Raw genomic sequence first — 57671 nt, 5'->3', positions numbered from 1 at the left:
CCGGCCCCGAACGCGGCGAGCATCTCGAACACCGAGGCGTCGAAACTGGCCGACGAGAACCGCAGGACACGGGAGTCCGTCGTCAGGGCGAGTTCCGGGCGCTGAGCGGCGGTGAACACGGACAGACCGCGGTGGCCGACGAGCACGCCTTTCGGTGTCCCCGTCGATCCCGACGTGTAGATCATGTAGGCCGTGTGGTCGAGACCGAGTCGAGACCGCCTGTCCGCGTCGGAGATCGGTGCGTCGGAGCGTGTCCCGAGCTCGCTGGTGAAGCCCGGGTCGTCCATCCCGAGCCAGTGCACGGCGTCGGGAAGAGAGTCCGCCAACGCTGTGGTGCTGAGGCCCACCAGGACACCGGAATCGGTGACCATGTGGCCGATCCGCTCGGGCGGATACGTCGGATCGATCGGCACGAAGGCCGCACCCGACTTCGCGGCGGCCCAGAACGCGACCACCGAGTCGATGGAACGCGGAAGCGCGACGGCCACCACCGAGTCCGGACCCGCGCCGCGGGCGATCAGCGCCCGGGCGATGGTGTTGCTGCGCCGATCGAGTTCGGTGTAGGAGAGTTCGGTGGTGCCGTCGACGAGAGCGATTCCGTCCGGGTTCCGTGCCACACCGGCCGCGAGGATGTCCGGAAGCAGCATCGGTGGTGCATCCGGTCCGCCGCGCGCGGGGACCACGGCGTCGATCTCCGCGTCATCGAGGAGGTCGAGATCGGTGACTGCGAAGTCCGGATCGCTGTGGAGGAACTGCGCGAGAAGCCGGACGAAGCGGCGGTACAGGTCCTCGGTCGCCTCGGCGCTGTAGACGTTGGGGTTGGCCTCGAAGTCGATACGGGAGCCACCGCCGTCGACAGGTGGGTAGATGTTGACCGACAGATCCTCGACCGGGCCCGTGGACAGGACGTTGAAGTATCCCGTTTCGCGCCCGAATTGCACCTGACGTTCGTACGCCATGATGTTGATGGCGGTACCGAAGAACCCGCGATGCTCCTGGCTGGCACCGGCGTCGCGTCGAATGTCCTCGGCGCGGTAACGCTGATGCCGCAGAGCACCGGTCAGTTCCAGCTGCACAGCGTCGACGAGGCTCGCGACGGTCGTCCCCGGCACGATGCGCACACGGATCGGGAGGACGTTGGACACCATGCCGCCGGAGCGTCGCAGCACCGCCGTCGTGCGTCCGGCAACGGGCAGCGACAGAACGATGTCGTCGTTGCCGGTCAGACGGGACAGGAACGCAGCGACCGCGGACACGGCCAACGGAGCGAACGCCGATCCGAGCCTGTCCGCGGCGCGGGTGAGTGCCTTCTCGAGAGTCTCCGGTAGCGGCTCCCCGCAGATCCGCGACCGCGGTGCCGGTGGGGCGACGATGCCCGACGGCGACACCGGAGCCGGCAGCGCACTCGTCTTCTCCCGCCAGTACTCGCGGTCCTTGTCGAAGCGCGACGAAGAGCGGTAGTCGTCCTCGGCTGCGTAGACGTCCTCGAGTGCGCCCGCCTTCGAGACCGACGGCGACTCACCGGCCTGAACCGCCGTGTAGATCTCCGCGGCACGGTTCATCAGCCGGACCGCGCCGTACCCGTCGAGAGCGATGTGATGGACGTGCGAGTACCAGAACGTTCGATCGGCGCCGACGCGCAGCGTCGCAGCTCGGATCAGCGGGCCCTCGATGATGTCGATGGGTCGGGAGTAGGCGGCCTGCATCCAGTCGATCGCCGCGGCCTCGGGGTCGGGTTCCTGAGTGAAATCGAGATCCGTCGACTCGTGTCGGGTCGACTTGTCGATGTACTGGTGTGGTTCACCGTCGATTTCCACCAGGCGTAGCGAGCCCGCACCGAGCTCGGCCGCAGCCTGCTCCACCGCCCCACGCATCAAGTCACCGTCGAGTTCGCCGTGGACGTCGATGTAGTTCGCGATGGTGATCGGAACGTCCGGCATCAGGTGCTGGGCGAACCACAGCCCGCGTTGTGCAGCAGTGAGCGGGAACGGCGCGGACGTCACAGTGTGCCCGGTGTCGGTCCTGCTCAGCGCAACTGAATCAGCCGAATCCACAGTAGTGCTCTCTCGGTCGAAGGAGCGTGGTTGGCGGAGGCTCGGAACCGGACGTGGCGTGCGCTGCCCCGAAACGCCGCTCGCTCTGTGACGAAGGTCCCACCCGCTAGGTCTGAGAATTCGAGGTTTACACAACCGTTACCCAAGGTCAACCGAACCTCGCCCCTGGCCGGGACTGTGAAGAGAATTCACAGATACAGCCAATTATTTGAATGAGACCTAACAAAGCGGAAGGCGCGCACAGCCCTGTGGGCTGTGCGCGCCTTCCGCGAATCGTGCTGTACGAGTTCCGGGTAGCTAGACCTTCCAGACCGCCACCATCGAGGGACGGGGCTGGGAATCGCCACCGTCGGGCCAGTGCGACATGGGGTTGTCAGCAGACGCCTCGTCGAACTCACCGGGGTGCTGCACGGCGACGACGACGCGCTCGTCCTGGATGATCGGACCACAGGTCTCACCGCCCGCAGGGACCGTCAGGAACTGCCGGGTCTCGCCGCGGCGATCGCCGTCGAGGACCACCGCGAACAGGCCGTCGTTGGATTCGAGAGCGTTGCCGTCCGTCGAGACCCACAGGTTGCCCTTGGAGTCGAACGCGAGGTTGTCCGGGCAGGAGATCGGGCTGACCTGGCTCTTGTCGAAACCGCCGAAGTAGGTGTCCGCCTCGTTCGGGTCTCCCGCGACGATGAGCAGATTCCACACGAAGGTGGTGCCTGCGTGGTCGTCTTCCAGTTCGAGGACCTGACCGTTCTTGTTCTTGTTGCGCGGGTTCGCTTCGTCGGCAGCGGCTTTGCCCTCGGTGCCGCGGTTGGTGTTGTTGGTCAGCGCCACGTACACCTTGCCGGTGACCGGGTTGGGCTCGAAGTCCTCCGGGCGGTCCATCTTCGTGGCCCCGACCTTGTCGCCTGCCTGGCGGGTGAAGATCGCGACCTCCTCGGCGGACATGCCGTCGACGAGGGACTCTCCTCGTCCGTCCTCACCGGTGCGAAGCAGCGGAATCCACTCACCCTTGCCGGCGAACTTGCCCGACGGCGGAAGGGTTCCGCTGCCGTCGATGGCGTCGGGTGCATCGCCCGTGAGCACGGCGACGTACAGCGTGCCCGCGTCGAGGATGGTTCGATTGTGCCTCATGGCGGCCTGCCCGTTGCCGGACATCATCTTTCGACTGGACACGAACTTGTACATGTAGTCGAATCGCTCGTCGTCACCGCTGTAGGCGACGACCGTGCCGTCGTCGGTGACGTAGATCGTCGCGGCCTCGTGCTTGAAACGGCCCAGAGCGGTGTGCTTGATCGGAGTGGAGTTCGGATCCCACGGATCGACCTCGACGACGTAGCCGAATCGGTTGACCTCGTTGGGTTCCTGCGCGATGTCGAATCGCTTGTCGAAGCGCTCCCACTTGCGATCGCTCGCGGCTCCTTCGATGCCGTAGCGCGCGAGACGCTCGGCGACGACGGGATCGGTGACCGACTCCGCGTTGCCGAAGTACTGGTTGATGTTCTCTTCACCCGAGAGCACCGTCCCCCACGGCGTCAGGCCACCGGAACAGTTGTTGAACGTGCCGAACGCCTTGGTGCCGGTCGGATCGACGGAGGTCTTGAGGAAATCGCTGCCCGCGGCCGGGCCGGTGATCACGAATTCGGTGGTACCGGTGATACGACGGTTGTACTGGCTGAACACCGGAGTCAGCTTGCCCGAACCGGACTCACCGTTCACCTGCAGGACCGAGAGGCCATGTGCGGCAAGCGCGATGTCGAACTGCTCGCGCGTCGGGTTCTCCTCGTCGTATCCCTTGAACAGAAACGGCTCGGTGGTGTACTCGTGGTTGACCACCAGCAAGTACGCGTTCGGGGTTCCCTCGATGGGCAGCAGGCCCGCGAAGTCGTTGTTGAAACCGAACTGCATGGCCTGCGCGGCTGCGGTCTGGTTGTCGAAGTCGAACTCCGGTGCACCCTCGAGCACAGGATCGCCCCACCGAATGATGATGCCCTGCTCGTACCCCTCGGGGACGACGACGGCGTCCTCGGTGTTGGGCGCGACAGCGGTGAAGTCGACGCCGTCGACGGGCGGGGTGTCCGTCGACCCGGCAGAACCGGTAGCTGCAGGCTCGTCCGTGCTGCAGGCGGCGAGAACACCACCGGCACCGACCGCGACGACGGCCATCGCGCCGCCGCGCAGCACTCCACGCCTCGACATCGCCGTCTTGACGATGTCGCCGAAGTACTGGCCCTTCGACGTGTTCGGGACCTCGTGGAAGCACGCGTCTCCGCACTTGTACTTGCACGTCAGGTTCGATCGCGAGGAACTGCCGTCATGAACCGAGAGAATAGGGAGAAGCTTCATGAACGGGGAGAGTGTCAGTCAAAAGCGAAGGTAAAGGAACGTGATGGTGAAGTCACGACCAACGAGCCTTACCTAACTTCCATTCGCACAGGGCTACAGAACCTGAGACAGGAACTGCTTGAGACGATCGGTGTGCGGATCGTCGAACAGCTGATCAGGAGTTCCGGTTTCGACGGCACTGCCGTGGTCCATGAACAGAACCTTGTTGGACACCGAACGGGCGAAGCCCATCTCGTGCGTCACGACGACCATGGTCATGCCGCCGGAAGCGAGGTCGGCCATCAGGGCGAGGACGCCCTTGACCAGCTCCGGGTCCAATGCGGAGGTAGCCTCGTCGAAGAACATGACCTCCGGCTTCATGGCCAGAGCTCGGGCGATCGCCACACGCTGCTGCTGGCCTCCGGAAAGGTTGCCGGGGCGCGAATCGGCCTTCGCGGACAGTCCGACGAGCTCGAGCTGTTCGAGCGCCGCGGCCCGTGCCGCGTCCTTCGACAGGCCTTTCAGCTTGCGGGGCGCGAGTGCGATGTTCTCGGCAACGGTCTTGTGCGGGAACAGGTTGAAGTGCTGGAAGACCATGCCGATCCGCTGACGGAGATCGTCCGGATTGTCCTTCAGTACCGACTTGCCGGCGAGCAGGATGTCGCCCTGGTCCGGCTCGTGCAGACGGTTGAGTGCACGCAACAGCGTGGACTTTCCGGAACCGGACGGGCCGATGACCGTCGTGGTCTTGCCTGCGTCGACATGGATGTTGACTCCGCGCAGCACCTTGTTGGTACCGAACGCGAGGTGAATATCGGTGCCGGTCAATGAAACCGAAGACATGACTACCTCTCCACCGCGATGATCTTTTCCACCGGATCCAACGTTCCCGACGTGTCGGCCTTGCCCGATCGCAGCCGCTTGTCGATGAAGTTGACCAGGTGGGTCAGCGGAATCGTCAGGAACAGATAGAACACGCCTGCCGCGAGCAACGGTGACAGGTTGCCGGTCTGCGCGGCGGTGTCCTGACCGACTCGGAACAACTCACGTTGCGACGCGAGCAAGCCGAGGAAGTAGATCAGCGAACTGTCCTTGATCAGCGAGATGAACTGATTGACGATCGCGGGCAGGACGCGGCGGATGCCTTGGGGAACCACGACGAGCGTCATCGATTTCCGGTAGCTGAAGCCCAGAGCCCGTGACGCCTCGAGCTGACCGGAATCGACGCTCTGAATGCCGGAGCGGAAGATCTCGCCGAAGTACGCCGCCGCCATGAGCGACAGCGCCAGGATGCCGAGCGGAAACGGGCTGCGGCTGCCGGTGTACTCGGTCAGCGTCGGCCCGAATCCGAGGCCGATGAGAAGAATGACGACCGCCGCGGGCAAGCCACGGAAGATGTCCGTGTACACCCGCGCCGGCCACCGGAGCCAGCGGGTGCGGGAGATACCCGCCACCGCCAGCCCGAGCCCGATCACCGTACCGATGACCCCCGACGACGCCGCCAAGATGAGGGTGTTCGGCAATCCGACGGTGATCAGTTTGGGAACGGTGTCCCAGATGAGTTCCCAGTCGAAGAACGTGTCGTACAGATTCGACAGTGTGCTCATGTTCTAGTTCGCCGGAGGGGTGGATGCCTTGCTGCCCGGCTTCCAGTCCGCCGGAACCTCGCGGTCCGGGTACCACTCCTTCTCGAGGGTGCTCCAGGTACCGTCCGCCACCACAGCGTCGAGGCCTGAGTTCAGCGCGTCGATGAGAGGCTGGTTGTCCTTCGCGACAGCGAACGCCGTGAAGTTGGTGGTGTTGATCGTCTTCTCCAGGATGGCGACGCCGTCCTCGGCCTTCACCTGGCCCGAAGCCTGCTGCGACGGAGCGACCCACGCGTCGATCTGGCCGGACTTCACGTTCGCGTACGCAGTGTTGTAGTCCGGGAAGCGAACCGGCTCGATGCCGAGGGTGTTGGTGACGTAGTCGTCCTGAACCGTGCCCTGCACGACACCGATGCGCTGCTGGTCGTCCAGCTCGGCGATGGTCTTGACCGCGTAGTCGTTCTTCGCGACGAGCGCCATTTCACCGAAGTCGTAACCGTTGGTGAACCCGACGGTGTTGCGGCGGGCGTCCGTCGTCGAGATCGACGAGGATCCGGCGTCGTACACCTTGTTGTTGACCGCTGCGAGCAGCGAGGAGAACTCGGTGGCGGAGAACTCGACGGTCAGGTCGAGCTTCGCAGCAACGGCCTTCAGCAGCTCGTTGTCGAAGCCGGTGAAGTTGCCTGCCTCGTCGATGAAGATGTTCGGCGGGGCGTCGGACAGCGTGCCGACGTACAGCGTTCCCGGCTTGATGAGGCCGAGGTTCGCGGTGTCGATCTGATCGAGCGGTGTCACGTCCTCGGTGGTGTACTTGTCGAGGGACTGCTGGTCGGAACCGGCGAGTGCGTTCTCCCCTGTCCCGCCCGAGCTGTTGTCGCCCCCGCAGGCTGCCGCCCCGAGCGTGAGTGCGAGCGCCGCAGCGACAGCCGCGATGGCGCGGCCTCGTAAACGTCGACTGGTCAAGAGAGAACTCCTCGGTGCATGGTTTCGATGACCACTGAGGCTAACGTGCCTGAGCTGGTGATCGGTACCCGGATTGCGAACGTGTTAACCAACTCGCATCGTCGGCGTTGTATTCCGCCCGTCGCCATGACATTCGTCATCGTCGATCCGTGACGTTGTAACAAGAACCGGTGACCGCGCGCACTGCCCCGACGCGAGCAGGTCCGGAAGGCTTCGGAGTCATGAGGAAGTTGACGCCGTTGCGGCCGTGGCAGGTACTGAACAGGTACCTGTACGAGCTCGACCTCGCCGGGACTCGGTTCACGGTCGAGGTCGACATCGCCGACGGCGATACGGCTCAGCTCTACGCGGACGGGCGGCTCGTATCGACGCAGGACTTGCCCGCGTCGTTCGCTGTCGCCGACGGCCGAATCGACGTCGCCGCGTCGCTCTACGGCGTCACCCGGGTCCATTTCTCGAGACGCGACGGCGTCGGGCGCAGGCTCACGCCGGTGCGAGGGACGCTCGAAGACCGTCGCCGACGCCTGGGCGAGCGTCACCCGGTTGTCAGCAGGGTCATCGGGTGGGTGGCGATCGTTCTTCTGATCGTCAACTTGGTTCTGGCGGTTCCGTTCGCGCTGGAGATCGCGACCGGAATCCCGGCGGTGGCCGAACGCTTCGGAACGTTCGTCTCGCCGATTCAATTGCCGGTGTGGGCGAACACGGTCTTGTTGTTCGCCGGGATCGTCGCCGCGATGGAACGCGCATTGACGCTGCGGCACAACAAGATTCTCGACATGGAAACGATATGGACATCGATGTGAACGAAGGAAACGGAGAAGACATGACTGCACCCGACCTGATCTCGATCGAGGATTTCTTCGGCGCGCCCGAGCGCACCGGGGCGTCGATCTCCCCCGACGGCAGCAGGATCGCCTACCTCGCGCCGTGGCGCAACCGTTTGAACGTGTGGATCCAAGACCTCGAGGAAGGCTCCGAAGCGCGCTGTGTCACCGCCGACGATGTCCGAAGTGTGCTCGACTATCGGTGGACGGATGATCCTCGCTGGCTTCTGTACCTTCAGGATTCCGGTGGAGACGAGAACCACCACGTCTTTCGCGTCGACCTGCACGACCCGGAGGCCGACGCCGTCGACCTGACCCCGTTCCCCGGATCGCGGGTGTACTCGTTGGAACAGTCCCGCGACAAGGACGGCGTGTTCACCCTCGCCATGAACGCGCGGAGCCTCGCCGAGTTCGATCTGTACGAATTGGTGATCGCCACAGGAGAATTGACGGTCATCGGCGAGAGCCCGGGACCGGGGACGGGCTGGAGTGCAGGCGTCGGAGGCGACCTCCTGCTGTCCGAGTTCACCGATCAGGGCCACATGAAGATTTCCCGTCGCCGCGCGGGATCCGACGATGTCACCCACGTGACGACCTTCGACGGGTCCGATTATCCGTACGGCGTGACGCTGACGCACCCGACAGCCGACGGCACGGGAGTGTTGATCGACTCCGTGACGAACAGTGATCTGACGGTGCTCGCGCGCATCGACCTGGAGACGGGCGAGGAGACCGTCGTCGACAGTCATCCGAGCATGGAGCTGGATGCGTCTCGGCGTGCTGTCGAACAGAGTGGCTCGCCGCTGATCTTCAGCAGGTCGACGGGTGAGCTCATCGGCGTGCGGTACCTCGGCGAGCGCCAGGTGATTCACGCTGTGGATGCGGACTTCGCCGAGGTCCTGAAGAACGTGGAGGCATTGTCCGACGGTGACGTGGGAGCCCTGTCCTCCGATGATTCCGGCAAGAAATGGGTGGTCGGTTTCACCCACGACCGTGACCCCAACGTCACGTATTTCTACGACCACGAGACGGGTGAGAGCCGGATGCTGTTCCGGCCGTATCCGCACCTCGACCCGCGTGACATGGCGGTCATGACACCGGTGACGATCGAGGCCCGCGACGGACTGCCTCTGCCGTCGTACCTCACGCTTCCCGTGGGTGTCGAACCGGCCAACTTGCCGATGGTCGTTCTCGTGCACGGTGGACCGTGGTACCGAGACGCGTGGAGGTACACGCCGGGTGTGCAGTTTCTCGCCAATCGCGGATATGCCGTGCTGCAGGTCAACTTTCGCGGATCGACGGGATACGGCAAGGCCCACACTCAGGCCGCGATCGGTGAATTCGCGGGCAAGATGCACACCGATCTCGTCGACGGCGTGGAATGGGCTGTGGCCCAGGGTTACGCCGATCGTGACCGCGTCGCCATCATGGGCGGGTCCTACGGCGGGTACGCGGCCCTCGTGGGCGCCACGTTCACGCCGGAGGTGTTCGCGGCATCGATCGACTACGTCGGGGTCTCCGACCTCGCCAACTTCATGCGTACACAACCGGCGTTCGCACGGCCGGGCCTGGTCAACAACTGGTACCGGTACGTCGGCGACCCCGCGATCCCGGAGCAGGAAGCGGACATGCTTGCTCGGTCACCGATTTCTCGGCTCGACGACGTCACCCGCCCGCTCATGATCGCCCAGGGCGCCAACGACGCCCGCGTGGTCAAGGCCGAATCGGACAACGTCGTCGAGCGGCTTCGAGCGAGGGGCGTCGAGGTCGACTACCTGGTCTTCGACGACGAAGGGCACGGCTTCGTCAATCCGGAGAACAACATCACGTTCTACCGTGCGGTCGAGAAGTTCCTCGCCGAACACCTAGGCGGGCGGGCGAAGTAGCCGACGGGCCCGGAGAACGGTGTCGTGGGTGTGATGCGCCCCCGCGGGCGGCGCAGTCGATCGAGGTCGCGTCTCGTCGACCTCGATCGTCCACGACTCGTCCAGGAGCTCAGCGATGCCGTGTGGTTCGAAGAAGTCCGACGGCTTGATCCCGTTCCACTCCTGGTCGGCACCCACGTCGTGATTCACGACGAGGAGAGTCCCGCCCGGCGCGACGGCGTCGGCGATCGCGCGAGCCGCGGCGGGATTCGCCTTGGGGATCGCGAAGTAATGCAGTGTCACCAGGTCGAACGCCGCGGCCGCCGGTGCCTCGGCCACGTAGTCCGCGTGGACGAAGGTGATGTCCCTGGTGCCCTCCGCGCGCTCGGCGGCGCGAGCGAGAGCAACGGAGGAGATGTCCGACGCCGTGACGGTCCATCCTTTCGACGCCAGCCATCTCGCATCGTCGCCCTGCCCGCAGCCGATGTCCAGCGCACGCCCGGGCTTCAGATCCGCGACCTGCTGCACGAGAACCGGATTGGGATTGCCGCTCCAACCTGAGCCGCTGCCCGAGTGCATGTCGTCCCAGAACTTCTCGTCCATGATCATCGGCCGATCACCTCGAATCCGTGACGAGCACTGCCGAGCACGATCTCGCAGACCTCCGCCTCGGAACTTGCCGAGAACACATCCATTTCCGTCATGAGACCAACATGCCCCACCTGCGGGCGTTCGGCAATTAGCTTTGCCGAAATGGCAAAATTGTCGATGAAGGGCTCTAGCCGTCGTTCGCGGCATTCCGCCAGGCGATGGCCTCTTTCAGCTCGGTCAGGTCGTAGTCGGGACCACTGGTTCCGACGGTGAACAACGTGGCCCCGGCGTCGACGAAGCCCTGAGCCTTGTCCGCGCCCGGCCAGGCGACGGACCTGGCGATCGAGCTGACGTCGCGCCCGACGGTGTCGCCGTGATCGGCGAGGATCCCGGACTTGCGCTTCAACTCGTCGAGATCGGCGAAGCTGTGCCAGATGTGGGCGTACTGGGCGACGAGCTTGAGGGTCTTCTTCTCGCCGCCGCCGCCGATGAGGATGGGGATGTCGCGCTTCGGCGCCGGGTTGCCGACCTTCAAACGATCGACGATGCGCGGCAGGTACTCGGCGAGGAGCTTCAGGCGTGAGCCCGGTGTGCCGAACTCGTAACCGAAGTTGTCGTAATCCTTCTGATTCCATCCGGCGCCGATGCCGAGGATCAGCCGACCTCCACTGATGTGGTCGACGGTGCGAGCCATGTCGGCGAGCAGGTCCGGGTTGCGGTAGCCGCCGCCGGTGACGAGGGCGCCGATCTCCACGTTCGATGTCTGCTCGGCCCACGCGCCGAGCATGGTCCAGCACTCGAAATGTTCGCCGTCGAGGTCGCCGTACAGCGGATAGAAGTGGTCCCAGTTGAAGACGATGTCGACGCCTGCGTCCTCGGAACGGAGAACCGCGTCGCGGATGAGCTGGTAGTCGGGAGCGTGCTGGGGCTGAAGCTGAACGCCGATTTTCACAGTCATGACCTCCAGTATGCGCGCTATCCGATGGTGACGCCGCAGTCCAGCATCGTCGCGCGCAGCACGAACCCGGCTTCCTGGCCGATGATCTCGCCGACCAAAGTGATGAACAGATCCACGAATTCTGCACCGTGCGAGGAGTTCTCGGCGCGATCGAAGTGATGCGCCAGCTCGTGCAGGACCACCAGTTCACGCAGCGCCCACGCCTCGTTCCGGCGGTGAAGCGGAACGGCGATGGTCTGAGTGTCTGGTTCGTAGTGCGACGCCCCGGTGCCGGACCGCTCACGAACATGTACGACGCCGTCCGCATGCGGCCACCGGGCCTGCACCCAGTTCATCGCCAGAACCGCATCGACATACCTCTGCACGGACTCGATCGACGCGAACTTCCGCTCCACCGGCAGCGTGATGGTGGAGCCGTGGATCTCCACGGACCGCACAGTGTGTTCCTCGGCGCGATCGAACATGCGCCGGACCATCGTCTCCGCCTCGTACACCTTGGAACGCTGCGAGTCCCTCGTCTTCACCGGCGCGATCATAATGCCGCCCACCGACCGTTCACGCCCGGTTCCGGAGGATTCACCTCTGCGGGCGGGTGCGCTCGTTGTACTCCAGGGCAACGCCGATCCAGTAGTCCAGACTGTCACCGGCCACACCGTCGGAGTCGACGGTGATCCAGCCGTTGCCCATGTCGCGATCTCCCATGACCGCGGCTCGTGCGCCCCGTCGAGAAATCAGTTCTTCCGTCTGCGCGGGATCGGTTTTGACGAGCAGTTCGCCGTCGAAGTGGGCACCGACGGCGATCTTGCCGCGGACCATGAACTGCAGTCCGCCGAACATTTTCTTCTCCACGACGGACGGCTCGTCGACGAGTGCTTCGCGGATCCGATCCGCCAATTCCGCGTCGTACGCCATGGACGGATACTAGGACGCGGGAGGCGCCCCGTCGATGTATAGTCCGCTATACGTATAGCTTCCTATACATCGGAGGATGGACATGACCCGTCGTTGGTTCTACGCCGGATCGACCGGGCTTGCTGCAGCCCTGCTCGTCGCCGCAGCGGCCTGGCTCCTGTCCCCGGTCGCGCCGGGGCTGTCCGCGATAGTCTTCGGACTGTGTGCGCTCCCGGCGTGTGGCGCACTCGGATGGTTGTTCTGGGTGGCGCCTGTGACGATTCCGAAACGGGGACCGTCCGCGGGTGACGTCGAATCCACTTGGCTCAGTGCAGCATTGAGTGGAACAGCTACCGATCTGATCATCGTGATCGGCCTCGGCCTCGCGGCAGTGTCCATCGGTCGAATCGATGTCCCGGCAGCGACACTGTTGATCGGGCTGCTGCTCGTCGCCCTCGCATCGTGCACGACACGCTACGCGATCGAGCGCCGACGAACCCTCGCGTGAGATGAAGAACGACGTTCGACGACGACGACTCCAACTCGGCTGGTCCCAAGCAGATCTCGCCGACCGCATCGGCGTCACACGGCTCACCGTCATCTCGATCGAGAAGGAACGCTACGACCCGAGCCTGCCCGTCGCATTCCAGCTTGCCGCGGTCTTCCGATGCCGAATCGAGGACATCTTCGACCCGCAATGACGCCGGACCTACGGCCGAATGCGAAGAACTCGAATCTTCTCGGCGTCGTCCAGCTCGAGATGGAACCGCAAAGTGACGGGACTGCCCGGGAAATCACCTGCGATCTCCGCCTTCACGTCATGACCGTCACCGGACACCGACGGCGTCCCGGGACGATAGGTGACGTCGGGAACCTCGGTCCGCCACGCGCGAATCTCGTCGATGCCGTGGTGCTCCCGGCCCTCGTCCTCGACAACGGCGTCGGGACGGAACTGAGCAAAGTACGCCTCCAGATCGGAATCGGCGGCGAGTTCGAAATACCTGTCGATGAATGTCATGACGGACACGCTCCACCCTCCCCCACCGGGAGAGTCAACCCCAGGCAGGATGTGGGCATGAACGGCCTGCTCACCATCGGTGAGTTCTCCCGCATCACCCATCTGTCGGTGAAGACGCTTCGTCGCTATCACGAATCCGGCATGCTCGAACCCGCTGAGGTCGACGCCCACTCCGGTTATCGCTATTACACGACGGCGCAGGTGCCCACGGCTCAGATCATCCGCCGGTTTCGCAGTTTCGACATGCCGGAGCGCGAGGTGCGGGCGATCGTCACCACCCCGGACCCGACGCAGCGGGCCGGGCTGATTCTGGGGCATCTGGAACGGCTCGAACGTCAGGTGAAGGAAGCGGAGTCGTCGATCAGCGCGATGAAGAGACTCCTCCAACCGACCGGGGCTTCCGTGGAGGTCACGCGTCTCGTCACCGAAAAGGTCACGGTCGCGGCGATATCCGGCGAGGTGGACTCGTCGACCATGCTCGAGTGGTATTCCGACGCCATGGCCGAGCTCGACGCGGTGGTCTCCCCCGTCGGCAGTCCTGGCGGGTTGTACAACAACGACCTGTTCACCGACGGCCGCGGAACGATGACGGTGTACCTGCCCACGACCGATGCACCCCGGCTGGGACGGGTGCAACCGCTGACGATCGGCGGAACGGAGCTGGCGACGACGGTGCACCACGGCAGCCACGACGACATCGATGTCACCTACGGTGCGCTCGGGGTGTACGTCGAATCGAACGGCCTCGCGATCGCCGGGCCGGTGCACGAGATCTATCACGTCGGACCACGCGACACTGCCGACCCGAGTCGATGGCGAACCGAGATCGGCTGGCCGGTTTTCGGAACGTAGCCGACGGGTGCGGTTACCATTCGTCGTCGGCATCCGTCGGCACCCAACACTCGGATCGTCCGGCACGTTCCTGCCGGTGGAGGGATCTGTTTTTCATGGCTTCGATCACGTTCGACCGTGCCACCAGGCTTTTTCCCGGCTCCGACACCCCCGCGGTGGATGCGTTGGACCTGGAGATCGCCGACGGCGAATTCCTTGTCCTCGTCGGCCCGTCGGGCTGCGGTAAGTCCACGTCGCTGCGCATGCTCGCCGGTCTGGAGGAGGTGAACAGCGGCCGCATCCTCATCGGCGGCAAGGATGTCACCCACGCCGAGCCCAAGGATCGCGACATCGCGATGGTGTTCCAGAACTACGCGCTGTACCCGCACATGTCCGTCGCCGAGAACATGGGCTTCGCCCTCAAGCTCGCGAAGGCGAGCAAGGACGAGATCCGCAATCGCGTCCTCGAGGCGGCCAAGCTTCTCGACCTGGAGGCGTACCTCGACCGCAAGCCCAAAGCGCTGTCCGGTGGTCAGCGACAGCGAGTTGCCATGGGGCGGGCCATCGTTCGTCAACCACAGGTGTTCCTGATGGACGAACCGCTGTCCAACCTCGACGCAAAACTTCGAGTGCAGACGCGCACGCAGATCGCTCAGCTGCAGCGCAGGCTCGCGACGACCACCGTCTACGTCACCCACGATCAGGTCGAGGCGATGACCATGGGCGACCGGGTGGCGGTGCTCAAAGGTGGTGTGTTGCAGCAGTGCGCATCACCCCGCGAGTTGTACCGCACGCCGACCAACGTCTTCGTCGCCGGATTCATGGGCTCGCCGTCGATGAACTTGTTCCGCGTACCCGTCACCGACGGTGGCGTGCGGATCGGTGACCAGATCATCCCGGTGTCGCGGGGCACGCTCGCCGGCTCGACCGGTAGCGAAGTGGTGTTCGGCATTCGCCCCGAGCACGTCGACATCGTGTCCGACGGGCTGAAGTTGGAGGTCGACGTCGTCGAAGAACTCGGTTCCGAGGCCTTCGTCTTCGGTCGGGCCGACATCAACGGCACAACCCAGACGATCGTCGCCCGCGCGGACTGGCGTGATCCCCCGCAGAAAGGTGACGTGGTCGGCATCCGATTCGACGAGGCGCATGCGCACGTGTTCGACGGCTCCGAGGCCGGGGTCCGGCTCAGCTGACCCCACTCACGTAGGGAGTTCCGTACGAACAACGTCGTCGCCGTCGGTCACCACGATCGTCGCCAGTGCCGTCCGCCCCGCCGGGTGGATGCGCACGGTGACGGTCCCTGCGTCCGCACCGTCCAAACTGCGCGCCACCGCGCGGCGTACCTCGTCAGCGACCCGACGAGGTTGGTCGGTCAGGCCACCGTCGTCGAGCAACTGCACGGTGACGCCCCGCTCGCGGGCGGCTCGCGCTGCGGCCACCACCACCGGCACGTCCAGTGCGCGGGCGCGAATGCTGTCCCGCAGGGTGGCTTCCACCAGCAGCGCCTCGGTGCGGGCGGCGTCGTCCAGTGGGTTGTCGGCGATGCGCCTCAGGACAGGGCGAACCAAGTCGTCGAGCCGGTGTAGTTGGTGCTCACGTTCCTGTTCGGCCGCGCTCACGGCGGCGCGCTCGGCGAACGTCGCAGCGCGTTCTCGGCGGAGCGAGTAGATCGACGCTGCTGCCGGCCGGACGGCGAAAGCGAAGAACGTCGCCATGATCATGACCCCGGCACCCGTGACGAAAGTCGATGCTGCACCGGCGAAGTCAGGGGCAGCGGTCCAGTACACCGCGAACGCGGCCAGTTGGCCTGCCCACGCCCAGCGAATCCTCCCCCGTACACAGAGGAACGCGCAGAGCGCCGCCCCTCCCCCGACCGTGGTGGTCACCGCCTGGGACTGAGTCGCCCCCGTGTCCACGACGCGGATCAGTGCAACGAACTGCGCGGCCGGCACCGCTGCGACGGTCACTGAGGCCCACTTCGGAAACGGATCGCCTGGAACGGCGACGAGGAGCGCAGCGCCGACCGCGAGAAGCGCTATCACCAGGCACTTCTCGGCGACACCGTCGCCGCCGGGGCCCAGAATCGCGACCGCAGCCGCAGTCACGACCGACGCGGTGACGGCGTAAGAGCCCCGTGACTGCATTCCGATGATCGTCGACGCGTCACCCCGCAGCGAGCTCATACCGCCGCCCACTCGACGATCACCGTCGTGCCCGCACCCGGCTCGCTGCGGATACGAGACCATCCGCCGTCGAGCTGCGCCATCCGGCCGACGATGCTGACGTCGATGCCGAGACGGCCGGACCCTGTTGTAGCGGTGTCGAATCCGACACCGTCGTCCTCGACGGTCACACGGACGAGGCCGGGACGTAGCTCGACGGCGATACGGCACTGCGCGGCGTGGCCCGCGTGCACGACGCTGTTGCGTACGGCCTCTGCCGAGGCGCCCACCACCGCGGACGCCACAGCTCCCGGGTATTGAGAGCGACCGTCGTCGACGGTTGCTCCGACGGCGACACCGTGGTCGGCTCCCAACGTGGACAGTTGCGCGAATATGCCGTCGGCCGACACCGTCGCGTCTCGGCTGGAATCGTCGACGACGCGGTCCAGCTCGGCCAAAGCAGACCTCGCGTCGGTCACGAGCCTGCCACCGGGATCGGCGCGATCCGTCGCCAGCAGAGTGCTCAGCACCTGGTCGTGGATCAGCGAATCGAACCGCGCTTTCTCGCGTTCGCGCGCCTGCGCGGCAGCGGCTATCGCAGCACTGCGATCGAGAGATTGCTTGGTGGAATCCAGTATCGATCCGCTCCGCAGCGCCATGATCACCGCGGCGGTCAACAGCGCCGACAACCCGAACGACCACACCGCGGCATAGACGATGTCGGACTGTGATGCGCGGTTGCCGAACAACCCGACCTGGTCGACGGTGGCGATGGTCGAGGTTGCGACGAACTGGACGGCGAACGCGATCCACGGCTTCCACGCGAGTGTCGCGCACAGACCAGCCATACCCGCGAACGCCGACATCCACGTGCCCCGTGCAGAACCGTGCAGCACATCCCCGTTCCACGCGAGGAACCACAGGCAGGCGGCGATCAGAATTCCGACGGCCGCCGAACCTGCCGCTGGACCGATACGGCGGGGACGAGCCAGCGCCGCGACCAGCAGTCCGACACCGGGACCGAAGATCAGCACCACGGCCAGCGGCGTCCACCACGACGCGAGAATGCCAGCGCCCTCCGCAATTCCGGACAGCGACACGAAGAAATATCCGACGAAACCTACCCCGAGGAAGCGGGCGACCAGGATGCGTAGGCGCTCGCCGGGTGAGAATTCACGGCTGTCCGTCTGCCTACGCCACGTCACGATGAGGTCAGATTACCGCCCGAGCTGCTTCGAACCGCGGCCGATCTCGGTTTCACCCCCGAGCCGCGCAGTGCGGCCCGCCCTGTCCCCCGCGCGACTGGCGCCGTGCGAGTACCCCGCACCCGCGCTTCGGCTCCGCCAGGTGCCGCGCGCGGTGGAGTTCGACGAGTAGTAATCCTTCAGCTCGACCTCCTTGTTCCGCAGGACAAGAGCCGTGCCCGCGTCCGGTTTCTCCTCGGACACTGCCTTCGATTCCGCCTCCTTCTTCACCGCGGCGAGGCGCTTGCCCACCCGCGTGGCGAAGGCAGTCTGAAAGTTCAACCGCGCCGTGACCGCAGCGACGACGACCGTCTCCTGGCGCTTGTAGCGTCGGCGACCGATCTTTTCCACCACCGTGCGTACCGCAGTCTCGTTCTTGTACTCGCCCGATTTGATGTAGGCGTCCGACGCCCGCACCATCTGGACGAGGAGGCTCGAATACAGCGCCTCGGTGGTGTCGATGTCCGACGCGAAACCGTAGGCGAACACCTGCGTCGACGACCGTGCGACGTCGCACGTCACGTCGTTGGCCGCAGCGATCGAGACGAACAACTGGACGAACGTCTTCAGACCGCGTTTGCCTGCCTCTCCGATGGGGACGACGCGCTGCGTCGGCGTCGCCTGCTTCTCGCGCGAAGCGCTGTGCGAGCGGGCCACGGCCAGATCGATCGACGTCGACGTCGCGAGACGCTGTGCGGCCTCCATGAACGCTTCCGCCTCGTGCGGGTTGTCCGTCGACTCCGCCTGGCGGAGAAGCCCACCGATTCTGGTCAGCATCTTGTCCGAAGTCACCTGGGCGAGGCTACAACCACTCACCGACAGACCCGTCGCGTGAGGGTTGACCGATTCAGCAACGCCGGTAATGGCCCGCGGCGACCGAAATGTGTATAAGTTCCTATCGACATGTGCGTCGGGGGGAGCACATTCGCACATTCACTGTGCCGCCTCCCACACACACCACCGTGTACGAAGCAAGTGGAGAGAACTCATGGCGTCTTTGATCTCGAAGGTGGCGGTGCTCGCAACAGCAGCCTCGCTGCTGACGCTCACCGCATGTTCCAGCGACAGCGGATCCAGTGATTCCGCATCCGAGAACACCGACGGCCGCGGACCCATCACCTACGTCGAAGGCAAGGACACCACCGAAACCGGTGTCGTCCGTCAGATCATCGAAGAGTGGAACGCGGCCAACCCGGACGAGCAGGTCACCTTCAAGGAACAGTCCAACGACGCCGACCAGGCACACGACGACCTGGTCCAGCACCTTCAGGCCGAGCAGAGCGACTACGACGTGATGGCTCTCGACGTCATCTGGACGGCCGAGTTCGCGGCGAAGGGCTGGCTCGTGCCGCTCGAGGGCGAGTTCGCCCTCGACAACGCCGGAATCCTCCCGTCGACGGTGGACAGCGCGACGTACAACGGCACCCAGTACGCGGCCCCGAAGAACACCAACGGCGGTCTGCTGTTCTACCGCACCGACCTCGTGCCCGCAGCCCCCACCACCTGGGACGAGCTGACGGCCAGCTGCACCGTCGCCGTGGAGAACAACATCGACTGCTACGCAGGACAGTTCGCGTCCTACGAGGGCCTGACGGTCAACGCGTCGGAGATCATCAACGCCCACGGCGGATCGTTCGTCGCCGAGGACGGCAAGACCCCGACCGTCGACTCCCCCGAAGCCAAGGCAGGCCTGCAGGCACTCGTGACGGCGTTCCAGAACAACGTCATCCCCGCCCAGGACACCACGTTCAAGGAGCCCGAGAGCCAGCAGGCATTCGAGGACGGCAAGGCGCTCTACCTGCGTAACTGGCCGTACGTCTACGGCACAGCAGCCAAGGAAGGCTCCGCAGTCGCCGGAAAGTACGGTGTCGCGCCACTTCCCGGCGTCACCGGCGTCGGAACCTCCACCCTCGGCGGATACAACGCAGCGATCAGCGCGTTCTCGCAGAACAAGGCCACGGCCGCCGACTTCCTTCGCTTCCTCCAGGGTGAGCAGGCTCAGCGCATCATCGCCGAGGGCGCACTGCCTCCCGTACTTGCATCGCTGTACGACGACCCGGCCCTCATCGCCGAGATGCCGTACCTCCCGGCCCTGAAGGAATCGATCGAGAACGCGGTCCCGCGTCCCGTCACGCCGTTCTACCCGGCAGTGTCGAAGGCCATCCAGGACAACACCGCCGCCGCGATCAAGGGTGAGAAGCAGGTCGACCAGGCTATCGCCGACATCCAGGCCGGCATCGAGTCCGCAGGCGCTAACTAAGCCTTCGGCTTTCGATTTCAGGAGAATTTCATGGCTCTACCTACTGGTGAACCCAGTGGGGCTGTAAACGTCGACGCGGCCGGGGGATCATCCTCCGGCCGCGGCGGGAGCGCAGCCAGCGGAGTGACTCCATCAGGACGGCATGTGCGCACCGACAAGAAGAGACGATTCGGGCTGAGTGCCGGGCGCGCCTGGTTGCTCATCGCCCCGACTCTGTTGATTCTCGCAATCGTCATCGCCTATCCGGTAATTCGTGCCGTCGTCATGTCCTTCCAGAAGGACGCCGGTCTCGATCCCGCGACGGGAATGTTCGTCAAGGGCGGTAGCGCCGGATTCTCCAACTACACACACTGGATCCTGCAGCAGTGCACGTCGGCGTCGGGCACGCTCGTCCCGTGCCCACCGGGCACCCTGGGCTCGCAGTTCTGGGGTGCGGTCGGCAACACGGCGTTCTTCACCGTCGTGACGGTGTCCATCGAGGTGGTCATCGGATTCGCGATGGCCGTCATCATGGGCAAGACGTTCGCCGGCCGTGCCTTGCTGCGTGCCGCCATTCTGATCCCGTGGGCGATCCCGACGGCGGTGACCGCCAAGCTCTGGTACTTCATCTTCAGCTACGACGGAATCGCCAACAAGCTTCTCGGCACACAGATCCTGTGGACGGGAGACGCGTGGCCGGCAAGGTTCGCGGTCATCATCGCCGACGTCTGGAAGACGACACCGTTCATGGCACTGCTGATTCTCGCAGGCCTGCAGATGATTCCGTCCGATGTGTACGAGGCAGCGCGCGTCGACGGGGCGTCCGCGTGGCAACGGTTCACCAAGATCACACTTCCGCTCGTCAAGCCCGCGCTGATGGTGGCCATTCTCTTCCGCACGATGGACGCGCTCCGGATGTACGACCTGCCCGCCATCCTCACCGAGGGCAACCCGGCGACGCGGACCATCTCGATTCTCGTGGTCGAGCAGATCCGGCAAGGGTTCAACGCAGCGGCGTCCCTGTCGACCATCTCGTTCGTCATGATCTTCATCGTCGCCTTCGTGCTCGTGAAATTCCTCGGCGCGAACGCGGTTGCCACACAGGAGAACCAAAGAAAAGGCACGATCCGATGAAGACCGCCCGTATCTACCTCGGCGTCGTGATCATCCTCGTATGGGGGCTCGCGCCGTTCTACTGGATGGCTGTCACTGCGTTCCGCGACCCGCGGTACACGTTCGACACCACACCCTGGCCGACGCACGTGACCACGGAGAACTTCAGCAACGCTCTGTCCACGAGCAACGGAAACAACTTCCTCCGTGCAGTCGCCAACAGCCTGATCATCGGCGGCGTCACCACGTTCATCGCGCTGGTGATCGGAATCTTCTGCGCATACGCGCTGTCCCGCATCGACTTTCGATTCAAGTACATCGTCGTCGGCATCGTCCTGGGAGCATCGATGTTCCCCGTCGTCGCTCTGGTGACACCGCTGTTCCAGTTCTTCACGAACATCGGATGGATCGGCAGCTACCAGGCGATGATCATCCCCAACATCTCCTTCGTGCTGCCCCTGACCATCTACACACTGACGGCATTCTTCGCCGAACTGCCCTGGGAACTGGAAGAAGCCGCCCGCATCGACGGCGCCGGGCGGTTCCAGGCATTCCGCCTGGTGATGCTTCCGTTGGCCGCGCCGGCACTCTTCACCACCGCAATCCTCGCGTTCATCGCCGCAGTCAACGAGTACCTGCTCGCCAGCCAGCTCTCCAGCGACAAAACCGAACCCGTCACCGTGGCCATCGCACGCTTCTCCGGCAACGACCCACACGTCGTGCCGTATGCGGCGATCATGGCAGCGGGAACCATCGTCGCCATCCCACTCGTCGTCATGGTGCTGATCTTCCAGCGCCGCATCATCTCCGGACTCACCGCAGGCGGCGTGAAATCATGACCGCTCAGGATCACCTGCAGATCCTCGCCGGCATCCTCGGCTTCTTCGCACTGATGGCCTTCATCGCCGCAGTCGCAGGCATCCTCGGCGGAGACCCGCCCGTCTGGCCCTCCGTCCTTCTGCTCGGCCTCCTCGCCGCCCTGACCTACGTGGTGCGCAAAATCCGAGCCTGACGGCGGGTCACTCCGCCGGCTGCGCTCCTGCCCGATCGGGTCACTCCGCCGGCTGCGCTCCTGCCCGATCGGGTCACTCCGCCGGCTGCGCTCCTGCCTGATCGGGTCACTCCGCCGGCTGCGCTCCTGCCTGATCAGGTCACTCCGCCGGCTGCGCTCCTGCCTTGAGCTTTGCCAGGGTCATGAAGATCGGCACGTCGCCGTCGAGGTCGATTTCCTTGCGCTGCAGGAATGCGTCGAGCAGTCCCCAGACCAGGGTCGTGAGTTGGTCGACGAAGTCGCCTGCGTCGAGTTCCGTGTCGTCCAGCCAGAGGTCGGTTGCGGCCAGGAGAGCCCCGACGGCGGCGCGGCACGCGTATTCGATTCCCGAGGTGTCGGCGTCGACCGAATCGAGAATCGTCTTGGCGACGGTGGCGAAGCGTGTCGCGATATCACGCCCGATGTCGAGGGGCGGAGCGATCGCAGGGTCTTCGGGAGTGGATCTGGACTGGGCGAGGAACCGGAAGACGTTGGGGTGGCGCCCCACCACATCCGCGTAACCGGAGATCGCATGTCGTAGCGCGGACACCGGTGCGTCGAGCAGGAAGTTGAAGTCGGATACGGCGAGCGTGTAGACCTCATCGGCCATGCGCTGTGCCACGGCGCTGTACAGATCTGCCTTGTCCGCGAACTGCCGGTACAGCCTCGGCTTCGTGGCACCTGCCTCCCGCGCGATGTCGTTCATGCTCGGGTTCGGTCCGTGCGCGTCGATGACCCTGAACGTCGCGTCGACGAACTCCTCACGTGCCCTGGTTCTGCGGGCTTCGGGATCTCGCGAGGTAGGCATCTGGTCATTCTAGGTGTCGCCCCAGGTGGAGGCGGTCGTGTCTTGACACCTCCGCGGAGATTGTGGAGAGTTCACAGCAATGGCGTACCGGCGGTAACGTTAAACGTACTATCGGTACGGGGCGGATCGACGGGAACAAGCGGGGAGTGGGCATGACCATCGAGAAGGCGCGCGACCGAACACGCACCGTGCGTGTCGACGGTGCGGGGCTCTACGTGCAGGAGTTCGGCAACTTCGACGGCCCGGTGCTGGTGCTGGTGCACGGCTGGCCGGACACCCATCACCTGTGGGACGCGGTGGTCCCGTTGCTGACCGACAAGTTCCACGTCGTCACGTACGACACGCGTGGTCACGGCGAGTCCTTCGGTGACGGCACCGTCACGGAGATGACGCTCGAACAGTTGGCCGCGGATTTCATGGCCGTCGTCGACGCAGTGGCGGGGTCGATACCGGTGCACGTTCTCGCTCACGACTGGGGATCGGTTCAGGTGTGGGAGGCAATTTGCGAGCCGGGTGCCGACACCAGAATCGCGTCGTTCACCTCGATCTCGGGCCCGAGCCTCGACCATATGGGAATGTGGCTGCAGTCCACACCGACGAGCCCGAAAGCGCTGTGGCAGAAACTCACTCAGCTGGTCTCGGGTGCGTACACGCTGTTCTTCATGTCGGGGCCGCTGTCTCGGACTTTCTTCCGCATCTTCGGTAGGCGCTGGATCTGGTCGTTGCTCCTGCGCATCGTCGAACGCGTGGACAAGCGAAATCTCCATGTCGCGCCGACCCTGAACCGCGACATGGTCGACGGGTTGCGCATCTACCGCGCCAACGTCCTTCAGAAGGTCCTGAGGCCGACGGAGCGGTACACACACGTTCCGGTCCACTTGCTGGTCACGCGACGGGACCCTGCCATCAGACCCGCATCGTTCGACGGCATCGAGCGGTGGGTGTCACGGGTCAGCCGCACCGATGTGCGCTCCGGGCACTGGCTCCCCCTGAAGAACCCGGCTCTCGTCGCCGCCGAAACAACGAAGTTCGTGGAAAGGATCGATCGTGAACGATCACGACCCCGGTGAAGTGTCCTTGCAGGCACGTAACGTCGCCTTCGACTGGTCGGATACTCCGTTGCATTGGATGCCGAACGAGCCCATCGCCTCGCACAGTCTCAGCGCGTTGAATCTGCTACTCCCCGAGGGGGAGCGGTGGTTCTGCGCCACCTACACCGAAGCTCTCCCCCTGATCGCCGACGCGAAACTGCGCGAGGACGTCCTCGGCTTCATCGGGCAGGAAGCCATGCACGCCGAGACGCACAATGTGGTGTTGTACGACTACCTCGACGCACACGGCGTCGATCCGAGGCCGTTCACGTCGCACTCCGAATATTTGATGCGCAAGGTGCTCGGGCCTCGGCCGGCGCTGTCGGCGAGAGCCCAGAAGCAGCAGCTGGTCGGACGAATCGCGATGATCGGCGCGATCGAGCACCTGACGGCTTTTCTCGGTGACTACGCGCTGAACTCGAGATGGGACGACTTCGACGGCGACCCCGCGATGGTGGATCTCTATCGCTGGCACGGTGCCGAGGAAGTGGAGCACCGCAACGTCGCCCACGACGTGGCAACGTATTTCGGCGTCGGGTACTTCCGGCGAAACTTCTCGATGCTCATCGCCTTTGTCGGCTTCATCGTACTGATGCTGCGCGGCACGCGATTCATCGTCCGCCAGGATCCGACGCTGACCGACCGGGGTTACCTCGTCCTGTGGCTGCAATGGTTGGGTGCGATGCGCAGAGGATCACTCCCGTCGCTCGCCCAGATGACGAAAGGCGTTGCACGGTATCTGAAACCGTCGTACACCCCGGAGGACGAGGGCGACACCGCCCAAGCCGTCGCCTATCTGGCGAAGTCCCCCGCTGCCCGATCGGCACTGCCGTGAACCTCCAGCTACCTGTACCGACCACGATGCCCGGTGACCTCTACGGTCGTCACGAACGGGACCCGCTCCTCCGAGTGCTGGAACGGGTCATGAACGCGCACATGGGCACGATGCGTCTACTGCATCGCAAGGAGTTCGTGGGCGCGACGGACGATCGGCGACTCGAGGTAGTCGTTTCCGAGCGTCGCATCGAGGCGTTCGACGAGAACGTCGTGAGCTTCGTTCTGTCGGCGGCGCACGGCGGCGAGCTACCGTCCTGGCGCGCAGGAGCGCACATCGACGTCGAGATGCCCTCGGGGAGGCTGCGTCAGTACTCTCTGTGCGGGGATCCCGCGGACAGCACCCGCTATCGCATTGCAGTGCGGCGCATTCCGGACGGCGGCGGCGGATCGATCGAGATGCACGACCTGGAGGTCGGCAGCAGTTTGACCGTCCGAGTTCCGCGAAACGCGTTCGCCTTCGCAGTTCCCGGTTTCGGATCACCCGCGGACAGTCTGCATTTCGTCGCGGGCGGGATCGGGATCACGCCGATTCTCCCGATGATGAGGCTGGCGCACCGACTGGGACTCGACTGGTCGATGGTCTACACCGGCAGAAGCCGAGAGTCGTTGCCGTTCCTGGGTGAACTCGACGAGTTCGGCGGCTCGGTGACGCTTCGAACCGACGATGTCGACGGAATCCCGACGTCGGAGATGTTGCTGGAAGGATCGCAGCCGGGAGCGGCGATCTACGCGTGCGGACCGATGCCGATGATCGGCACACTGCAACGCGGAGTCGACCCGGAGTCGGAATTTCACTTCGAAAGGTTCTCGGCACCACCGATTGTGAACGGCGTCGAATTCCAGGTGGTCCTCGCCAGTACCGGCGAACGGGTGACGGTCCCGGCGGACAGGTCGATCCTGGACGCGGTCATGCCGTTGCGCCCGGACGTCGCGTACTCCTGTCGTCAGGGCTTCTGCGGTACCTGCCGAGTCCCTGCAACGCACGCGCCCGACGGAATGCTGATCTGCACCGAGCGCACCGACGGGGACGAAGTGACCCTCGCCTTGTGAGCGGAGCCTGCGGAGTGACCTGCAGGCCACCGGGAGTGGAGCCTGCGGAGTGACCCGCAGGCTCCACTCCACTCATGTGAGGGCTAGGCGTCGATGATGAACGCTTCGAGCTGCTGGCGCGCGACGTCGTCGGCGAGCTGCTTGGGAGGGCTCTTCATCAGGTAGGCCGAAGCCGGGATGACCGGTCCACCGATGCCGCGGTCGAGGGCGATCTTGGCGGCGCGGACGGCGTCGATGATGACACCGGCCGAGTTGGGCGAGTCCCATACTTCGAGCTTGTACTCGAGGTTCAACGGCACGTCACCGAAGGCGCGGCCTTCGAGGCGGACGTACGCCCACTTGCGGTCGTCGAGCCAGCCGACATGGTCGCTCGGCCCGATGTGGACGTCCTTCGTGTTGAATTCGCGCTGCAGGTTCGACGTGACGGCCTGGGTCTTGGAGATCTTCTTCGACTCGAGGCGGCTGCGCTCGAGCATGTTGAGGAAGTCCATGTTGCCGCCGACGTTGAGTTGCATGGTGCGGTCGAGCTGAACACCGCGATCCTCGAACAGCTTTGCCATGACGCGGTGCGTGATGGTGGCACCGACCTGGCTCTTGATGTCGTCGCCGACGATGGGAACGCCTGCGTCGACGAACTTCTGGGCCCAGACGGGGTCGCTGGCGATGAACACGGGCAGAGCGTTGACGAACGCGACACCGGCATCGATAGCGGCTTGTGCGTAGAACTTGTCTGCCTCTTCCGATCCCACGGGGAGGTAGGACACGAGCACGTCGACCTTGGCGTCGCGGAGGGCCTGGGCGACGTCCACCGCTTCGCCGTCGGCCTCGGTGATGGTCTCGCGGTAGTACTTTCCGAGCCCGTCGAGGGTCGGTCCGCGCAGAACCTGAACGTCCTTCGGCGGTACGTCGGCGATCTTGATGGTGTTGTTCTCGCTCGAGAAGATCGCGTCGGAGAGGTCGAATCCGACCTTCTTGGCGTCGACGTCGAACGCGGCGACGAATTCCACGTCGCGGACGTGGTACTTGCCGAACTTGACGTGCATGAGGCCGGGAACGGTGACGTTCTCGTCGGCGTCCTTGTAGTACTCGACGCCTTGGACGAGCGACGCGGCGCAGTTGCCCACACCCACGATGGCTACCCGGATGGCGTTGCCGTCCGAAGTGTTGTTGTTCTCACCCATGTTCGGGTTCTCCTTCTTTGTTCGTAACGCTTTTCGGGTTGGGCGTGGCGGTCGGGCCCGCCTGCTCGGCAGCGATCACTTCGTTGAGCCAGCGGACTTCTCGTTCGCTGGATTCGAGTCCGAGCTGATGTAACTGACGGGTGTAGCGGTCGAGCGTCCCGCTGGCTCGATCCACCGCTTCGCGGAGCCCTTCTCTGCGCTCCTCGACTTGACGACGTCTGCCTTCGAGGATGCGCAGCCGCGCTTCCGCCGGCGTCCGGCTGAAGAAGGCGAGATGCACGCCGAAACCGTCGTCCGTGTAGTTCTGCGGTCCCGTGTCCGCAACGAGCTCGGCGAATCTCTGCTTGCCCTTGGGTGTGAGCTCGTAGACCCGACGTGCTCGCCGCTTCACGAGTGTGTCCGGACCGTCGTTCTCGGCGATCAGCCCGTCCGCCTGTAGGCGGCGCAGGGCCGGGTAGAGCGAACCGTAGGAGAACGCTCTGAATGCTCCGAGGAGTCCGGTCAGTCGTTTACGCAGCTCGTATCCGTGCATCGGGGATTGAAGTAGCAGACCGAGAATTGCCAGCTCGAGCATGCCTACCTCTCCCCTCGACGTGTAGTCGTGCACCTGATGCGGTTCCCGAGCATATACACAAAATGTATCGGCTCGATATATGTACATACATCTATACAAGTCATAATGTAAGGACATTAATCTAAAGCGCAGATTTCTGCCGACGCAGGTGAAGGGGTCAGCCGGAGTACGGCGAGACGCGCACGATGTTGCCCGCGAGATCCGCCACGATCCGGCCGCCGCGACGGTCGGCGTCGTACGCCGTCACTGCAATCTGCGGAACGCCGTCGTCGGTGTCGATGGTCACCCAGTCGGCAACTGCATCGGGAACCCCCACGGCCGCCGGTGCTCCGGCGATCAGACCGGCAACGACGCCTGAGTCGACGAGCGTCCAATCGAACGGAATCTCGGACGGATCCAGCAGGTCGGTGGTGCGATACACCTCGAAACCGCCTGCGACGAAGACGCGTTCCCGACGTCCGTCTGCCGAGACCCGGTACACATCCGCGCGGTTGTCGTCGTCGACCTGAATGCTCAACTCCAGGACCTCGGTCGTTCCGAAACGTTCGATGTACCGATTGCGGAAGTCCTCGAGGCCCGCGGCGGTGTCGAAGACGAACGGCTGCGCGACGATCGGCGTCACGTCCGCCGGCAGGGGCATCGACGGTTGCGAGGGTGGTGACACCGTCGTCTCCTGTTGCGCTACAACGGGTTCCTCCTCGGAGTCTCGGGTCGCGAAGAACAGTGCCAACCCGGCGGCGATGATCACGACGGATCCGAGAGCGAGAAACACGCGGGGTTTCGGCGCGGACCGTCGGGCAACGGGTTCGGGGAGATCGACGTCGAGTTGCAGATCGCTGACCAGACGGTGCAGTTCGTCCAAGGTCACCGCGTTGCGGGCCCGTTCGCTGCGCAGACGATGCTCGCCGAAGGACAGCTGACCGTCGGCGTAGGCCGTGTCGAGCGCCGACGCGGTGAGCGCGCGGTCGATGTCGCGTGCGCGGAATGCGGTGGAACGGTATTTCGCCGCCATGAGAGTCCTACTTCCCGAACTGGAACGGGGTCACGTACAAGAAGTTGCCTGCCGGATCGACCGACATGGTGCCGCTTTCCTCGTCGGTGTTGTCTGCGCTGATCAACACCTCGGGACCGTCGGACTCACCTCGCATCTGAATGTTGAGGCTGTCGATCCTCGACAGATTCAGGCTCGCCGCAGCTCCGGCCACGACGGCAGCCAATTTCGGTAGGTCGACCGTCGCGAGATCGATCTGCTGCTGATCCGCCCGCCTGGACGTCGACCAGTCCTCGTCGAATTCGAGCACGCCGTCGCGGAAGTCGTAGGTGACCTGCTTCTGCGGCGCCCCGGGCGCGGGCATCCTGAGGATCGCGTAGGACTCGTACAGACCGAGACTGTCCACGACGGTGGTGCCCGTCCGAGCCTGCAGAGCGGCTGCGATATCCGCCACGATGGCGGGGTTCTGGTAGCCCATCTCACCGTAGGTGGCGACGGGGTCGCCCTCCGCAGCGCACGACCTGACACCGAACGTGATCGCGACGGCCGCTGCCACCAGCGGAATCGCGACCGCGAAGAACCCCAGGCGCGACGACCTCGCCGTGCGAACCGGATGTACCAGCTCGATCGGGTCGGCCATGGGAGCAAGGTCGGTCTCGTTCTGCAGGTCCTCGATGAGCGAGTGCAGATCCGCCAGCGTCTCCGCTTCCATCGCCAGGTCGATACGCGCCGCGTGCTCCTCCTCGGACAATTGACCGTCGGCCCGGGCCTCGTCGAGAGTGGCGCATGCCTGAGTTCGGTCGGTATCCCTCGCCCGGGTGGAGGGCGGAAGTCGCGTCGGCACAGGTGGAGCATAGTTTCGGGTCCCCGAATTGCCCAGATGCGGTGACACCGGCGCCCACCCGTCGGCGGCCGCACGTACTCTGGTTCTCGTGCGACTTCAGCGACAGGTGGTGGACTACGCCCTTCAGCGACGGTCGCTGCTTGCCGAGGTGTACTCGGGCAGGACCGGAGTGAGCGCCGTGTGCGACGCCGATCCCTATCTGCTCCGGGCCGCCAAGTTCCACGGCCGCGGCAGCGACGTCGTCTGCCCGATCTGCAGGAAGGAACAGCTCACCCACGTCTCCTGGGTGTTCGGCGAGAAACTGGGCCCACTGTCCGGGTCCGCTCGCACCGCGGACGAGCTGGTACGCCTCGCCGCGACGCAGGAGGAATTCTCCGTCCACGTGGTGGAGGTCTGCAGGTCCTGCAGCTGGAACCACCTCGTGCAGTCCTATGTCCTCGGCGCCGTGCCCGCGCCCAAGCAACCGCGACGGTCCCGGTCCAATTCTCGCGGACCTGGCCGTCGAACAGCGAGCGAGTGACACAATCGCATGCGCTGACCGACCCCGGTCTTCCATGTGAGTAGTGCCCGCCCAAGACCACTGGAGTTCTGTACGTGAGTTCCCCCTACGACAACACCCCCGGCGGTAGCTCCGGGGATCGTGACCCGTCCAGGCGCCCACCGAACGTGCCCCCCGGCACCTCCGGTCGTCCGCCGGGCCCACGTCCCCCGATGCCACCCCCCGGGCGTCGTCCGGCAGGACCTCCCCCCGGTGTCAGGCGCGACGCGCAAGGCCGTCCTCTCGGCCCACCGGCCGGGCCCCCGCCCCTGCGTCGTGACGCGCAGGGTCGGCCGATTCCGCCGAATCCACGCCCCCCGGCACGTGACGCCCAAGGGCGCCCTTTGCAGAACCCGCCTCCCGGTCGTCCCCCGCTGCCGAACGCCCGGCAGGATGTCCGACGCCCTGCCGCCGGTCCGCCGCCTCCCGTTCCACCATCCAATCTTCCGCCGACCGGACCTCCGGACGACGGTGTTCCACGCTCTTCGGGCAACGAACCGCCCGAACCGCCCGAGAGAGGTTCCGCCGCGAAAACGAAGAAGAAGTCCAAGTGGCGCACAGTTCGACGGACCTTGTACGTGCTGGTCGCGTTGGGTCTGATCGTTCCGATCCTCACCTTCATGGTGGCGTACACCGTCGAGGACGTCCCTCGTCCCGGCGACATCAAGACCAATCAGGTGGCGACGATTCTCGCCTCCGACGGCACCACCGAGCTGGGCCGGGTCGTCCCACCTGAAGGGAACCGGACCGACGTCACGATCGACCAGATCCCGCTGCACGTGCGCAACGCCGTGCTGTCGGCGGAGGATCGTGACTTCTACTCCAACCCCGGCTTCTCGATCACCGGCTTCGGTCGCGCGTTGCGCGACAACGTGCTGGGCCGCGACAGCGCCGGCGGTGGCTCGACCATCACTCAGCAGTACGTGAAGAACGCACTCGTCGGATCCGAGCGCACTCTGACTCGAAAGATGCGTGAGCTCGTCATCTCCTCGAAGATGGCTCGCCAGTGGTCCAAGGACGACATCCTGGCCGCGTACTTGAACACGATCTACTTCGGTCGCGGTGCGTACGGCATCGCGGCAGCGTCGACGGCGTACTTCGGCAAGCCGGTCGACCAGCTGACGATCGAAGAAGGTGCCGTCCTCGCCGCGACGATTCAGCAGCCCTCCGGCTTGGACCCCGAGTTCAATCCCGAGGGTGCCCAGTCGCGGTGGAACTACGTGCTCGACGGCATGGTCAGCCAGGGCAACATCGATCAGGCTCAGCGCGCAGCCATGGTCTATCCGCCATGGATCCCCAGCTCGGCTGCATCGAACGACGACACCGACAGCGGCCCCAACGGACTGATCAAGGCGCAGGTTCTCCGCGAACTGTCCGCCGCGGGAGTCAGTGAGCAGGACCTGAACACCGAAGGCCTGCAGATCACCACGACGATCGACCCGGCCGCGCAAGCGGCCGCCATCGACGCGGTGAACAACAATCTCGAAGGAGAGCCGGGCGACCTGCGCACTGCATCGGTGTCCATCGACCCCAGAACCGGCGCGGTCAAGTCGTACTACGGCGGCGCCGACGGCCGTGGATTCGACTTCGCGCAGTCCGGTCTGCAGACGGGCTCGTCCTTCAAGGTGTTCGGTCTCGCCGCGGCGCTCGACCAAGGCATCCCGCTGTCGCAGATGTACGACAGCTCCCCGCTGACGGTCAACGGCATCTCCATCGGCAACGTCGAGGGCGAGTCCTGCGGAACGTGCACCATCGCAGAGGCACTCAAGCGATCCTTGAACACGAGCTTCTATCGCATGCAGCTCGCCATGGACAACGGCCCCCAGTCCATCGCGGACATGGCGCACAAACTGGGTGTCGCCGAGGAAATTCCAGGCGTCGGACCCACGCTGACCGAAGGCGACGGCGTCGGACCCAACAACGGGATCGTCCTCGGGCAGTACCAGTCACGCGTCATCGACATGGCTTCCGCCTACGCCACCCTCGCCGCATCGGGCGTCTACCACGCACCGCACTTCGTGCAACGCGTCGTGACGGCCGACGGCACCGTCCTCCTCGATCGAGGCGCCGAGCCCGGCCAGCAGGTCGTCCCCGCTGCAGTGGCGGACAACGTCACCGCCGCGATGCGTCCCATTGCCGGATACTCCAACGGGCACAACCTCGCCGGTGGACGACAGTCCGCAGCGAAGACGGGCACGGCGCAGCTCGGCGACACCGGCGAGAACAAGGATGCCTGGATGGTGGGTTACACCCCGTCGCTGTCCACCGCCGTGTGGGTCGGTACCGAGCAGGGGCTGCCGCTGCAGAACAGCTACGGCGGCTCGATCTACGGCTCCGGAATTCCGTCGGACATCTGGAAGGACACGATGGACGGAACCCTCGAAGGAACGACCAACGAGACGTTCCCGACGCCTGAGCCCATCGCGGGACAGGCAGGCGTGCCGCAGTATTCGGCGCCGGCCGCGCCGACGACCGTCGCGCCGACGTCCGAGCCTCCGCCCATCACACTGCCGATCCCGACAGAGATCTCGCCGCCCGTGGTGATCACCCCGCGGCAGGTGGAAATCCTGCCCGGCGTGACCATCCCGCTACCCGGACTGGCGCCCGCTCCGACGCCGGAGACTCCTGCCGAACCGGAGGCTCCAGCGCAGGAACCCGAACCGGCCCCGGGCCGGTAACCTGTCCGGAGTGAGCGACAGCAACCCCGGCACCCCCGTCGAACGCAGGGTTGCAAGTCCGGGGCCGCTCGCGCCGGATCTTCGCTCGAACAGTGCCCGGGATCTACCCGCCACGTCGGACCCGATGGCGGCCGAACTCACGGCCGCCATCGGAGGCCCCGCCGGTCGGCACGCGCTGATCGGCAGGCAACGCTTCTTCACCCCGCTGCGGGTTCTGTTGCTGCTCGCCGTCGTGTTTCTCGCGTTCGGCTGGTTCGCGAAAGCAGGCTGTATTCAACAGGCCCCCAACGGTCCCGACGGCGAGCTCGGGCTCGACTGGAGCGGCAGCCGTCAGTACGTGGCAATGTGCTACTCCGACACCGTGCCGTTGTTCGGAGCCGAACGTCTCGACGAAGGCGCCTTCCCGTACAAGAAGTCCTGGGAGGAAGTAGCTGCCGACGGCACAACCCAGATCCGCTACATGGAGTACCCGGTGCTGTCCGGGCTGTACCAATACGGGTCGATGGTCGTGGCCGACGCATGGAGTTCGGTGTCCTGGTTGCCGCAAGCGCTCCCGGTCGCCGTCTACTTCAACGTCGTCGTCATCGGCTTGGCGATCGCCTGGCTGGTGACGGTGTGGGCCACCGCCATATCCGCCGGACGCAGAATATGGGACGCCGCTCTCGTCGCCGCGTCACCACTCGTCGTGGTACACGGCTTCACCAATTTCGACGCTCTCGCAACCGCTTTCGCCGCCGGCGCCCTCCTCGCCTGGGGCCGTAAGAGACCGATCCTCGCAGGTGTTCTGCTGGGGCTCGGCGGCGCCGCCAAGCTGTATCCCCTCCTGCTGCTCGGACCGCTCCTCGTACTGTGTTGGCGCGCCGGCAAGATGAGGGAATGGGGACAAGCCACCTGTGCGGCCGTCGCCGCCTGGCTCGCCGTCAATCTTCCCATCGCACTGCTCTATCCGAGCGGATGGTACGAGTTCTTCCGCCTCAACTCCGCCCGCGGCGCCGACCCCGACTCGATCTACAACGTCATCACGTCCTTCACGGGCTGGGGAGGCTTCGACGGCACCCTCTACCCCGGCGACAAACCGTTGGTACTCAACGCCGTCACCCTCGGACTCTTCGCAATCGTCTGCGTCGCAATCGCCTACATCGCAGTCAACGCCCCGATGCGCCCCAGGCTGGCGCAACTCTGCTTTCTCGTCGTCGCGGGATTCCTCCTGACCAACAAAGTCTGGAGCCCCCAGTACTCCCTCTGGCTCGTACCGCTCGCCGTCCTCGCACTACCGCACCGCCGACTCCTCCTCGCCTGGATGACCGTCGACGCCCTCATCTGGTTCCCGCGGATGTACTACTACCTCGGCATCGGCAACAAAGGCGTGCCCGAGCAATGGTTCACCGCCGCAATCGTTCTCCGCGACATCGCCGTCATCGGCCTCTGCGCACTCGTCGTCCGGCAGATCTACCGACCCCAGGAAGACCTCATCCGCCGCAACGGCACCGACGACCCCATCGGCGGCGTCCTCGACCACACCCGCGACGTCCACCGCGTTTCCACCGGTACCCCTGCAACCCAGCCACCCGGGGACCGAACGGTTCATTCGGTCACTTGGAGTGACTGAACGGCACGTTCGCTCCGGCGGGATGCGGGCGGCGGCGGGGCGAGGTTGTCAGGGCCGGATGTAGGGCCCGAGTTGAGGGACGGCTTCGCCGGCGTGTTTGGCGTTGATGCCTTCGCCGATGGCCTGGAGTTTCCAGTTGCCGCCGTCGCGGTAGACCTTGGCCATGACGAGGCCGGTGAACGGCATGCCGCCTTGCAGGGTGAAGCGTGCGAGTTCGGCGTTGTTGGTGTCGTCGACGAGCCGGCAGAAGGCGTTCTGGATCTGCTCGAACGTCTGCCCCCGGTAGGAGGTCACGGTGAAGACGATGGCCGTGACCTGCGGGGGTACGCGGGTGAGGTCGACGTTCACTACCTCGTCGTCGCCTTCTCCTTCGCCGGTGAGGTTGTCACCCTGGTGCAGGATGGATCCGTCCTTGGCGCGGAGTTGACCGTAGTAGACGACGTCGGCGACGTTGTTTCCGGCGAACATGATGGCCGACGCGTCGAGGTCGACGTTGCCGCCTTTGCCGCCCCCGCCGAAGAAGCTGGTCTTCTTCGGTGCCTGGACGGGGTCCCAGCCGAGTCCCATGCGGATGATGGTCAGCGCGACTCCGCCGTCCTTCTTCAGCGTGACCTTCTGGCCTTTGCTGAGGCTGACGGGGCGTGCTTTCGTGAGGTTGACCTCGGGTGGACCTGCCGGCGCGGCCGGTGGTGGCGGCACGGGCGCGGCCGCCGGAGCGGGTGGTGGTGTTGCGGCGGGAGGCGGTGTCGGTGCTGCGGGGGCAGCCGGCGCATCGTCGACGGATACGCCGTGGTCGGTCACCAGGGCTGCGAACCCGCCGGCATACCCCTGCCCGACGGCGCGGACCTTCCATGCTCCGGAACGACGGTAGATCTCGACTGCGATGACGATGGACTCGCTGCTCAGGCCGTCGATGGTGTAGTGGTAGAGGGGATTTCCCTGACCGTCGCTCACGTACGCAGCCGGGGGTGCGGACCGGCCGAAGTTGGACGATGCATCCTCGAGCGTGATGACCGCGCGAATCTGCTCGATGTCCGCCGGTATCTGCGCGAGCGACACGGCGAGCTGTGCCGGTTGCCCGGCTTGGCCGGAGACCAGCCGAACGCCAGGTCCGGTCGGCTGGTTGAAGAAGACGAAGTCTGCGTCGGTTCGCACCTTTCCGTCCGCTGTCACCAGTAGGGCGGACAGGTCGGCGGGTGCGGACAGTTGCACAGAGACGAGAACATCGGCTGCTGTGATCGGGCCGTTCTGACCCTTTGCCAAGGGTTGGCCGGGAGCAGACATGAAAGAAGTCCTTCGGTCGGATGCGGATGCTGCACACCAATGTACTGGGTGGATTTGTCCGGATGGGGCTACTGCGTCCGGACGCTGAACAGGTCGCCGGGCGTGCACCCGAGCGCGAGGCACACCGCCGTCAGTGTGCTGAACCGAATTGCTTTGGCTCGGTCGTTCTTCAGCACCGACAGGTTCACGACGCTGACGCCCGCGACACGGGAGAGCTCGGCCAAGGTCATTCCGCGGGCATCGAGTATCTCCCCGAGATGGCAGGTGATCAGGTGTTCGGTGGGCTCACCCATCAGACCAATCCCTCGGTGTCCTCGACGAGCCTCGTGCCCTGTTGGATTGCTGCGTAGACGAATTGAAGGAATGCGGCGACCGCAATCGCGATCCAGACCCCGTCGAAGCTGGCCGCGGTGTCCAGCACATCGGTCAGCTCGAGCGATCCCAGGACGGAGTTGGTGCCCATCTGCCGCAGCATTCCGGTGAGGAACGGGTAGAGCACGACGACGCCGGCTACCACCGTCAGGTCGACCGTCGCACCCTTCCCGAAGGCCCGGCCGTCGATGACTCGGTCGCAGAATCGGTAGAGGAATGTCATCCCCACCAGCAACAGAACCAGCCCGACGACTGTCTCGGAGTATCGGAAGAAATCGATCATTCCCATCAGGCGTTGCACGTCGGACTTGGCGAATGCCAACTCGGCCACGTTGCCGGGCTGGAGCTCACCGCCGTAGAGGCCGACGACGGGAGTGTCGACGACGGGCTCGACCGAGACCCGAACGTAGGACGACAGCCCGTACTCGAACAGCCTCCACGCCGACCAGCCGACGGCGATCAGGGCATAGATTGCCATCACTATCCGGTTCGATCGTCGCGATCCCAGTGACGAGCCCATGACAACTCCATATCGATAGTCGATAACAACGAATATCGATATAGTATCGAGAATCGTTATGGTGTCAACGGGTCATCGAACCGCCGTGGCTTTCCCGACGAGCCCTCGAACCTCCGCTACCAGCTCCGACACCGACACCGGAATCACGCTGATGATCGACGTGTGCCGGATCATGTAGCGCCCGTCGCCGGCGAAATCCACCCACTGCACACCGGTCGTTCCCTCGGTCAGCCTGCTGTCCGGTGCCGGGCCGGCGCACACCAGGATCTCGCCTGCACTGGACGGTGGACGGGAGAACAAACGCTCGTAGCGGTCGTCGTTGCTCGTGCGCGACATACTCTGCAGCAGAGGTGATCTCTCCGTGTCGCCTTCGGTGGCGGGCCGGCTCACATCGATCCGCGGGCCGGTGCCGCGCACCACGTTCGGCAACACATCCACGACGGCACGCACACCTCGGATCGATTCCATCGTCTCCAGAGTGATGTCGCCGCCGGAGCGGTCGTCGATGCCGGGTGCCTGCGTCAGAACGACGGCTACGTCGTGTCCCACAGCCGCGTGCGCGCGCAGTTTCGTGTGCTCGGTGTCTCCGGTCCTCACGTGCCCGACGAGTTCCACCCGGACAACCGGCTCGACGATCGTCCGGATCGCGAAACGAAGATCTTCGTCCAGGATCTCGAGCGCGGCAGTCGTGGCCTCGTGACGTCTGCGGTGATAGTCGGCAGCGGAGTCGGCCATCGGACGATGCTGAACGGGGAACGGCAGGCGGTCTCGCCCGGATTGCTCGAGGAGCATCCTGAACACGAGACCGTCGAGTGTCCAATGCCGAAGTGTCACTCTCCGAGCACCGGGGGTGCCACGAGCGGAAGCGATCCGATCAGTTCGTCTCCGTTCACCGCGTCGATCAGGTAGCCGGGTGTCTGATGGACATCGTCGTCGCCACCTCCCCCTCCACGGCCCGCCGCAGGGGCCATGCCGCCCATACCCATTCCCGGGGTGCCGGGACGTCCAGCCGTCGCTCCGGCTGCCCCGGCGACACCGCCGCCCCCGGCCGCACCCAGTCCGCTCCCGGACGGGCCGCCGACCGACGAACCTCCTCCCGGTCCGCCGAAACCGCCTGCGCCCAGGCTGCCTGGACCCAGGCCGCCGCCACCGCGCACGCCGCCGGAGCCACCCGAAACTCCGGAACCCCCCGAACCGAACCGCGAGCCTGCGCCGCTACCTCCCGGCCGCCCGCCGGACCCGCCCGGCGCGAGTGCTCCGCCGACCGGTGATCCCGCCGCTGCGCTGCTGGTGGAGGAGGGTGCTCCGGTGCCCTGTGCTCCACCGTTTCCCTGCCCGGCACCGTAGGGGCTCGAAGTGGTCTGGCCCGCAGGCGATGCAGCGGATTCTGCGGGCGCCCAGCTCGATGCCTCGGTGGAGGGAGCCTGCGGCGTTGCGGCAGCGTCGCCGCCTGGGTTCGCCGTAGTTGTCCCCGCGCTGCCGGGACCGGCACTGCCTCCGGACATACCGCCCCACCCGGAACCATCGGAATCCGGTCGAGACGCGCCAGGGGACGAAAAGGTAAGCCCCTCGGAACCGCTCAACGGGTTCAGTGCGGGCGGAAGAACCGGAACCTGAACGGCCGCTTCACGAATGACGGGCGCATACTGACTCTTCATCACGGTACGAGCAGCCTCCTCCGCTTCTTCGTGGAGGTGTTGGAAACTCTTGAGGTCACCGGGCAGCAGTGTTCTGGTGAGCCAGGAACCGACGTCGAAGATCTTCTCGCCGGTGCCGTACGGAACGGGCGGGGGCAGAGCAGCGCGGGTGGCACTCACCCCGGCCGACGTCGCTTGAACCTTCTGGGAAAGACCGTCGGCGGCCAGCATCAATTCGCCTGCCGAGGTCGCGTAGCGATCGACACCCTGCCCGGCGGCCTCGGCCGCGGCGCCCTGCCAGTTGGTCCCGACCTGGTTGGTCACCTTCAACGCGAAGGCGGCGGCGTCGGTTGCAGCGTTGTTGCCCAGAATTCGCCAGTTGCCGGACGTGGCGTCGATGTGCTCGGCCTGAAGCGCCTGCGCTTTGCTCCAGATGTCCTCGTGCGACATGACCTCGAACGGGTCGTCGTCGACGGGCCTGCCCTCGTACACCGCGGTGTACCCGAACTGCGCCATGGCGTTGTCCCTGATCTCGGCCCCGGCCTCGCGCGCCCGGTCGGAGCCACCGTTGAGTGCGAGATCCATGCCGCCGGGGAGGCCGATCACCGATGCTGCCACCGCCTCCGCTGTGGCCGGCTCCGGATTCACCGCCCGCTCCGGTCAGGTCCGCTCGCGTGCATCCCCATGACTGCCCCCTGTAGTGGTCCAACCAGCTTCTACGCAACCCTTTGCCTAGTTGGACGCACCGGAGACGCTCACGGTTCCCTGTGCTCCGCGATTCGCCCGAAAAACCAGTCGAGGATCTCCTCGCCCGCGCGTCCGCCGGTTGCGGTGGTCACGGTCAAGCCAGGTGGACGAAAGTTCAGTGCCTCGAGTTCGCCGTGTGCGGGCCGAATGGCATGGTCCGCGGCGAGCAACATGTCCGCGTCGAGTGCGCCGTCACCGGCGGCGAGGGTGATGGACTCCGGCCTCAGGAATCCGTCGTCGACGGCGCGGGCGTGGACCTCGGCGACGGCGCGGCTCTTGCTGACCACGTCGGGCATCGAGTAGATCTTGCGCCCCTGTTGAGACACGTTCCATCCACGCGCGGCGCACCACTGCGACCAGTCGTCCATGAACCCGGCAGGCACAGCGTCGGGCTCCACGACGAGATAGCAGAACAGGTCGTCGGCGGTGCGTCGTTTGAGAACCCAGTCGCCGTCGGCGCGTGCCGCGAGTTCCTGCTGGACGGCCGGTAGGTCGACGTCGTCGAAGGAGGCACGCCACGAGGCGTCGGGCACGCCGTCGACCAGGATGTTGCCTCCGTTGGTGGTGATGGCGTATCGCCACGGTGCGCCGGGCAGATCGATCCTGTCGAACTGCTCGACGGTCCTCGTCGTCGTCGGGACGACCACTGCCTCGGAGGCCAGTTTCTGCAGTAGTTCCGTCGAGCGCACGCTCATGTAGGACAACGGCCCGCCGTCGTACATCTCGACGCAGGTGGCCGACGCGTCCAGCGGAAAGCCCAGAGCTGCCGACGAATAGATCATCGTGCGATCCAGGTCCACCGAGATCAGGGCAGTGCTCACGTGACGTCCTTGATCAGTCCCATGCAGGAGTACGCGAGATCGGGAACTTCGACGACGGGAACCCCCCTCGCCTCGGCGAGCATCCGAATGTGTTTGTGCTCGGGAGCTTTCGCATCACGTACCAGCACCCGCCAGGGAACGCGCCTCAGCAGGACCCGGGTGGTCTCTCCCACTCCTGGCTTGACGAAGTTGACGTGCGAGATGCCGAACTCCTCGCGCACCTTCTCCACCGACGCCCACCCGGTCCACGTCGGCGTCCGATCCGACTTCCCGATCGCCGAGGCCTCCGCGGTGGCGGCGTCGCGCACGTCGGCGAAGCGTGCGGAGACGGTGTCGAGGAGATGGTTGGAGACGTCGTCGGCGGCGAGTTCCGCGTAGTACTTGGCTCCGTGGAAATCGCCGTCGCGGATGAGATCTGCGTTGAGGACGGTGCGGGAGACGAGGCCGGACACCGTCGAGTTGAGGCAGGCCGACGCGATGAGGAAGTCGTCTCTGGTGCCGTACGTTCTCGCGCAGTGGCCGGGGTCGGCCAGGACGGCGAGGTCGTCGTCGAAGTCGGCTCCGTCGAATTCCGCCAGTGCGGCCGAGAGTTCGCGTGCGATAGCGCCCTTGCCGGTCCAGCCGTCCACGAAGACGACCGATCGTGGGTCGTGGTGGTCGGCCAGGTACTTCAGTGCCACGGAGTCGATTCCGCGATCGCGCACGATCGACACGGCGTAGTGCGGGATCTCGATGCCGTGCATCTCGTGAGCCCAGCGACGCATCAGGATGCCGACCGGTGTGCCCGCGCGTGCGAGCGACGCGAGAACGATGTCGTGTCCCCGTTCGGCGAGTACGAGCTCGGTGACGGTTCCGACGGCAAGAGCCAATCGAGATGCGCTGTCGTGCAGAACTTCTTCGAACAACTCGCGATATGCGGCGTCGGGTTGGTACTCGACGGGCAACGATTCGGCGTAGTGGGCCGTACCTTCCTGGATTCTCCGCTCGCGTTCGGCGATGTCCGCTTCCAGGGAGATGTCGGACAGATCCTTCAGTAGCCACGTCACCTCGTTCGGTGCGTAGGATCCGAAGTCCGGTCCGGTCAGAGGTGTCGCGCGTCGAGACACGATGAGCCGCTGTGGATCCGCGCCGCTGACCACGACGACCAGGACGTCGGAACCGGATGCGGCCACGACGTCGGCGACGCCGCCGGACGCGAAGAGGCGGTCGGTGTCCGCGGGTGCGTCGACGATCAGCACGATCTGCGCGTTCTCCGGTCCCGACGCGTTGTAGACGTAGCGGGCCTGTGCCTCGTCGTCTTCCGGGGCGAGGAACTCGAACCCTCGGCGAAGGGGGTAGCCCGGCTCGTCGAGTACGTAGGCCGGCGACCGAGTGGTGGTCTGGAACAGTGCCGGGTGCCCACGGTCCGACAGTGCGGCTGCGACTTTCAGCGGCAGGTACATCAGTTCCTCGTGCCCGAGTACGACGACGGGCCGCCCGGGCTCGAGTGCCGACGCGACGGCGTCGGCGACCTCGGCGGCCGCGGCGACGAACGACGCGGTGTCACCGGCACGGAAACCGTGACGGCCACCGTCCGGGACCGTCTCGGGCCAGTGCGCGTCGACGCGCGTGATGGTGCCTGCGTGGTCGGCGACGGGGTTGTACGCCGGTTCCGGCAACGCGACGACGGACTCGATCAGGTCGTCCGCCAGTGCGACGCGGCCCTGGGCGAGGCTCACCGAGTCGAGGGTGACTCCCAACTCCTCGGCCGCTGCGGCGGATTCCGCGAGATGCTCGTCGGTGCGCATGTCCACGAGCGAGGCGATGACGTACCGGGTGCGTGGCGTCACGGCGTGGAGAGCTCGAACAGCGTCGAGTGCTGTTCTACCGGTGGATATCTCGTCGTCGACGAGAACGAGTGGCAGCTGGGGGTCGAGAACGCGCGGCGACGTGGGTAACAGTTGGTGGTCGGTGGCGTGGGAGTGGCCTTCCTGGAACTCGGCGTACACACCGGTTCCCGGGACGTCTCGCCGCGTCGAGTGCAGGTAGCAGTGCGCGTTCAGGCGTGAGGCGACACAGTGGCCCAGTCCCGTTGCGGTTTCCGCGAAACCGAGGACGTCGACGTCGGATCCGCCCACTGCTTCGAGAACCAGGTCTCCCAAGGCGTCGGCAGCACCGGTCACGACGGATGGATCGACCGGAATGTGCTTGCCGAGTACCTCCGACACCAGCAGATGTGCGCGGCGGGGATTGCGCCGCAGTCCCGGACGGACGAGCTCCTCGATGGTCCAGTCCGACGAGGTGCTCGTGGTGGTCAGGTGTATTCCCGAGGTCGGGTCGGTCATCGCTCTGCTAGCTCTTTCAGTAGTTCGACGAAGGTGATGCCCTCGTTGGTCACCCCGAACGCGCGGGCGCGCAGTAGGGTTTGGTGCGCCCAATTGCGGTGCGGGCCCAGCTCGTTCATCTTGTTTCCGTATCCGGACGCCCGCACACCGCCTGCGTCGGATTCCAGGATGTCGAGAGCGTCGTGGTACTCCTCGTGGGTGACGGCCGACAGTGCGTGCACCGCCGCTACGTGCGACGGATGGATGACGGTCTTTCCTTGAATTCCGTTGGCGCGGTCCAGGGCAACCTCGCGAAGCAGCGCATCGAGGTCATGGCTGACGAGCTGGTGGCGGAAGCGCACGGCTTCCTGCTCGGCGAACGGTGTCTGGCGAAGCATGGGCCGGAACATGCGTTCGTGGTCGGCGAAGTACTCCCACACCGGTCCGGTGATGACGAACCCGGATTCGTTGCTCCGGCCCAGGTGGTTGACGATGGCGCTGATGACGTCGGCGACGACGCGCACGTCGTAGATGGTGAGGTCTCGGTCGCGACGGATCCCGAACATCCCGCACATGTCGGTGGCCCCGATGCGCACGGCGAGGATCTGTTCTCGATGATCCTGCAGCAGAGCGCGGATCGCGACGAGCTCGGTGTCTCGCGTTTCGCGGAACACCACCTCCGGTGACTCCAACACCGGCATCGAGAAGAGGCGTCGGCCGAGGCGGGTGGAACCGCGAGCGACCTCGTCGAGGAACGCACCTCCTCGTGCGGCGGTGAACTTGGGAATCACGAACCCCGCCAATGCCGACGCGTCGGTGCGGAGCGAGGTGCAGATGCGTTCGATCTGCTGCGAGGTTCGTGCGCGGACGAACACGAGCGAGCCGTGAACGTCGTCGGCGGCGAGGGCGTCGAGGGTCGCGACTGCGTTGTGGATCGCCTCTTCGAGGTTGTGATCGGCGACCGCGTCCTCGAGATCGATCACGAGCGAGCACACGCCTTCTGCACTGCGCTTGATCAACGTCTCGGTCAGGTCCGCGCGGGTCGCGGGCATGTAGAGGGTTGCCCCGAGACCGACGGCGACGAGGCCGAGATCGCCCGCGGTGTCTATCTTTTCCGGCGCGTGCAGGAACAGTCGATCCAGGACTGCCCCGTCGAGATGTCTGAAATGTTGCACCGAGATCCTTCGCGGGTAGTGACAGGTGATCTAGCGAGCCGAGCCGCGCATTCGGTCGATCACCCCGGAGATGAAGCCGGAAATACTTCTCAGGTCCTGGAGGTAGGACCAGTAGTCGGGGTGTGTTCCTGTCAGCGTTGCGGTTGCACGGTCGATTCGAGCCAGCTGAGCATCCAACACCGACCCCCATTCGGCAACCAGGGAACGATTGACGGCGAGCTGTTGTGCATCTCGTAACTTGAAGCGCACCGCGCGTTCTTCGCCCGTTGAGTCGAGCTTCACCTCACGCAGCAGTTCGAGGCGATCGGTGACGGCGTCGACCAGTTCCTCGGCGTCGGACAGGTGGCTACGCGCCTGGGCGATGTACTCGAGCGCCTGCTCCGGGTTGGACGAGGAGAACGACGCGCGGGCCGCGGACAGGTCCTCCTCGGCCTGCTCGATGTGCCGGGCGCTGTGCTGTTCGTTGTGCGAGAGATCCGCGGAACTGGCGACGTTGAACTCGCGTAGCAACGCGGAGAACGCGGGGGCGAGACGATCGAATCGGGTGCGTACCGCTTCGACTCTGGTTTTCACCGACGTCAGCGCGGCTCTGGCCTCGGCGACGCGGCCCGGTGCTGCGGCAACCGCGGATTCCAGTTCTTCGGCGGCTTCCCGCACCGCCGCCGCGGCGGTACGGGCTCGCGGGGCGTCCTTCGAGCTCATCGCGGCGTCGAGGGCAGCGACCGCGGTGTCGACGCCGCGCCACGCCGAGCGAATCGAGGGGTAGTCGACGAATGCAGGATCGGCCGACGCGACGGCCAGTTGAGCCTTCTCGGCGAGCGCTGTGGCGTCCTGAGCCAATCGCGGTGTCGCGGCGAGCGCGGATCGTGCCTGTTCGAGGTCGTCGCGATGGGCCGCGTAGAACCGGTCGACGGCTTTGGCTGCTTCGCCCAGCAGGTGGGCGGCGTTCTGGAACGCAGCCTGGGCCGGTCCGGTCTCGATGCCGTCGTACTGTTCCATCGCCGCGAGGTATGCCGCGCCTGCGTCGAAGCAGGCCTTCTCGGCCGGTGCCCACGCGGTGGTCGGATCCCGATCGGGGTACATCGACCGGACGGCGTCGACGCCGGACGACGCGATGGACTGGCGCTTGTCCATATCGAGAAAGGCAGCGACGGCCGTGCTCTGTGCCTGGGATGCGTGGGCCTCGCGCGCACGCGGATCCGACTCGCCCGAGCGGCGGAAGAGTCCAGGTCGGCGACTTGTCACCAGCCCGATAGTACTGACGGGAACTTCGCGGTGTGTGGTGCGCGTTAGCGTTGTGAACCGAAGACGAAAGTGACCAATCGGGCACGCGAGACACTACGGTGTTCCTCGGTAGGGGAACTCACGGCGAAAGGAAAGTCATGGGCGTCAGCCTCAGCAAGGGCGGCAATGTCTCACTCACGAAGGCAGCTCCCAACCTGACCGCAGTCACGGTCGGCCTCGGATGGGACATCCGATCGACGACCGGAACGGACTTCGACCTCGACGCCAGCGCCATCGCGCTCGGTGCCGACAAGAAGGCCCTCAGCGATCAGCATTTCGTGTTCTTCAACAACCTGAAGTCCCCCGACGGTTCCATCGAGCACACCGGTGACAACACCACCGGTGAAGGCGATGGCGACGACGAGCAGATCAAGGTGGACCTCGCCGCCGTGCCGCCGAACGTCGACACGATCACGTTCCCCGTGTCGATCTACGACGCCGACGCACGCTCGCAGTCGTTCGGTCAGGTCCGCAACGCGTTCATCCGCGTGATCAACCAGGCCGATCAGTCGGAGTTGGCGCGCTACGACCTCAGCGAGGACGCGTCGACGGAAACGGCCATGGTCTTCGGTGAGCTCTACCGCAACGGCGCCGAGTGGAAGTTCCGTGCAGTGGGCCAGGGCTACGCGTCCGGCCTCGCCGGAATCGCTCGCGATTTCGGAGTAAACGTGTAGTAAAGCCCAGGTCAAGATTGGGACTACCCCGCCTCTTCCTTCATGATTGAGGCGGGGTTTGTCGTGTGTAGACACAGCCCGGTTCGTCCCAATACCTGCGCCGGCTACAGAAAGGCCACACGCCCGTGGTTCTACGCATCTTCGGTTGGTCCATAGGCGTCACCATCGTTTCGGTGATCGTCGCCTTCCTCTACGGCGGTTGGCAGGCACTGTTCCTGGTGCTGATCCTCGGCGTTCTCGAGGTGTCGCTGTCCTTCGACAACGCGGTCATCAACGCGACCGTTCTTCGCCGCATGAGCGAGTTCTGGCAGAAGATCTTCCTCACCATCGGCATCATCATCGCCGTCTTCGGTATGCGGCTGCTGTTTCCCCTGGTCATCGTCTGGGCTGCGTCGGGTCTCGGCCCCGTCGCCGCAATCGATCTCGCACTCAACCCGCCGCCGAACGACGCCGCGTACTTCGACGACGGTCGTCCCAGTTACGAGACGCTTCTGACGGACGCGCACCCACAGATCGCGGCGTTCGGCGGCATGTTCCTGCTGATGCTGTTCCTCGGCTTCATCTTCGAGGATCGCGAGATCACGTGGCTGAGCTGGTTGGAGAAGCCACTCGCGCGGATTGGCCGGCTGGATCAACTCGCAGTCGTCGTCGCCAGCATCATCCTGGTCCTCACGGCCGAGTTCCTCGCCGAGGACGAGAAGATCTCGACGGTCATGGTTGCCGGTGTACTCGGCATGATCACCTACATCGCCGTCAACGGCCTCGGCGAGTTGTTCCACGTCGAGGAAGAGGGCGAGGAGGGCTCGGGCGGACCGAGCGAGCTTGCCAAGGCAACCGGCAAGGCCGGCTTCTTCCTGTTCCTCTACCTCGAGGTGCTCGACGCGTCGTTCTCGTTCGACGGCGTCATCGGCGCGTTCGCCATCACCGCGGACCCGATCATCATCGCTCTGGGCCTCGGCTTCATCGGCGCGATGTTCGTTCGGTCGATCACGGTGTTCCTGGTCCGCAAGGGGACGCTCAGCGACTACGTGTACCTCGAGCACGGGGCGCATTGGGCGATCGGTGCACTGGCGATCATCCTGATGGTGTCCATCGGCGTGCACATCAACGAGATCATCACCGGATTGGTCGGTGTGTTCTTCATCGGTGCGGCGTTCATCAGTTCAGTGGTACGGAACCGGAAGCTGGAAGCCGCAGGCACCGACACGCACATGCACGTCTAGTCCTCACCAATCGTCGAGCTTCGTATGGCCGTCCTGTAGCGCACGCGCGAACAGGGCGGCCTTCGTCGGTGCTGGCCTGCCCACGGCGGAGTACTTCTGACGAATCCGGGTCAGGTGAGTGTTGATGGTTCCCACGGAAATGTGGACGGATGCAGCCGCGACGGTTTTCGAGTCCGACGCGAACCAGGCGATCATCACTTCCACTTCCCGCGCGCTGAGCGGTGGTCTGCGATACACGTGCTTACTACGTTCTCCGATCGATGAAACAGACGTCGGTGCGTGCGTACGCATCGGTGCAACGAACACGGAAAAGTACCCCCAGACGAGAAGAATCCCGGACTTGAAAAACCATCACTGAAAACATCGATGACGCCCGACCGCCGTGGTCCGATCCTGTAGCCGTGACGGCCGTCTGGCCAGCCCAACCAGGGGGTCCGTACAGGTCAATACACCGAGACCTGCTTCGACCACCGTGAAACCGACCGTTCGCTTATAGTTCCGCCATGACAGCGGTCCAGCCCGATCCCCGCACCATCACCACCAAGGCCGAACTGACCGCGGGCCTGCGCTCGGTGCGGGAGAACTCGGGCAAGACGTATCGAGAACTGGTGAAATTGTCCGGCGCCCTCCACGGCACCATCAGCGGATGGTTCTCCGGCCAACACCTTCCGATGGACGCCAGCGCCGACATGTTCGACAGGGTCCTGCGCGAGTGCGGCGTCGGCGACGCGGACGAACGAGCCCTGTGGTGGGACGCCATCGTCCGGGTGCGCCCCGCGTCGGGCAAGCGCCCCGACCGCAGCCGGGCGCCGTACAAGGGCCTCGAATCGTTCGAGGCGTCGGACGCGGAATGGTTCTTCGGGCGGTCCGACGTCGTCGCCGAGCTTCGCGAGAAAGTACGTCGCGTCGCCGACGACGGGGGCGGGGTCGTCTTCGTCCTCGGGGCATCGGGATCGGGTAAGTCGTCGGTACTGCGGGCGGGTTTGGCGGCGTCCCTCGGCGGCGCCGGGGTGGACGGTGCTCGGGTGCATACCGGACTGTCCGGCATCGAGGCCTGGTCGACGACGGCAACCACGAGTTCCGATCCGACGGACCGAACGGACGGCAGTGTCGTCGTCCTCGACCAGGTCGAGGAGTTGTGGACGCTCGCCGGCGCGGATCGGCGGCACGCCGTTCTGGCTGCGGTGCAGCTGAAGGTGGTGGCGGGTGCCGTCGTCGTGATGGGTCTGCGCGCCGACTTCTATCAGAACGCGGTGGCCGAGGACGTCCTGAGGCTCGGCCTCGTCGACAATCCGATCGTGCTCGGTCGCCTTCGTCCGGACCAGCTGCGGGACGCCATCGTCGAACCTGCACGCAAGGCCGGAATCGGCGTCGACGACGCACTGCTTCGGACCTTGTTGTCCGAGATGGAGCCGTCGGGCACGGTGTTCGCCCATGATCAGGGTGCACTCCCGATGCTGTCGCACGCACTGCTCGCCACGTGGTCGACGGCGACGGGACCGACGATGACCGTCGACGACTACTTCTCCACCGGCGGGATACCGGGGGCAGTCGGCCAGTCCGCCGAGGCCGTCTACTCGTCGCTCGACCCGGCCCAGCAGATCGCCGCGGCCCTGGTCTTCGTGCGATTGGTCAACATCGAGGACGACGTCCTGACGCGTCGACGCGTGGACCGCGGCGAACTTCTCCGCGGGGAGGGCACCGACGCCGACGTCGAAGTGGTGGTGGAGCGTTTCGCGGCGGCGCGTCTTCTCACCGTCGAAGAGGACTCGGTGTCGGTGACACACGAGGTGCTGCTGACAGCCTGGGATCGGCTTCGCCGATGGATCGACGGGGACCGGCAGTGGCATCTGGTGCATCGCCGCCTCACCGACGCTGCCGTGCTGTGGGATCACAGTGGGCGCGACTCGACGGTGCTTCTGCCCGCGAGTCGCCTCGATGCCCTGCACGATTCGCTCGCCGAGGGCGGCCGGGAGGGTGACCTCAACGTCGTCGAACGTGACTACCTCGCCGCGAGCGAGAGGCGAGTCGCTCACACCGAGTCGCAGCAGCGCAGGCGTCGGCGAGTGCTCGAGGTGTTGACCGCAGCGCTCGCGGTGCTGACGGTCGTGGCGGTGGTGTCGGCGGTGGTCGCGTTCTCGGCGAGCAGCGATGCGGACGACAGGCGCGTCGAGGCCGAAGCCGCGTTGGCGGGTCAGTTGGCGGGCTCGGCCGAGCGTTTCCGCGCACTCGACCCAGGCCTGTCGGTTCATCTGGCCCTCGCTGCGTACGAGATCGATCCGGCGACGGCAGCGAGATCGGCGCTGCTCGACGCTTCCGCGGTGCATGCTCCTGTCCGGCTGCCCGGCGTGTCGGGCGAGACCGTCGCGCGAGTCGATTCCACCGGGGAGGTTCTCGCGGCTGCGGGCGCCGACGGCACGGTCCGGTTGTGGTCGCTCGGTGCACCGGCTCGGGCCCGCGGAACCGTCGACATCGGGGAACCGGGCAGCGCGCTCACCGTCGCGTTCGCGCCGACGAGCCGGACTCTGGCGGTGTCGGGTGCGTCGGGAACAAGCCTGTGGGACATCGCCGACGTCGATTCGCCGGCGCTCCTGTCGGCCGTCGGCGACGACGCGACGACGGCGAAAGCGATGGCGTTCGCACCCGACGGATCGTCGTTGGCGCTGGTGTCCGGCGACGGCGCCGTCTCGGTGTGGAACGTGGCCGACCCGGCGGCGCCCACTCTCGCCGTCGTTCCGGCGACGTCGGTCCCGATGAATGCCGTGGCGTTCTCTCCGGACGGATCGGCACTGGTCACAGCGGGCAAGGCTCGTGGGTTGCAGGTGTGGGAGATGCCGGCGCTGACCACGACCTCCTTCGAGATTCCGTCGGACGGCGGCACCTACGACTACCTGTCGGTGACGTACTCCCCGGACGGTCGCACGATCGCTGCAGGAACGACAGGTCGAGACGTGGCGCGTTGGGCCGTCGAACCCGGTGGTCGCCTCGCCGCACTAGCACCGCTGACCGGCTTCACCAGTTACGTCAACGACGTGGCATTCGACGGCACCGGATCGGAACTCGCCGCCGTCAGTTCCGACAACTCGATCAAGACGTGGGATGCGGCGACGGGTGTTCTACGTGAAACATTGCCGGGATCGACGGTCGTCATGTCGGTCGACTACGCACCGGACGATTCCGCTCTGATCACGGCGGGGCAGGACGGAGTCACCCGCGTCTGGCCCCTGCCTGGACCGGTGATGCCAGGACAGACCGACACCGTCTTCATCAACCCGACGGACGGCAGCGGAACACGAGTCCTCGCCGGCGTCGGTTCGCGCGGCGACGGCCTTCGATTGTGGGATGTCACAGATCCGGACCGACCGATCGCGTCCGCGAGGCCGCTGTCCCCGACCACCGCCGACCCGCTGACGGGTGCGGCGGCGCTGTCGTGGGATGGATCGTTGGCCGCCGGTGGCACGTCGTCGGGAGCGTTCCAACTGTGGGACGTCCGGGCGCCGCAGAATCCGATTGCGCTCGGAACCCCGCACGCCGCCGTCGACTCGCTCGTAGGCGTGTTGGTCTTCGGCCGTACTGGTGATCTGTTGGCCGTGTCCCCGCAGAACACTCCCGACGTCGAACTCTGGGACGTCCGCGATCCGTCGCGGCCCACGCGGCTGTCCGGCTTCGACGTCGGCAACAATCCGCAGGTCATGGCCTTCAGTCCGGACGAACGAACGCTGGCCGTTCCGACGCTGAACGACGAGGTCGAACTGTGGAACGTCAGCGACCCGGCGGCCCCGGTGAAGGTGTCGACTGTCGCGGGCTTCTCCGGCGACGCGCAGGCAGCGGCGTTCTCACCCGACGGGCGACTGCTCGCCGCGGGCAGTGCGGACCACACGCTTCGGCTGTGGGACGTCGCCGATCCGACGACGCCGCGCCACGTCGCCCAGATCGTGGGTCCGCGGGAGGCGGTGTATTCGGTGGCGTTCGATCCGAGTGGCACCAGACTCGTTGCAGGCGTCGACGGCCAGTCGATGTGGATGTGGGACATCTCCGACCCGTTCGATCCGCGGACGTTCGCGACGCTGACCGCCTACGGCAACCGCGTCAACGACGCAGTGTTCACCGCAGGCGGTGCCGCAGTGATCGGCGGTGGACCGGAGAAGGACCTACGAGTGTGGCGGACCGATCCCGAGGACGTGGTCGAAAGGATCTGCGCCGGTGGAGGATCGACGATCACCCGGGAGGAGTGGGATCAGTATCTCCCGGGATCGCCGTTCCGCGAGCTGTGCTGATTCGTGAGCTGTGCTGATTCGTGAGCTCGGCAGATGGTGGGCGTCAGAGATCGGCGATGTCGATCAGGCCGTCCTGCAGGGCACGGGCAACGAGTGACGCCTTGGTGGACGCGGTACGGCCGACAGCGGCGTACTTCGCGCGAATACGCGTGAGATGAGTGTTGACAGTTCCCAGCGACAGGAACAGCGACTTCGCGACCTCGACCTTGGAGTCGCACTTGATCCAGCCGGTGAGCACCTCGATCTCGCGCTGGGTGAGCATGGGCCGAGGGAGAAACGGTCCGGTTGCGCGCGATCCGCCGGTCGGAGGCAGCTGGATGGGCGGTGGGACGAGAGACATGGTCCGTCGCGGAGCTGCGTTGCCGAGCCCGCTGCCCGTACCCGAGGCCGAGGCGTCGAAGGCTGAAGCGTCGAAGGCTGAAGCGTCGATGCTGACTGTCATGTGAATTCTCCCCGAGGTTCCTGCGGTTGTGGCTTGGCACAACCATTCGCGTAAATGATCTTCACAGTTGACTGCCAGGTTTGTCTGCCCTGAAAACTAGGGGCATTGAAACGACAACCATGTACACGGCGTGCACTGTGACCGAGATGACGTACAGGCGCGGTGGCCCGTCAGTTCTGGTTGGGTGGCTCCGGCATCGGGAGCCAGCCGTCTTCCACGGCCCGCTTGTAGAGATCGGTCTTGGTCGGCGCTGGCCTGCCTGCCTCGGCGTACTTGTTCCGGATACGCACGAGGTAGTCGTTGACCGTCTGCTCGGACAACCCGGCCAGCCGAGCGACGCGAGCAGCTTTCTCGCCGGATGCGTACAGCGCCAGGACTTCGCGTTGGCGTGGGCTGAGTCCGACGTCGGGAAGATGCGGATCACCGTCGATGGCCGCGGCCCAGTCGGTCGTGACCACCTGACCACCTGCGGCTGCCCGGCGAATGGCCGAGACGATCGCGGCGGCGGGTTCCGACTTGCGGACCACGCCGAGCACGCCCGCCCTCGCGGCGGAACGCACGAGGAACGGGTTCTCGGCACCGGTGTAGACGAGGACCTGCACGCCGACGGAGTGCAGCCTCTCGACGTTGGACCTCGGCGACGAACCGTCACCCAGCCGAAGATCGAGTACGACGAGATCCAGCCGGTGGCCGAGTCCGACGAGCTCGTCGACGGTGGTGGTCACGGCGACGAGCTCGAGATCGGCTTCGTCGGACAGAATGGCGCGGAGACCGACCGCGACGGACTCGTGGTCCTCGACCAGGCCGATCCGTCGGCGACCTGCCGCGGCGTCGGGCACGGTGTCGCTGCCCATCGACGTCTGCGCCGGCAGCGGTTGCCCTGCTGCTGGTGAATGCGGTTCATCCGCCGCGATGTGCGGTGTCGTCGCCCCCGGAACCACTGTCATTGCCCCACCTCTGATGTCTCAGCCGAGGTGAACTCGGCTGCCTGAGACGAATGTCGAACAACGCGACCGGTTCGTTACGTCTGCGGTGTGGAACGGGGAGAAGTCAGGACTCGGTCAGGGAGCAGCGGATGTCGACGACGTCGACGAGGCGGGAACGTCGGGCGCCGGGACGTCGCCGTCGCGGCGGGACGCATCGAAACGGGGCCGGGCCCGCGCGAACACGAAGAACGCGACGACCAGCAGTACTGCGCGACCCCAGACCCCGAATTCGACGAAGAATTCCTCGGTACCCGCATCGGTGCCCTGAGCGAGCGCGGCGAAGTACCGGAAGACGCCGATGCCCATCGACAGATCGGCCACCAGGTAGGCCGCGACCAGAGCCCACGGCACTCGGAGCAGGACGAAGAACGGGATGAGCCACAACGTGTACTGAGGTGAATGGACTTTGTGCAGCAGCAGGAATCCGCACAGCATGGATCCGCTGACAGCCACCCACGGGTACACGTGCTCGGTACTCGCGCGACGCACACCCATCCACAGCGCAAGACCGAACGCCGCGAACACCAGAAGGGGCGACAGAATGTCGACGGTGTTCTGGAACGCCGTCTCGGCCTGCTCGTGACTTTCCGCCGTCATCGCGTCGGTCACCCACAGTTGCCGCAGACCCCAGTACCAGATCGAGTTCGTGGTGATGTCGGCTTGCCGCAGACTCTGGAACGCGAACGACGCCTTCCATCCCTCGTATCCGAGGACCGCGAAGGGAAGATTGACGACGACGACGGTTCCTGCCGCAGCGGCGAGGACGGACAGCGCGCCGCGCAGGTCCAACTTGGTTCCAGGCACCCGGCCCGTCGCGCCGCCGTACGCGACGTACGCGGCGAGTGGGAGGACGAAGGCGCCCGGGTACAGCTTGAGACAGAATCCCACTCCCAGCAGTATCGCCGCAAGAACAGCCTTCACCCGCAACGACATCCGCATGCTCATCACGAACACTGCACCGACGGCCGTCGCGACCACGGGCAGTTCCCAGTTGTGGAACGCGTACATGACCAACGGTGGACCCACCGACCACAGCAACGCGGACTTGCCGGCCAATCGGCCCAGCATCCAGGCCGTGATCAGCCCGAACGGCGCGAGAAGCAGAGCCGTGTAGAGGAGGAACTCGGCGTCGGTGTGGGCCGGTACCGCACCCAGCCACATCAACACCCCGCTCAGCACGGGGTACTCGACCGTTCCACCCGTCAACACCCCGTTGGAGGTGATCGCCCCGTGAAGGTAGGGGAACACGTGGTTGTCGATGTCGCGGCCGAGCCACAGGAACTGAATGTCGGAGTAGCAGACCCAACTGTCCTTGACGGAGTCGAACGTCGTGCTCCGGCCGTTGTCGTAGAACGGCGCCACGGCACAGCGGGCCTTGTTGAGGTAGCCGAGAATCAACGTCAGCGCACAGAACGCGACCAGGACGATCATCGTCGACGTCGACGCGGCAGCCGATGGCAGGCGACGCCCACGAGACGACCGTCCACCCGGATGCATGAGGTAAGCCTAGGACGAGCCGAGGCGGTCGTCGGAACCGTCGTCTGATTTCGCAGGTCAGGGCATGGCCGTGTACCCTCCAAGGGTTGCTGACGCAACGACCCTCCTGCCGCGGATCGTCCGCGGCCGTTTTCACTCAGTCCACAGGAGGTGATGAGGTCTTATGCGTCATTACGAATTGATGGTCATTCTCGACCCCAATCTGGACGAGCGCACTGTCGCTCCGTCGCTCGATACGTTCCTCAACGTCGTTCGCAAGGACGGCGGCAGCGTCGACAAGGTCGACGTCTGGGGCAAGCGTCGTCTGGCCTACGAGATCGCCAAGCACGCCGAGGGCATCTACGCCGTTGTGAACATCAACGCCGCGCCTGCCACCGTCAGCGAGCTCGACCGCCAGCTCGGACTCAACGAGTCCGTTCTGCGCACGAAGGTCCTGCGACAGGGCAAGTAATTGTCGTTGCTCGCCTCTAGGCTGGCATCAACAAAGACTTACTACTGAAAGAGGAACCATGGCAGGCGAGACCGTCATCACCGTCGTCGGGAACTTGACGGCAGATCCAGAACTTCGTTTCACCCCGGCCGGTGCGGCCGTGGCCAACTTCACTGTTGCGTCCACACCGCGCACGTTCGACCGTCAGTCCAACGAATGGAAAGACGGAGACGCACTCTTCATGCGCTGCAACATCTGGCGTGAAGCTGCGGAGAACGTGGCCGAGAGCTTGACCCGCGGGGCACGCGTCGTCGTGACCGGCAGGCTCAGGCAGCGTTCGTACGAAACGCGTGAAGGTGAGAAGCGGACTGTCGTCGAGCTCGAAGTCGACGAGATCGGTCCCTCGCTTCGCTACGCCACCGCCAAGGTCAACAAGGCCAATCGTGGTGGAGGTGGCGGAGGCGGCGGCTTCGGTGGTTCCTCGGGTGGATCGGGCGGCGGACGCTCGAACTCCAACTCGGGATCCAATTCCGGCGGAGACGACCCTTGGGGCAGTGCCCCGCAGGCGTCGGGCTCCTTCGGTGGGTCTCGCGGTGGGGACGACGAGCCTCCGTTCTAGATCCTTCGTGATCGAGAACAACCAGACGTAACGGAGAAAGACCATGCCGAAACCGCCATTGCGCGACAAGGTGCTCAAGAAGAAGGCGTGTTCCTTCTGCAAGGAAAAGAACACACAGATCGACTACAAGGACACGACGCTGCTGCGTAAGTACGTCAGCGACCGCGGAAAGATCCGCGCGCGTCGAGTCACCGGCAACTGCGTCCAGCATCAGCGTGACGTGGCCGTTGCCGTGAAGAACTCGCGTGAGGTAGCTCTGCTGCCTTACGCCGCGACGGCACGATAAGAAAGGAGCGATCATCATGAAGCTGATCCTCACCGCTGATGTGGACAACCTCGGTGCGCCCGGCGACACCGTAGAGGTCAAGGACGGATACGGCCGCAACTTCCTGCTGCCCCGTGGACTGGCCATTCAGGCCACCCGCGGAGCCCAGAAGCAGGTCGAAGGCATCCGCCGCGCTCAGGAAGCTCGCGCCGTTCGCGGCCTCGAGCACGCCAACGAGCTCAAGCAGGCCATCGAAGGACTCGAGTCGGTTTCCCTGTCGGTCAAGACCGCAGGTGACTCGGGCAAGCTGTTCGGCTCCGTGACGGCTTCGGACGTCGCGTCTGCCATCAAGGCAGCAGGCGGACCGGTCGTCGACAAGCGCAGCATCGATCTCCCCAAGGCTCACATCAAGGCAACGGGCAAGCACGACGTCGTCGTGAACCTGCACCCCGATGTGGCTGCGAAGTTCAAGCTGGAGGTCGTCGGAAGCTGATTCAAGCTTCTGGCCCGATACGGCTGGGAAAAGCCCCACGAACCTTGGTTCGTGGGGCTTTTTTCGTGGTTTGTCACAAAAAATACACTGCCGCAACGGTTTTCAATTGTGAGGAGACTCTCATCACGGGCGTGTGACCCAAGGTTTGCGTACCCTTTAACGAGGGGCGACAGAAGCACACAGATGTGCGTACGCGACGCGCAAACGACCGACCAGACGCCTAGACGCCCGGAGGACCTGCCGTGACCACGACAGTCGACAAAGACTCATCGGACAGCGAGTCATCAACGAAAGGATCCGAGTCTCCATCTCGGATCGGGAGCATTCTGAAGTTCGACGTACCGGCATCGCTGGTCGTATTCCTTGTGGCGGTGCCACTTTCGATCGGTATCGCAGTTGCATCGGGTGCGCCCGTGATGGCCGGGCTGATCGCAGCCGTGATCGGCGGCATTCTCGCCGGCGCACTGGGTGGATCGCCTTTGCAGGTCAGTGGACCGGCCGCAGGTCTGACCGTGGTGGTGGCCGAGCTCGTCAATCAATTCGGTTGGGCCGTAACGTGCCTCATCACCGTTGGTGCAGGTGCGGTGCAGATCCTGTTGGGTCTGAGCCGGATTGCCCGGCACGCGCTCGCCATCTCGCCGGTGGTGGTGCATGCCATGCTTGCCGGAATCGGTGTAACCATTGCGCTGCAACAGATTCACGTTCTGCTCGGTGGTGAATCCGAGAGCTCCGCGGTCGAGAATCTGCTGGCCATCCCCACGTCGGTTGCCGACGGCCAGTGGCCGTCGATCCTCGTCGGTGGCGTCGTCATCGCGTTGATGTTGCTGTGGCCGAGGCTGCCGGGTGCAGTGTCGAAGGTGCCCGGTGCACTCGTGGCCGTCGTCGCGGCAACCGCCTTGTCCGTTGTTCTCGATCTGAACGTCGAACGAATCGATCTGCCAGGCAACCTGATCGAGGCGCTGAGCCTCCCCGCGCTTCCCGAAGGCCAGTGGGCAGGCGTCGCCACCGGTGTTCTGACCATCGCGTTGATCGCCAGCGTGGAGAGCTTGCTGTCCGCCGTCGCGGTGGACAAGATGCACACCGGACCGCGCACCAACTTCGACCGTGAACTGCTCGGACAGGGTGCGGCCAACATGGTCTCCGGTGCCGCAGGTGGCCTCCCCGTCACCGGTGTGATCGTGCGCAGTTCCACCAACGTCAAGGCCGGTGCCAAGTCGCGTGCGTCGGCGATCCTGCACGGTCTGTGGATCCTGGTCTTCTCCGTTCTCTTCATCTCGGTCGTCGAGCTGGTTCCGTTCGCCGCACTCGCCGGTCTACTGGTCATGATCGGCGTGCAGCTGATCAAGCTGGCAGACATCAGGATTGCCCGCAAGACGGGTGACATCGCGGTGTACGCGGTCACCGTTCTCGGCGTGGTTGCACTGAACCTGCTGGAGGGCGTGCTGATCGGATTGGCGCTCGCCATCTTCCTGGTTCTCCGTCGCGTCGTGTGGGCGCACGTGCACGCCGACGAGACAGTCGACGGTTCCTGGCGCGTACACATGCAAGGTTCGCTGAGCTTCCTGTCGCTTCCTCGCCTGACCCACGTGTTGTCCTCCGTACCAAGCGGTTCCAAGGTCAACATGGAACTTGCCGTCGACTTCCTGGACCACGCAGTGCACGAACATCTGCACGAATGGGTACGTCAGCACGAGCTCGGTGGCGGCACGGTGCAGATCGAGGAGAACGGATCCGCCTCGCTCGCAGCCGCAGCCGAAGCACCGCCGAAGCGCGGACTCGCAAGCGTCCGTGGCTCGCTGGCCCCGTGGTCGGCATGGCAGCTGAAGGAAGACAGTGCGGTCGACGACAACCCGCCCGCACTGCGACCGGTCCTGTCCGGCGTCGCCGAGTACCACCGGACCCACGCCGAGGCCATCAAGCCGCACCTGCAGGGCCTCACCGAATTCCAGGACCCGGACACGTTCTTCCTGTGCTGCGTCGACTCGCGGGTCATGCCCAACACCATCACCAGCAGCGGACCGGGTGACCTCTTCACCGTGCGGAACATGGGCAACATGATCCCCGCACAGGGTCAGGACACCTCGGTGGAAGCCTCGCTCGCCTACGGCGTCGACGTCCTCGGCACCAGCTCCGTCGTCGTCTGCGGCCACTCCGGCTGCGGTGCGATGAAAGCTGTCCTCGCCGGACCGGACAAAGCAGGCGACGAACGCGTCGTCGAATGGCTCGAACACGGCCTCGCAAGCCTCGAGGCCTACCGCAGCGGGCACCCCGTCGGACGCGCAGCCGCAGAACTCGGCTTCTCCGAAGGCGACCAGCTCGCCATGGTCAACGTCGCAGTACAGCTACAGACCCTCACACGACACCGCGTCGTCGGCCGCGCCTCCGCAGAGGGGAAACTGAGGGTCACAGGGCTCTTCTTCGACATCCCCACCGCCCGCGTCCTCCAAATCAGCACCAAGGACATCACCGTCCTCGACACAGCCGAAATCCAGCCCGCCTGACCCGCCCGGCCCTTGGCCTCCAGCGCGTCCTACGCCCCACGCCCCCATTTCGGACCGAATGTACCGTCCGGTCACTCAGAGTGACCGAACGCCACATTGGGTCCGGATGGGGGCGTGTGTCGTCCACCCGGTTCGTGAGCGAACGTGCCGTTCGGTCACTTGGAGTGACTGAACGCCACGTTCGGTCACGAACCGGGTGGACGACACACGCCCCCATCCGGACCCAATGTGG

53 protein-coding genes and 1 pseudogene (1 of these 54 running past the window's edge) are annotated in these 57671 nt (G+C 65.2%); 24 read left to right on the top strand and 30 right to left on the bottom strand.

Features of this window, described 5'->3' with window-relative positions; all coding sequences use genetic code 11:
* The 4 genes and pseudogenes from CH290_RS22855 to CH290_RS30795 form a co-directional block, all read right to left on the bottom strand.
* Positions 1 to 2054: the start of a non-ribosomal peptide synthetase gene (locus tag CH290_RS22855; protein WP_033189480.1), read on the bottom strand. Its footprint begins 12619 nt before the window's first position; the window shows 2054 of its 14673 coding nt (coding positions 1–2054); the start codon lies at positions 2052 to 2054; its stop codon lies off the left edge, out of view.
* 297 nt (positions 2055 to 2351) lie between these two features.
* The gene (locus CH290_RS22850) at positions 2352 to 4394 is read right to left on the bottom strand and encodes a PhoX family protein (RefSeq protein WP_094620682.1); all 2043 of its coding nucleotides are present in this window, start codon (positions 4392 to 4394) and stop codon (positions 2352 to 2354) included.
* Between the two features lie 93 nt (positions 4395 to 4487).
* Entirely contained in the window at positions 4488 to 5216 is a 729-nt protein-coding gene (locus CH290_RS22845) for an amino acid ABC transporter ATP-binding protein (protein WP_033189482.1), read from the bottom strand.
* A gap of 2 nt (positions 5217 to 5218) precedes the next feature.
* Positions 5219 to 6922 (bottom strand): annotated as a pseudogene (locus CH290_RS30795) (ABC transporter substrate-binding protein/permease).
* Between the two features lie 221 nt (positions 6923 to 7143).
* Between CH290_RS30795 and CH290_RS22830 the strand changes: the two are divergent.
* Together CH290_RS22830 and CH290_RS22825 are read left to right on the top strand one after the other, a co-directional pair.
* A complete protein-coding gene (locus tag CH290_RS22830) occupies positions 7144 to 7725 on the top strand; it encodes a hypothetical protein (RefSeq protein WP_094709348.1) in 582 nt (193 codons plus the stop codon).
* A 20-nt stretch (positions 7726 to 7745) separates the two neighbouring features.
* Positions 7746 to 9632, top strand: coding sequence for a S9 family peptidase (locus tag CH290_RS22825; protein WP_212555961.1), 1887 nt, complete (start codon positions 7746 to 7748; stop codon positions 9630 to 9632).
* Here the strand turns inward: CH290_RS22825 and CH290_RS22820 are convergent.
* The 4 genes from CH290_RS22820 to CH290_RS22805 form a co-directional block, all read right to left on the bottom strand.
* On the bottom strand, positions 9612 to 10220 hold the full coding sequence (locus tag CH290_RS22820; RefSeq protein ID WP_170947519.1) for a class I SAM-dependent methyltransferase: 609 nt from the start codon (positions 10218 to 10220) through the stop codon (positions 9612 to 9614). The two genes, CH290_RS22825 and CH290_RS22820, sit on opposite strands and share 21 nt — an antisense overlap.
* 169 nt (positions 10221 to 10389) lie before the next feature.
* Complete coding sequence (locus tag CH290_RS22815; RefSeq protein WP_019665117.1) at positions 10390 to 11160, bottom strand: LLM class F420-dependent oxidoreductase; 771 nt, start codon at positions 11158 to 11160, stop codon at positions 10390 to 10392.
* A 17-nt stretch (positions 11161 to 11177) separates the two neighbouring features.
* Positions 11178 to 11696, bottom strand: a complete 519-nt coding sequence (locus CH290_RS22810) for a TIGR04338 family metallohydrolase (RefSeq protein WP_019665118.1) — start codon at positions 11694 to 11696, stop codon at positions 11178 to 11180.
* Positions 11697 to 11736: 40 nt separating this feature from the next.
* Positions 11737 to 12072, bottom strand: a complete 336-nt coding sequence (locus CH290_RS22805) for a TfoX/Sxy family protein (protein WP_033189484.1) — start codon at positions 12070 to 12072, stop codon at positions 11737 to 11739.
* An 82-nt stretch (positions 12073 to 12154) separates the two neighbouring features.
* On the opposite strand from CH290_RS22805, the gene CH290_RS22800 reads away from it, so the two are divergent.
* Positions 12155 to 12559, top strand: coding sequence for a hypothetical protein (locus tag CH290_RS22800; protein ID WP_230594127.1), 405 nt, complete (start codon positions 12155 to 12157; stop codon positions 12557 to 12559).
* A 1-nt stretch (position 12560) separates the two neighbouring features.
* On the top strand, positions 12561 to 12752 hold the full coding sequence (locus tag CH290_RS22795) for a helix-turn-helix transcriptional regulator (RefSeq protein ID WP_033189486.1): 192 nt from the start codon (positions 12561 to 12563) through the stop codon (positions 12750 to 12752).
* Positions 12753 to 12760: 8 nt separating this feature from the next.
* On the opposite strand, the gene CH290_RS22790 is transcribed toward CH290_RS22795, so the two are convergent.
* Positions 12761 to 13069, bottom strand: a complete 309-nt coding sequence (locus CH290_RS22790; RefSeq protein ID WP_033189577.1) for a nuclear transport factor 2 family protein — start codon at positions 13067 to 13069, stop codon at positions 12761 to 12763.
* A gap of 57 nt (positions 13070 to 13126) precedes the next feature.
* Here CH290_RS22790 and CH290_RS22785 point away from each other — a divergent pair, with 57 nt between their 5' ends.
* Together CH290_RS22785 and CH290_RS22780 are read left to right on the top strand one after the other, a co-directional pair.
* Positions 13127 to 13921 carry a MerR family transcriptional regulator gene (locus tag CH290_RS22785; RefSeq protein WP_033189487.1) on the top strand — a complete coding sequence of 265 codons (795 nt, stop codon included), beginning with the start codon at positions 13127 to 13129 and terminating at the stop codon, positions 13919 to 13921.
* 95 nt (positions 13922 to 14016) lie between these two features.
* Positions 14017 to 15093, top strand: a complete 1077-nt coding sequence (locus CH290_RS22780; RefSeq protein ID WP_026347797.1) for an ABC transporter ATP-binding protein — start codon at positions 14017 to 14019, stop codon at positions 15091 to 15093.
* Between the two features lie 6 nt (positions 15094 to 15099).
* On the opposite strand, the gene CH290_RS22775 is transcribed toward CH290_RS22780, so the two are convergent.
* From CH290_RS22775 to CH290_RS22765, 3 genes are read right to left on the bottom strand one after another with little or no spacing between them, the layout of a single operon-like run.
* A complete protein-coding gene (locus CH290_RS22775; RefSeq protein WP_020110453.1) occupies positions 15100 to 16083 on the bottom strand; it encodes a DUF8320 family protein in 984 nt (327 codons plus the stop codon).
* Positions 16080 to 17267 (bottom strand): sensor histidine kinase, encoded by a 1188-nt coding sequence (locus CH290_RS22770; protein WP_094620681.1) that lies wholly within the window; start codon positions 17265 to 17267, stop codon positions 16080 to 16082. The genes CH290_RS22775 and CH290_RS22770 overlap by 4 nt, the downstream gene beginning before the upstream one ends.
* A 12-nt stretch (positions 17268 to 17279) precedes the next feature.
* Complete coding sequence (locus CH290_RS22765) at positions 17280 to 18098, bottom strand: DUF2786 domain-containing protein (RefSeq protein ID WP_020110451.1); 819 nt, start codon at positions 18096 to 18098, stop codon at positions 17280 to 17282.
* A gap of 196 nt (positions 18099 to 18294) precedes the next feature.
* Between CH290_RS22765 and CH290_RS22760 the strand changes: the two genes are divergently transcribed.
* The 4 genes from CH290_RS22760 to CH290_RS30350 are packed head-to-tail and all read left to right on the top strand — an operon-like array spanning position 18295 to position 21670.
* Positions 18295 to 19566 (top strand): ABC transporter substrate-binding protein, encoded by a 1272-nt coding sequence (locus tag CH290_RS22760; protein ID WP_019665128.1) that lies wholly within the window; start codon positions 18295 to 18297, stop codon positions 19564 to 19566.
* Between the two features lie 30 nt (positions 19567 to 19596).
* Entirely contained in the window at positions 19597 to 20679 is a 1083-nt protein-coding gene (locus CH290_RS22755) for a carbohydrate ABC transporter permease (protein ID WP_170947518.1), read from the top strand.
* Entirely contained in the window at positions 20676 to 21497 is an 822-nt protein-coding gene (locus CH290_RS22750; protein ID WP_019665130.1) for a carbohydrate ABC transporter permease, read from the top strand. The genes CH290_RS22755 and CH290_RS22750 overlap by 4 nt, the downstream gene beginning before the upstream one ends.
* Positions 21494 to 21670, top strand: coding sequence for a hypothetical protein (locus tag CH290_RS30350; RefSeq protein WP_020110448.1), 177 nt, complete (start codon positions 21494 to 21496; stop codon positions 21668 to 21670). The genes CH290_RS22750 and CH290_RS30350 overlap by 4 nt, the downstream gene beginning before the upstream one ends.
* Positions 21671 to 21809: 139 nt before the next feature.
* Here CH290_RS30350 and CH290_RS22740 read toward each other — a convergent pair whose 3' ends face one another.
* Entirely contained in the window at positions 21810 to 22496 is a 687-nt protein-coding gene (locus CH290_RS22740) for a TetR/AcrR family transcriptional regulator (protein ID WP_020110447.1), read from the bottom strand.
* Positions 22497 to 22648: 152 nt separating this feature from the next.
* Here CH290_RS22740 and CH290_RS22735 point away from each other — a divergent pair, with 152 nt between their 5' ends.
* The 3 genes from CH290_RS22735 to CH290_RS22725 are packed head-to-tail and all read left to right on the top strand — an operon-like array spanning position 22649 to position 25474.
* The gene (locus CH290_RS22735) at positions 22649 to 23566 is read left to right on the top strand and encodes an alpha/beta fold hydrolase (RefSeq protein WP_051127723.1); all 918 of its coding nucleotides are present in this window, start codon (positions 22649 to 22651) and stop codon (positions 23564 to 23566) included.
* Positions 23544 to 24422: a metal-dependent hydrolase gene (locus CH290_RS22730; protein WP_033189489.1), complete on the top strand. Its 879-nt coding sequence runs from the start codon at positions 23544 to 23546 to the stop codon at positions 24420 to 24422. Before CH290_RS22735 ends, CH290_RS22730 begins: the two co-directional genes overlap by 23 nt.
* The gene (locus tag CH290_RS22725) at positions 24419 to 25474 is read left to right on the top strand and encodes a PDR/VanB family oxidoreductase (RefSeq protein ID WP_033189490.1); all 1056 of its coding nucleotides are present in this window, start codon (positions 24419 to 24421) and stop codon (positions 25472 to 25474) included. Before CH290_RS22730 ends, CH290_RS22725 begins: the two co-directional genes overlap by 4 nt.
* An 83-nt stretch (positions 25475 to 25557) precedes the next feature.
* On the opposite strand, the gene CH290_RS22720 is transcribed toward CH290_RS22725, so the two are convergent.
* From CH290_RS22720 to CH290_RS22705, 4 genes are all read right to left on the bottom strand, one after another.
* Positions 25558 to 26655, bottom strand: a complete 1098-nt coding sequence (locus CH290_RS22720) for an inositol-3-phosphate synthase (protein WP_019665136.1) — start codon at positions 26653 to 26655, stop codon at positions 25558 to 25560.
* A complete protein-coding gene (locus tag CH290_RS22715) occupies positions 26648 to 27229 on the bottom strand; it encodes a PadR family transcriptional regulator (protein ID WP_019665137.1) in 582 nt (193 codons plus the stop codon). Before CH290_RS22715 ends, CH290_RS22720 begins: the two co-directional genes overlap by 8 nt.
* Before the next feature lie 157 nt (positions 27230 to 27386).
* Positions 27387 to 28241 (bottom strand): DUF1707 SHOCT-like domain-containing protein, encoded by an 855-nt coding sequence (locus CH290_RS22710; protein WP_019665138.1) that lies wholly within the window; start codon positions 28239 to 28241, stop codon positions 27387 to 27389.
* Positions 28242 to 28248: 7 nt separating this feature from the next.
* Positions 28249 to 29064 carry a DUF1707 SHOCT-like domain-containing protein gene (locus CH290_RS22705; RefSeq protein ID WP_080738070.1) on the bottom strand — a complete coding sequence of 272 codons (816 nt, stop codon included), beginning with the start codon at positions 29062 to 29064 and terminating at the stop codon, positions 28249 to 28251.
* 88 nt (positions 29065 to 29152) lie between these two features.
* Here CH290_RS22705 and CH290_RS22700 point away from each other — a divergent pair, with 88 nt between their 5' ends.
* From CH290_RS22700 to CH290_RS22690, 3 genes are all read left to right on the top strand, one after another.
* Complete coding sequence (locus tag CH290_RS22700) at positions 29153 to 29584, top strand: DUF5318 domain-containing protein (RefSeq protein WP_026347800.1); 432 nt, start codon at positions 29153 to 29155, stop codon at positions 29582 to 29584.
* A gap of 191 nt (positions 29585 to 29775) precedes the next feature.
* Positions 29776 to 32280: a transglycosylase domain-containing protein gene (locus tag CH290_RS22695; RefSeq protein ID WP_371828589.1), complete on the top strand. Its 2505-nt coding sequence runs from the start codon at positions 29776 to 29778 to the stop codon at positions 32278 to 32280.
* 10 nt (positions 32281 to 32290) lie between these two features.
* Positions 32291 to 33889, top strand: coding sequence for a glycosyltransferase family 87 protein (locus CH290_RS22690; protein ID WP_176460162.1), 1599 nt, complete (start codon positions 32291 to 32293; stop codon positions 33887 to 33889).
* Positions 33890 to 33937: 48 nt separating this feature from the next.
* On the opposite strand, the gene CH290_RS22685 is transcribed toward CH290_RS22690, so the two are convergent.
* From CH290_RS22685 to CH290_RS22645, 9 genes are all read right to left on the bottom strand, one after another.
* Positions 33938 to 35173 (bottom strand): TerD family protein, encoded by a 1236-nt coding sequence (locus CH290_RS22685; RefSeq protein WP_170947517.1) that lies wholly within the window; start codon positions 35171 to 35173, stop codon positions 33938 to 33940.
* Between the two features lie 68 nt (positions 35174 to 35241).
* Positions 35242 to 35466 (bottom strand): helix-turn-helix domain-containing protein, encoded by a 225-nt coding sequence (locus CH290_RS22680; protein ID WP_019665144.1) that lies wholly within the window; start codon positions 35464 to 35466, stop codon positions 35242 to 35244.
* On the bottom strand, positions 35466 to 36023 hold the full coding sequence (locus CH290_RS22675; protein WP_020110440.1) for a hypothetical protein: 558 nt from the start codon (positions 36021 to 36023) through the stop codon (positions 35466 to 35468). The genes CH290_RS22680 and CH290_RS22675 overlap by 1 nt, the downstream gene beginning before the upstream one ends.
* Positions 36024 to 36137: 114 nt before the next feature.
* Complete coding sequence (locus tag CH290_RS22670) at positions 36138 to 36899, bottom strand: ESX secretion-associated protein EspG (RefSeq protein ID WP_033189492.1); 762 nt, start codon at positions 36897 to 36899, stop codon at positions 36138 to 36140.
* The gene (locus CH290_RS22665; protein ID WP_033189493.1) at positions 36896 to 38350 is read right to left on the bottom strand and encodes a hypothetical protein; all 1455 of its coding nucleotides are present in this window, start codon (positions 38348 to 38350) and stop codon (positions 36896 to 36898) included. The genes CH290_RS22670 and CH290_RS22665 overlap by 4 nt, the downstream gene beginning before the upstream one ends.
* A gap of 107 nt (positions 38351 to 38457) precedes the next feature.
* Entirely contained in the window at positions 38458 to 39270 is an 813-nt protein-coding gene (locus CH290_RS22660) for a hypothetical protein (protein ID WP_033189494.1), read from the bottom strand.
* On the bottom strand, positions 39267 to 41594 hold the full coding sequence (locus CH290_RS22655; protein WP_052083172.1) for a phosphoribosyltransferase: 2328 nt from the start codon (positions 41592 to 41594) through the stop codon (positions 39267 to 39269). Before CH290_RS22655 ends, CH290_RS22660 begins: the two co-directional genes overlap by 4 nt.
* Complete coding sequence (locus tag CH290_RS22650; protein WP_033189495.1) at positions 41591 to 42748, bottom strand: HpcH/HpaI aldolase/citrate lyase family protein; 1158 nt, start codon at positions 42746 to 42748, stop codon at positions 41591 to 41593. Before CH290_RS22650 ends, CH290_RS22655 begins: the two co-directional genes overlap by 4 nt.
* 30 nt (positions 42749 to 42778) lie before the next feature.
* Positions 42779 to 43882 (bottom strand): hypothetical protein, encoded by a 1104-nt coding sequence (locus tag CH290_RS22645; RefSeq protein ID WP_033189496.1) that lies wholly within the window; start codon positions 43880 to 43882, stop codon positions 42779 to 42781.
* 248 nt (positions 43883 to 44130) lie between these two features.
* Here CH290_RS22645 and CH290_RS22640 point away from each other — a divergent pair, with 248 nt between their 5' ends.
* Together CH290_RS22640 and CH290_RS22635 are read left to right on the top strand one after the other, a co-directional pair.
* A complete protein-coding gene (locus tag CH290_RS22640) occupies positions 44131 to 44706 on the top strand; it encodes a TerD family protein (protein ID WP_019665152.1) in 576 nt (191 codons plus the stop codon).
* A gap of 125 nt (positions 44707 to 44831) precedes the next feature.
* Positions 44832 to 45929 carry a DUF475 domain-containing protein gene (locus CH290_RS22635; protein WP_019665153.1) on the top strand — a complete coding sequence of 366 codons (1098 nt, stop codon included), beginning with the start codon at positions 44832 to 44834 and terminating at the stop codon, positions 45927 to 45929.
* Between the two features lie 3 nt (positions 45930 to 45932).
* Here CH290_RS22635 and CH290_RS22630 read toward each other — a convergent pair whose 3' ends face one another.
* Positions 45933 to 46166, bottom strand: coding sequence for a LuxR C-terminal-related transcriptional regulator (locus CH290_RS22630; RefSeq protein ID WP_020110433.1), 234 nt, complete (start codon positions 46164 to 46166; stop codon positions 45933 to 45935).
* A 266-nt stretch (positions 46167 to 46432) separates the two neighbouring features.
* On the opposite strand from CH290_RS22630, the gene CH290_RS22625 reads away from it, so the two are divergent.
* Positions 46433 to 50206, top strand: a complete 3774-nt coding sequence (locus tag CH290_RS22625) for an nSTAND1 domain-containing NTPase (protein WP_033189497.1) — start codon at positions 46433 to 46435, stop codon at positions 50204 to 50206.
* Between the two features lie 43 nt (positions 50207 to 50249).
* On the opposite strand, the gene CH290_RS22620 is transcribed toward CH290_RS22625, so the two are convergent.
* The 3 genes from CH290_RS22620 to CH290_RS22610 form a co-directional block, all read right to left on the bottom strand.
* A complete protein-coding gene (locus tag CH290_RS22620; protein WP_019665156.1) occupies positions 50250 to 50648 on the bottom strand; it encodes a response regulator transcription factor in 399 nt (132 codons plus the stop codon).
* A gap of 170 nt (positions 50649 to 50818) precedes the next feature.
* The gene (locus CH290_RS22615; protein WP_170947527.1) at positions 50819 to 51502 is read right to left on the bottom strand and encodes a response regulator transcription factor; all 684 of its coding nucleotides are present in this window, start codon (positions 51500 to 51502) and stop codon (positions 50819 to 50821) included.
* Between the two features lie 207 nt (positions 51503 to 51709).
* The gene (locus tag CH290_RS22610) at positions 51710 to 53131 is read right to left on the bottom strand and encodes a glycosyltransferase family 87 protein (RefSeq protein ID WP_371828039.1); all 1422 of its coding nucleotides are present in this window, start codon (positions 53129 to 53131) and stop codon (positions 51710 to 51712) included.
* A gap of 163 nt (positions 53132 to 53294) precedes the next feature.
* Here CH290_RS22610 and rpsF point away from each other — a divergent pair, with 163 nt between their 5' ends.
* From rpsF to CH290_RS22585, 5 genes are all read left to right on the top strand, one after another.
* Complete coding sequence (gene rpsF, locus CH290_RS22605; protein ID WP_026347802.1) at positions 53295 to 53582, top strand: 30S ribosomal protein S6; 288 nt, start codon at positions 53295 to 53297, stop codon at positions 53580 to 53582.
* A gap of 58 nt (positions 53583 to 53640) precedes the next feature.
* A complete protein-coding gene (locus CH290_RS22600; RefSeq protein WP_019665160.1) occupies positions 53641 to 54180 on the top strand; it encodes a single-stranded DNA-binding protein in 540 nt (179 codons plus the stop codon).
* A gap of 43 nt (positions 54181 to 54223) precedes the next feature.
* The gene (rpsR, locus tag CH290_RS22595; protein ID WP_019665161.1) at positions 54224 to 54466 is read left to right on the top strand and encodes a 30S ribosomal protein S18; all 243 of its coding nucleotides are present in this window, start codon (positions 54224 to 54226) and stop codon (positions 54464 to 54466) included.
* 16 nt (positions 54467 to 54482) lie between these two features.
* A complete protein-coding gene (gene rplI / locus CH290_RS22590) occupies positions 54483 to 54938 on the top strand; it encodes a 50S ribosomal protein L9 (RefSeq protein ID WP_019665162.1) in 456 nt (151 codons plus the stop codon).
* 242 nt (positions 54939 to 55180) lie between these two features.
* On the top strand, positions 55181 to 57439 hold the full coding sequence (locus CH290_RS22585) for a SulP family inorganic anion transporter (protein WP_033189499.1): 2259 nt from the start codon (positions 55181 to 55183) through the stop codon (positions 57437 to 57439).
* The last annotated feature ends 232 nt before the right edge of the window (positions 57440 to 57671 follow it).

It is taken from the genome of Rhodococcus sp. 06-156-4 (genome assembly GCF_002259345.1).
Classification (GTDB): Bacteria; Actinomycetota; Actinomycetes; order Mycobacteriales; family Mycobacteriaceae; genus Rhodococcoides; species Rhodococcoides fascians_E.
The sequence above is the reverse complement of the archived record's forward strand: the minus strand, read 5'-3'. Positions and strand labels throughout refer to the sequence as shown.

Bases quoted from the DNA above. Each gene is read 5' to 3' on its own strand.
- CH290_RS22850 (WP_094620682.1), bottom strand. From the start codon at position 4,394: ATGAAGCTTCTCCCTATTCTCTCGGTTCATGACGGCAGTTCCTCGCGA.
- CH290_RS22845 (WP_033189482.1), bottom strand. From the start codon at position 5,216: ATGTCTTCGGTTTCATTGACCGGCACCGATATTCACCTCGCGTTCGGT.
- CH290_RS22830 (WP_094709348.1), top strand. From the start codon at position 7,144: ATGAGGAAGTTGACGCCGTTGCGGCCGTGGCAGGTACTGAACAGGTAC.
- CH290_RS22825 (WP_212555961.1), top strand. From the start codon at position 7,746: ATGACTGCACCCGACCTGATCTCGATCGAGGATTTCTTCGGCGCGCCC.
- CH290_RS22820 (WP_170947519.1), bottom strand. From the start codon at position 10,220: ATGATCATGGACGAGAAGTTCTGGGACGACATGCACTCGGGCAGCGGC.
- CH290_RS22815 (WP_019665117.1), bottom strand. From the start codon at position 11,160: ATGACTGTGAAAATCGGCGTTCAGCTTCAGCCCCAGCACGCTCCCGAC.
- CH290_RS22810 (WP_019665118.1), bottom strand. From the start codon at position 11,696: ATGATCGCGCCGGTGAAGACGAGGGACTCGCAGCGTTCCAAGGTGTAC.
- CH290_RS22805 (WP_033189484.1), bottom strand. From the start codon at position 12,072: ATGGCGTACGACGCGGAATTGGCGGATCGGATCCGCGAAGCACTCGTC.
- CH290_RS22800 (WP_230594127.1), top strand. From the start codon at position 12,155: ATGACCCGTCGTTGGTTCTACGCCGGATCGACCGGGCTTGCTGCAGCC.
- CH290_RS22795 (WP_033189486.1), top strand. From the start codon at position 12,561: ATGAAGAACGACGTTCGACGACGACGACTCCAACTCGGCTGGTCCCAA.
- CH290_RS22790 (WP_033189577.1), bottom strand. From the start codon at position 13,069: ATGACATTCATCGACAGGTATTTCGAACTCGCCGCCGATTCCGATCTG.
- CH290_RS22785 (WP_033189487.1), top strand. From the start codon at position 13,127: ATGAACGGCCTGCTCACCATCGGTGAGTTCTCCCGCATCACCCATCTG.
- CH290_RS22780 (WP_026347797.1), top strand. From the start codon at position 14,017: ATGGCTTCGATCACGTTCGACCGTGCCACCAGGCTTTTTCCCGGCTCC.
- CH290_RS22775 (WP_020110453.1), bottom strand. From the start codon at position 16,083: ATGAGCTCGCTGCGGGGTGACGCGTCGACGATCATCGGAATGCAGTCA.
- CH290_RS22760 (WP_019665128.1), top strand. From the start codon at position 18,295: ATGGCGTCTTTGATCTCGAAGGTGGCGGTGCTCGCAACAGCAGCCTCG.
- CH290_RS22755 (WP_170947518.1), top strand. From the start codon at position 19,597: ATGGCTCTACCTACTGGTGAACCCAGTGGGGCTGTAAACGTCGACGCG.
- CH290_RS22750 (WP_019665130.1), top strand. From the start codon at position 20,676: ATGAAGACCGCCCGTATCTACCTCGGCGTCGTGATCATCCTCGTATGG.
- CH290_RS30350 (WP_020110448.1), top strand. From the start codon at position 21,494: ATGACCGCTCAGGATCACCTGCAGATCCTCGCCGGCATCCTCGGCTTC.
- CH290_RS22740 (WP_020110447.1), bottom strand. From the start codon at position 22,496: ATGCCTACCTCGCGAGATCCCGAAGCCCGCAGAACCAGGGCACGTGAG.
- CH290_RS22735 (WP_051127723.1), top strand. From the start codon at position 22,649: ATGACCATCGAGAAGGCGCGCGACCGAACACGCACCGTGCGTGTCGAC.
- CH290_RS22720 (WP_019665136.1), bottom strand. From the start codon at position 26,655: ATGGGTGAGAACAACAACACTTCGGACGGCAACGCCATCCGGGTAGCC.
- CH290_RS22715 (WP_019665137.1), bottom strand. From the start codon at position 27,229: ATGCTCGAGCTGGCAATTCTCGGTCTGCTACTTCAATCCCCGATGCAC.
- CH290_RS22710 (WP_019665138.1), bottom strand. From the start codon at position 28,241: ATGGCGGCGAAATACCGTTCCACCGCATTCCGCGCACGCGACATCGAC.
- CH290_RS22695 (WP_371828589.1), top strand. From the start codon at position 29,776: ATGCCACCCCCCGGGCGTCGTCCGGCAGGACCTCCCCCCGGTGTCAGG.
- CH290_RS22685 (WP_170947517.1), bottom strand. From the start codon at position 35,173: ATGTCTGCTCCCGGCCAACCCTTGGCAAAGGGTCAGAACGGCCCGATC.
- CH290_RS22680 (WP_019665144.1), bottom strand. From the start codon at position 35,466: ATGGGTGAGCCCACCGAACACCTGATCACCTGCCATCTCGGGGAGATA.
- CH290_RS22675 (WP_020110440.1), bottom strand. From the start codon at position 36,023: ATGGCAATCTATGCCCTGATCGCCGTCGGCTGGTCGGCGTGGAGGCTG.
- CH290_RS22655 (WP_052083172.1), bottom strand. From the start codon at position 41,594: ATGACCGACCCGACCTCGGGAATACACCTGACCACCACGAGCACCTCG.
- CH290_RS22645 (WP_033189496.1), bottom strand. From the start codon at position 43,882: ATGGACAAGCGCCAGTCCATCGCGTCGTCCGGCGTCGACGCCGTCCGG.
- CH290_RS22640 (WP_019665152.1), top strand. From the start codon at position 44,131: ATGGGCGTCAGCCTCAGCAAGGGCGGCAATGTCTCACTCACGAAGGCA.
- CH290_RS22625 (WP_033189497.1), top strand. From the start codon at position 46,433: ATGACAGCGGTCCAGCCCGATCCCCGCACCATCACCACCAAGGCCGAA.
- CH290_RS22620 (WP_019665156.1), bottom strand. From the start codon at position 50,648: ATGACAGTCAGCATCGACGCTTCAGCCTTCGACGCTTCAGCCTTCGAC.
- CH290_RS22615 (WP_170947527.1), bottom strand. From the start codon at position 51,502: ATGGGCAGCGACACCGTGCCCGACGCCGCGGCAGGTCGCCGACGGATC.
- CH290_RS22610 (WP_371828039.1), bottom strand. From the start codon at position 53,131: ATGCATCCGGGTGGACGGTCGTCTCGTGGGCGTCGCCTGCCATCGGCT.
- rpsF (WP_026347802.1), top strand. From the start codon at position 53,295: ATGCGTCATTACGAATTGATGGTCATTCTCGACCCCAATCTGGACGAG.
- CH290_RS22600 (WP_019665160.1), top strand. From the start codon at position 53,641: ATGGCAGGCGAGACCGTCATCACCGTCGTCGGGAACTTGACGGCAGAT.
- rpsR (WP_019665161.1), top strand. From the start codon at position 54,224: ATGCCGAAACCGCCATTGCGCGACAAGGTGCTCAAGAAGAAGGCGTGT.
- rplI (WP_019665162.1), top strand. From the start codon at position 54,483: ATGAAGCTGATCCTCACCGCTGATGTGGACAACCTCGGTGCGCCCGGC.